53 protein-coding genes, 1 tRNA gene and 1 pseudogene (1 of these 55 only partly in view) are annotated in these 57,036 nt (G+C 56.7%); 19 read left to right on the forward strand and 36 right to left on the reverse strand.

Features of this window, described 5'->3' with window-relative positions:
- The 10 genes and pseudogenes from RCCS2_RS16995 to RCCS2_RS17040 form a co-directional block, all read right to left on the reverse strand.
- On the reverse strand, window positions 1-551 hold a 551-nt coding region (locus RCCS2_RS16995), incomplete at its 3' end, for a glutathione S-transferase family protein (RefSeq protein ID WP_037294502.1).
- Window positions 548-2,457 (reverse strand): annotated as a pseudogene (locus tag RCCS2_RS17000) (acetyl/propionyl/methylcrotonyl-CoA carboxylase subunit alpha). The gene RCCS2_RS16995 and the pseudogene RCCS2_RS17000, both read right to left, overlap by 4 nt.
- Before the next feature lie 5 nt (window positions 2,458-2,462).
- Complete coding sequence (locus RCCS2_RS17005) at window positions 2,463-4,025, reverse strand: carboxyl transferase domain-containing protein (RefSeq protein ID WP_008236578.1); 1,563 nt, start codon at window positions 4,023-4,025, stop codon at window positions 2,463-2,465.
- A 134-nt stretch (window positions 4,026-4,159) separates the two neighbouring features.
- On the reverse strand, window positions 4,160-4,453 hold the full coding sequence (locus tag RCCS2_RS17010; RefSeq protein WP_008236580.1) for a hypothetical protein: 294 nt from the start codon (window positions 4,451-4,453) through the stop codon (window positions 4,160-4,162).
- Window positions 4,450-4,956 (reverse strand): lysozyme inhibitor LprI family protein, encoded by a 507-nt coding sequence (locus RCCS2_RS17015; RefSeq protein ID WP_008236581.1) that lies wholly within the window; start codon window positions 4,954-4,956, stop codon window positions 4,450-4,452. The genes RCCS2_RS17010 and RCCS2_RS17015 overlap by 4 nt, the downstream gene beginning before the upstream one ends.
- Complete coding sequence (locus RCCS2_RS17020) at window positions 4,953-5,507, reverse strand: hypothetical protein (RefSeq protein WP_008236583.1); 555 nt, start codon at window positions 5,505-5,507, stop codon at window positions 4,953-4,955. Before RCCS2_RS17020 ends, RCCS2_RS17015 begins: the two co-directional genes overlap by 4 nt.
- A complete protein-coding gene (locus RCCS2_RS17025; protein ID WP_008236585.1) occupies window positions 5,504-6,667 on the reverse strand; it encodes an isovaleryl-CoA dehydrogenase in 1,164 nt (387 codons plus the stop codon). Before RCCS2_RS17025 ends, RCCS2_RS17020 begins: the two co-directional genes overlap by 4 nt.
- 64 nt (window positions 6,668-6,731) lie before the next feature.
- Window positions 6,732-7,325, reverse strand: a complete 594-nt coding sequence (locus RCCS2_RS17030) for a DUF6434 domain-containing protein (RefSeq protein ID WP_008236595.1) — start codon at window positions 7,323-7,325, stop codon at window positions 6,732-6,734.
- 36 nt (window positions 7,326-7,361) lie between these two features.
- A complete protein-coding gene (locus RCCS2_RS17035) occupies window positions 7,362-8,567 on the reverse strand; it encodes a DegT/DnrJ/EryC1/StrS family aminotransferase (protein WP_008236598.1) in 1,206 nt (401 codons plus the stop codon).
- A gap of 67 nt (window positions 8,568-8,634) precedes the next feature.
- Window positions 8,635-9,303, reverse strand: a complete 669-nt coding sequence (locus RCCS2_RS17040) for an HAD-IA family hydrolase (RefSeq protein WP_008236600.1) — start codon at window positions 9,301-9,303, stop codon at window positions 8,635-8,637.
- Window positions 9,304-9,425: 122 nt separating this feature from the next.
- On the opposite strand from RCCS2_RS17040, the gene glmU reads away from it, so the two are divergent.
- From glmU to RCCS2_RS17055, 3 genes are read left to right on the forward strand one after another with little or no spacing between them, the layout of a single operon-like run.
- Window positions 9,426-10,769, forward strand: coding sequence for a bifunctional UDP-N-acetylglucosamine diphosphorylase/glucosamine-1-phosphate N-acetyltransferase GlmU (gene glmU, locus RCCS2_RS17045; RefSeq protein ID WP_008236602.1), 1,344 nt, complete (start codon window positions 9,426-9,428; stop codon window positions 10,767-10,769).
- Window positions 10,770-10,772: 3 nt separating this feature from the next.
- Window positions 10,773-12,596 carry a glutamine--fructose-6-phosphate transaminase (isomerizing) gene (gene glmS, locus RCCS2_RS17050; protein ID WP_008236603.1) on the forward strand — a complete coding sequence of 608 codons (1,824 nt, stop codon included), beginning with the start codon at window positions 10,773-10,775 and terminating at the stop codon, window positions 12,594-12,596.
- Window positions 12,593-13,276: a DNA alkylation repair protein gene (locus RCCS2_RS17055; protein WP_008236605.1), complete on the forward strand. Its 684-nt coding sequence runs from the start codon at window positions 12,593-12,595 to the stop codon at window positions 13,274-13,276. The genes glmS and RCCS2_RS17055 overlap by 4 nt, the downstream gene beginning before the upstream one ends.
- Here RCCS2_RS17055 and RCCS2_RS17060 read toward each other — a convergent pair.
- Window positions 13,273-13,749 (reverse strand): hypothetical protein, encoded by a 477-nt coding sequence (locus RCCS2_RS17060; protein ID WP_037294484.1) that lies wholly within the window; start codon window positions 13,747-13,749, stop codon window positions 13,273-13,275. The genes RCCS2_RS17055 and RCCS2_RS17060 overlap by 4 nt on opposite strands.
- Window positions 13,750-13,835: 86 nt before the next feature.
- Here RCCS2_RS17060 and moaA point away from each other — a divergent pair, with 86 nt between their 5' ends.
- Window positions 13,836-14,840: a GTP 3',8-cyclase MoaA gene (gene moaA / locus RCCS2_RS17065; RefSeq protein ID WP_037294507.1), complete on the forward strand. Its 1,005-nt coding sequence runs from the start codon at window positions 13,836-13,838 to the stop codon at window positions 14,838-14,840.
- Between the two features lie 38 nt (window positions 14,841-14,878).
- Here moaA and RCCS2_RS17070 read toward each other — a convergent pair whose 3' ends face one another.
- Both RCCS2_RS17070 and argE read right to left on the reverse strand, forming a co-directional pair.
- Window positions 14,879-16,042: a M20 aminoacylase family protein gene (locus tag RCCS2_RS17070; RefSeq protein WP_008236609.1), complete on the reverse strand. Its 1,164-nt coding sequence runs from the start codon at window positions 16,040-16,042 to the stop codon at window positions 14,879-14,881.
- 35 nt (window positions 16,043-16,077) lie between these two features.
- A complete protein-coding gene (argE, locus tag RCCS2_RS17075; RefSeq protein WP_037294485.1) occupies window positions 16,078-17,238 on the reverse strand; it encodes an acetylornithine deacetylase in 1,161 nt (386 codons plus the stop codon).
- 217 nt (window positions 17,239-17,455) lie between these two features.
- On the opposite strand from argE, the gene RCCS2_RS17080 reads away from it, so the two are divergent.
- From RCCS2_RS17080 to RCCS2_RS17105, 6 genes are all read left to right on the forward strand, one after another.
- Window positions 17,456-18,460, forward strand: coding sequence for an ABC transporter ATP-binding protein (locus RCCS2_RS17080; protein ID WP_008236616.1), 1,005 nt, complete (start codon window positions 17,456-17,458; stop codon window positions 18,458-18,460).
- A complete protein-coding gene (locus RCCS2_RS17085) occupies window positions 18,453-19,460 on the forward strand; it encodes an ABC transporter ATP-binding protein (protein ID WP_008236618.1) in 1,008 nt (335 codons plus the stop codon). Before RCCS2_RS17080 ends, RCCS2_RS17085 begins: the two co-directional genes overlap by 8 nt.
- Window positions 19,461-19,521: 61 nt before the next feature.
- Window positions 19,522-21,243: a peptide ABC transporter substrate-binding protein gene (locus RCCS2_RS17090; protein ID WP_008236620.1), complete on the forward strand. Its 1,722-nt coding sequence runs from the start codon at window positions 19,522-19,524 to the stop codon at window positions 21,241-21,243.
- Between the two features lie 102 nt (window positions 21,244-21,345).
- Window positions 21,346-22,353, forward strand: coding sequence for an ABC transporter permease (locus tag RCCS2_RS17095; protein WP_008236622.1), 1,008 nt, complete (start codon window positions 21,346-21,348; stop codon window positions 22,351-22,353).
- Entirely contained in the window at window positions 22,346-23,332 is a 987-nt protein-coding gene (locus RCCS2_RS17100) for an ABC transporter permease (RefSeq protein WP_008236624.1), read from the forward strand. The genes RCCS2_RS17095 and RCCS2_RS17100 overlap by 8 nt, the downstream gene beginning before the upstream one ends.
- An 81-nt stretch (window positions 23,333-23,413) precedes the next feature.
- The gene (locus RCCS2_RS17105; RefSeq protein WP_037294487.1) at window positions 23,414-23,659 is read left to right on the forward strand and encodes a DUF1289 domain-containing protein; all 246 of its coding nucleotides are present in this window, start codon (window positions 23,414-23,416) and stop codon (window positions 23,657-23,659) included.
- Between the two features lie 84 nt (window positions 23,660-23,743).
- Here RCCS2_RS17105 and RCCS2_RS17110 read toward each other — a convergent pair whose 3' ends face one another.
- The 3 genes from RCCS2_RS17110 to RCCS2_RS17120 form a co-directional block, all read right to left on the reverse strand.
- Window positions 23,744-25,261 (reverse strand): NAD(P)(+) transhydrogenase (Re/Si-specific) subunit beta, encoded by a 1,518-nt coding sequence (locus tag RCCS2_RS17110; RefSeq protein WP_008236628.1) that lies wholly within the window; start codon window positions 25,259-25,261, stop codon window positions 23,744-23,746.
- A 12-nt stretch (window positions 25,262-25,273) separates the two neighbouring features.
- Window positions 25,274-26,854 carry a Re/Si-specific NAD(P)(+) transhydrogenase subunit alpha gene (locus RCCS2_RS17115; RefSeq protein WP_008236629.1) on the reverse strand — a complete coding sequence of 527 codons (1,581 nt, stop codon included), beginning with the start codon at window positions 26,852-26,854 and terminating at the stop codon, window positions 25,274-25,276.
- A gap of 104 nt (window positions 26,855-26,958) precedes the next feature.
- Window positions 26,959-27,408 carry a methyltransferase family protein gene (locus RCCS2_RS17120; protein WP_008236631.1) on the reverse strand — a complete coding sequence of 150 codons (450 nt, stop codon included), beginning with the start codon at window positions 27,406-27,408 and terminating at the stop codon, window positions 26,959-26,961.
- Between the two features lie 80 nt (window positions 27,409-27,488).
- Here RCCS2_RS17120 and RCCS2_RS17125 point away from each other — a divergent pair, with 80 nt between their 5' ends.
- Together RCCS2_RS17125 and kynU are read left to right on the forward strand one after the other, a co-directional pair.
- Window positions 27,489-28,247: an SDR family NAD(P)-dependent oxidoreductase gene (locus RCCS2_RS17125; RefSeq protein WP_037294489.1), complete on the forward strand. Its 759-nt coding sequence runs from the start codon at window positions 27,489-27,491 to the stop codon at window positions 28,245-28,247.
- Entirely contained in the window at window positions 28,247-29,440 is a 1,194-nt protein-coding gene (gene kynU, locus RCCS2_RS17130; RefSeq protein WP_008236642.1) for a kynureninase, read from the forward strand. The genes RCCS2_RS17125 and kynU overlap by 1 nt, the downstream gene beginning before the upstream one ends.
- Here the strand turns inward: kynU and RCCS2_RS17135 are convergent.
- Window positions 29,437-30,003, reverse strand: a complete 567-nt coding sequence (locus RCCS2_RS17135; RefSeq protein ID WP_008236644.1) for a YihY/virulence factor BrkB family protein — start codon at window positions 30,001-30,003, stop codon at window positions 29,437-29,439. The genes kynU and RCCS2_RS17135 overlap by 4 nt on opposite strands.
- A 60-nt stretch (window positions 30,004-30,063) precedes the next feature.
- On the reverse strand, window positions 30,064-30,288 hold the full coding sequence (locus RCCS2_RS18740; RefSeq protein ID WP_232204299.1) for a hypothetical protein: 225 nt from the start codon (window positions 30,286-30,288) through the stop codon (window positions 30,064-30,066).
- Between the two features lie 201 nt (window positions 30,289-30,489).
- Between RCCS2_RS18740 and RCCS2_RS17140 the strand changes: the two genes are divergently transcribed.
- Entirely contained in the window at window positions 30,490-31,131 is a 642-nt protein-coding gene (locus RCCS2_RS17140) for a nucleoside/nucleotide kinase family protein (RefSeq protein WP_008236648.1), read from the forward strand.
- Here the strand turns inward: RCCS2_RS17140 and RCCS2_RS17145 are convergent.
- The 4 genes from RCCS2_RS17145 to RCCS2_RS17160 all read right to left on the reverse strand — a co-directional run bounded on the left by RCCS2_RS17145 (window position 31,128) and on the right by RCCS2_RS17160 (window position 34,773).
- Window positions 31,128-32,438: a TRAP transporter large permease gene (locus RCCS2_RS17145; protein WP_008236650.1), complete on the reverse strand. Its 1,311-nt coding sequence runs from the start codon at window positions 32,436-32,438 to the stop codon at window positions 31,128-31,130. The two genes, RCCS2_RS17140 and RCCS2_RS17145, sit on opposite strands and share 4 nt — an antisense overlap.
- Window positions 32,435-32,938, reverse strand: coding sequence for a TRAP transporter small permease (locus RCCS2_RS17150; protein ID WP_232204300.1), 504 nt, complete (start codon window positions 32,936-32,938; stop codon window positions 32,435-32,437). The genes RCCS2_RS17145 and RCCS2_RS17150 overlap by 4 nt, the downstream gene beginning before the upstream one ends.
- Window positions 32,939-32,983: 45 nt before the next feature.
- On the reverse strand, window positions 32,984-34,015 hold the full coding sequence (locus RCCS2_RS17155; protein ID WP_008236653.1) for a TRAP transporter substrate-binding protein: 1,032 nt from the start codon (window positions 34,013-34,015) through the stop codon (window positions 32,984-32,986).
- A gap of 71 nt (window positions 34,016-34,086) precedes the next feature.
- Window positions 34,087-34,773, reverse strand: coding sequence for a fumarylacetoacetate hydrolase family protein (locus tag RCCS2_RS17160; RefSeq protein WP_008236655.1), 687 nt, complete (start codon window positions 34,771-34,773; stop codon window positions 34,087-34,089).
- 123 nt (window positions 34,774-34,896) lie between these two features.
- Here RCCS2_RS17160 and RCCS2_RS17165 point away from each other — a divergent pair, with 123 nt between their 5' ends.
- From RCCS2_RS17165 to RCCS2_RS17180, 4 genes are read left to right on the forward strand one after another with little or no spacing between them, the layout of a single operon-like run.
- The gene (locus RCCS2_RS17165) at window positions 34,897-35,520 is read left to right on the forward strand and encodes a paraquat-inducible protein A (RefSeq protein ID WP_008236657.1); all 624 of its coding nucleotides are present in this window, start codon (window positions 34,897-34,899) and stop codon (window positions 35,518-35,520) included.
- On the forward strand, window positions 35,490-36,122 hold the full coding sequence (locus RCCS2_RS17170; RefSeq protein WP_008236659.1) for a paraquat-inducible protein A: 633 nt from the start codon (window positions 35,490-35,492) through the stop codon (window positions 36,120-36,122). Before RCCS2_RS17165 ends, RCCS2_RS17170 begins: the two co-directional genes overlap by 31 nt.
- Window positions 36,119-38,212, forward strand: coding sequence for a PqiB family protein (locus RCCS2_RS17175; protein WP_008236661.1), 2,094 nt, complete (start codon window positions 36,119-36,121; stop codon window positions 38,210-38,212). The genes RCCS2_RS17170 and RCCS2_RS17175 overlap by 4 nt, the downstream gene beginning before the upstream one ends.
- A gap of 3 nt (window positions 38,213-38,215) precedes the next feature.
- Window positions 38,216-38,773 (forward strand): PqiC family protein, encoded by a 558-nt coding sequence (locus RCCS2_RS17180; protein ID WP_008236663.1) that lies wholly within the window; start codon window positions 38,216-38,218, stop codon window positions 38,771-38,773.
- On the opposite strand, the gene RCCS2_RS17185 is transcribed toward RCCS2_RS17180, so the two are convergent.
- From RCCS2_RS17185 to RCCS2_RS17210, 6 genes are all read right to left on the reverse strand, one after another.
- Window positions 38,770-39,609 carry a metal ABC transporter permease gene (locus RCCS2_RS17185; protein WP_008236665.1) on the reverse strand — a complete coding sequence of 280 codons (840 nt, stop codon included), beginning with the start codon at window positions 39,607-39,609 and terminating at the stop codon, window positions 38,770-38,772. The two genes, RCCS2_RS17180 and RCCS2_RS17185, sit on opposite strands and share 4 nt — an antisense overlap.
- Window positions 39,609-40,463, reverse strand: coding sequence for a metal ABC transporter permease (locus RCCS2_RS17190; RefSeq protein ID WP_008236667.1), 855 nt, complete (start codon window positions 40,461-40,463; stop codon window positions 39,609-39,611). The genes RCCS2_RS17185 and RCCS2_RS17190 overlap by 1 nt, the downstream gene beginning before the upstream one ends.
- A complete protein-coding gene (locus RCCS2_RS17195) occupies window positions 40,463-41,323 on the reverse strand; it encodes a manganese/iron ABC transporter ATP-binding protein (RefSeq protein ID WP_008236669.1) in 861 nt (286 codons plus the stop codon). The genes RCCS2_RS17190 and RCCS2_RS17195 overlap by 1 nt, the downstream gene beginning before the upstream one ends.
- Entirely contained in the window at window positions 41,320-42,210 is an 891-nt protein-coding gene (locus RCCS2_RS17200; RefSeq protein ID WP_008236672.1) for a metal ABC transporter substrate-binding protein, read from the reverse strand. Before RCCS2_RS17200 ends, RCCS2_RS17195 begins: the two co-directional genes overlap by 4 nt.
- 159 nt (window positions 42,211-42,369) lie before the next feature.
- Window positions 42,370-45,534 carry an efflux RND transporter permease subunit gene (locus RCCS2_RS17205; protein WP_008236675.1) on the reverse strand — a complete coding sequence of 1,055 codons (3,165 nt, stop codon included), beginning with the start codon at window positions 45,532-45,534 and terminating at the stop codon, window positions 42,370-42,372.
- Complete coding sequence (locus RCCS2_RS17210) at window positions 45,534-46,634, reverse strand: efflux RND transporter periplasmic adaptor subunit (RefSeq protein WP_008236682.1); 1,101 nt, start codon at window positions 46,632-46,634, stop codon at window positions 45,534-45,536. The genes RCCS2_RS17205 and RCCS2_RS17210 overlap by 1 nt, the downstream gene beginning before the upstream one ends.
- A gap of 204 nt (window positions 46,635-46,838) precedes the next feature.
- Between RCCS2_RS17210 and RCCS2_RS17215 the strand changes: the two genes are divergently transcribed.
- Window positions 46,839-47,126 (forward strand): DUF1330 domain-containing protein, encoded by a 288-nt coding sequence (locus tag RCCS2_RS17215; RefSeq protein ID WP_008236684.1) that lies wholly within the window; start codon window positions 46,839-46,841, stop codon window positions 47,124-47,126.
- Here the strand turns inward: RCCS2_RS17215 and RCCS2_RS17220 are convergent.
- From RCCS2_RS17220 to RCCS2_RS17250, 7 genes are all read right to left on the reverse strand, one after another.
- The gene (locus RCCS2_RS17220; protein ID WP_008236686.1) at window positions 47,123-48,052 is read right to left on the reverse strand and encodes an AEC family transporter; all 930 of its coding nucleotides are present in this window, start codon (window positions 48,050-48,052) and stop codon (window positions 47,123-47,125) included. The genes RCCS2_RS17215 and RCCS2_RS17220 overlap by 4 nt on opposite strands.
- Window positions 48,053-48,064: 12 nt before the next feature.
- Entirely contained in the window at window positions 48,065-48,868 is an 804-nt protein-coding gene (locus RCCS2_RS17225; protein WP_008236687.1) for an MBL fold metallo-hydrolase, read from the reverse strand.
- Window positions 48,865-49,653 carry a TatD family hydrolase gene (locus tag RCCS2_RS17230; protein ID WP_008236689.1) on the reverse strand — a complete coding sequence of 263 codons (789 nt, stop codon included), beginning with the start codon at window positions 49,651-49,653 and terminating at the stop codon, window positions 48,865-48,867. Before RCCS2_RS17230 ends, RCCS2_RS17225 begins: the two co-directional genes overlap by 4 nt.
- A gap of 10 nt (window positions 49,654-49,663) precedes the next feature.
- Window positions 49,664-50,770 (reverse strand): DNA polymerase III subunit delta', encoded by a 1,107-nt coding sequence (locus RCCS2_RS17235; protein WP_008236691.1) that lies wholly within the window; start codon window positions 50,768-50,770, stop codon window positions 49,664-49,666.
- Window positions 50,767-51,375, reverse strand: coding sequence for a dTMP kinase (gene tmk / locus RCCS2_RS17240; RefSeq protein WP_008236698.1), 609 nt, complete (start codon window positions 51,373-51,375; stop codon window positions 50,767-50,769). The genes RCCS2_RS17235 and tmk overlap by 4 nt, the downstream gene beginning before the upstream one ends.
- Window positions 51,372-52,520: a D-alanyl-D-alanine carboxypeptidase family protein gene (locus tag RCCS2_RS17245; RefSeq protein ID WP_008236699.1), complete on the reverse strand. Its 1,149-nt coding sequence runs from the start codon at window positions 52,518-52,520 to the stop codon at window positions 51,372-51,374. Before RCCS2_RS17245 ends, tmk begins: the two co-directional genes overlap by 4 nt.
- A 61-nt stretch (window positions 52,521-52,581) precedes the next feature.
- Window positions 52,582-53,538: an SPOR domain-containing protein gene (locus RCCS2_RS17250; protein ID WP_037294494.1), complete on the reverse strand. Its 957-nt coding sequence runs from the start codon at window positions 53,536-53,538 to the stop codon at window positions 52,582-52,584.
- 246 nt (window positions 53,539-53,784) lie between these two features.
- On the opposite strand from RCCS2_RS17250, the gene RCCS2_RS17255 reads away from it, so the two are divergent.
- Window positions 53,785-53,874: transfer RNA gene (locus RCCS2_RS17255), tRNA-Ser, on the forward strand.
- Window positions 53,875-53,950: 76 nt separating this feature from the next.
- Here the strand turns inward: RCCS2_RS17255 and RCCS2_RS17260 are convergent.
- Window positions 53,951-57,036, reverse strand: the 3' portion of a protein-coding gene (locus RCCS2_RS17260) for an efflux RND transporter permease subunit (protein WP_008236709.1). It continues 172 nt past the right edge of the window; 3,086 of the gene's 3,258 nt are visible here — the last part of the coding sequence; the start codon falls outside the window, past its right edge; the stop codon is at window positions 53,951-53,953.

Here is a 57,036-nt window from a genome sequence, read left to right on the forward strand (position 1 = left end):
AACCACGCAGATACACGGGCGAAAGGATCAAGCGACACAAAGTGCTGCGCCATATAAACCGCTTGCCCAACCCCGATATCCGCAGCAGAGAAAGCAGAAAGCAGGTAATCACCGGCCAAACCCTGCTCAACCGTGGCGAGGGTCTTGGCCAGGCGTTTGGCCTCCAGCTGCATGACGATGGGTGAGCGCATGTTGTCTTCATAAAGCGCCACATGCTGCTGGGTCAGTGCGGCGGTGTGCTGCGAGATCGTCTCGGCGAAATGGACCCAGTTCAGCCACTGCGCGCGCTCTGCGTGACTTGGGTCGCGACCCAAGCCCTTTTCAAGGAAACGCTCGCATAGATACTCTGCAATCGCCCCGCTTTCTGTCAGCACCACATCATCAATCTCAAGCGTTGGTACGCGCCCTGTCGGGTTCAGCTTGCGATAGGGCTCTTCCCGCAGCGTCTTGTCAAAAGGGTATTCCACTACGTCAAAATCGACACCCAGTTCATGCAACAGCCACAAACTGCGCATCGATCGGGTTTGCGGACAGTGGTGCAGACGGATCATGTATCGGCCTCTAAACTGACCATCAATGCACCCGCTGTGACCTGATCACCGGTTGCAACCATCACGCTATCGACCGTTCCATCACGCGGGGCGCGCAAGACATGTTCCATCTTCATCGCTTCCAACACGACCATGCGGTCGCCCTCTTGCACGGTTTGGCCTGCGGTGACGGCCACATCGCGCACCAACCCCGGCATCGGCGCCAAGACAGTATCCCCGCCCATCGCAGTGTCGGCGCGGGCCACTGGATCAATAATATCAAAAGTCAGCTTGCCGCGCCAAACACGGTGACTCGTGATCCATGCACAACCGCGGCACCACCCCAATCCCCGCCCCGGCGGGTAAGTGGAATGACGTCATCTTCAATCTGCACGTCGCAAGTGGCCGCATCCTGCACGATGATCGTTGCCACTGTCACCTGATCCCCATGTTGCAGGACAATCTGCCGTCGCAACGGCGCCCACAATGAAAACCCTGTCAGCGCGTCGTCAGACAGATCAGCCGCCATCACAGCGGCCAATGCGAAATCGCGCGCAGATGGGACCGCCCGCGCACAAAGCGCGTCACTGCAACGCGCAATCAAACCGGTATCCACATCGCCGGACACGAAATCCGGCACGCGTGACAAATTCCGCAGAAAATCAAGATTGGTCACAGTGCCCGCAACCTGCGTTGCATCCAGCGCCGCCGATAACGCCTGCAAGGCCCGCGCCCTGCCCGGCCCATGCACGGTGATCTTGGCGATCATCGGATCGTACCAAGGTGATATTTCGTCCCCCGCTGTCACGCCGCTATCAATGCGGGCCGCGTCAGGGAACACCAGATGATCAATTACGCCGGTTGCAGGCAGGAAACCTGCAGGCACATCCTCTGCATACAACCGCGCTTCGAACGCGTGGCCTGTGATGGACAAATCCTGTTGTCGCGCTGGCAGGGCTTCACCGGCCGCGACACGCAATTGCCATTCCACCAGATCAACGCCAGTAATCGCCTCTGTCACCGGATGTTCGACCTGTAACCGCGTGTTCATTTCCATGAACCAGAACCCATCGGTACGCAGCCCATCGATGCCATCAACGATAAACTCAATCGTGCCGGCACCGGCATAGCCAATGGCTTTGGCGGCCTTCACCGCCGCATCACCCATTGCCTTGCGTACGTCATCTGTCATTCCCGGCGCCGGCGCTTCCTCGATCACTTTTTGATGGCGGCGTTGCAGGGAACAGTCACGTTCGAACAGATGCACCGCGTCGGTTCCATCGCCGAACACCTGCACTTCGATATGGCGCGGTGCCGTAATGTATTTCTCGATCAACACATCCGCGTTGCCAAAGGCGGTCTGTGCTTCGGCCTGCGCTGATGCCAGATTTTCCAGAAAATCCGATGCCGCCTCGACCAAGCGCATGCCTTTGCCCCCGCCCCCGGCGACGGCCTTGATCAAAACGGGATACCCAATCTCTGATGCCCTTTCGGCAAGGAAACCCGGGTCCTGATTATCACCGTGATACCCCGGCACCACCGGAACACCTGCCTTAACCATCAGCGCCTTTGCAGCATCTTTCAGCCCCATGGCACGGATCGCATCCGCAGACGGGCCAATGAAGATCAAACCTGCCGCAACAACATCATCCACAAAACCTGGATTTTCTGACAGAAAACCATAGCCGGGATGGATCGCCTCTGCCCCGGTGTCCAAAGCCGCCTGAATGATCAGATCACCGCGTAGATAGCTGTCGGCCACGGGCGCGGGTCCAAGGCGCACGGCCTCGTCCGCCTGTGCCACATGCATGGCTTGCGCGTCAGCATCGGAATAGACCGCGACAGTGCGCACACCCATAGACCGGGCGGTCTGTATGACGCGGCAGGCAATTTCGCCGCGGTTGGCGATCAGGATCTTCGTAAACATTCCCATCACATCCGGAACACGCCAAAGCGTGTTTCCTCAATCGGCGCATTCATGGATGCGGCGAGTGACAGCGCCAATACCTCGCGGCTTTTGCGTGGGTCGATGATGCCATCGTCCCAAAGCCGCGCACTGGCATAAAGCGGGTGCGACTGTTCGGTGAACATATCAATGGTGGGCTGTTTGAACGCCGCCTCGTCCTCGGCTGACCAACTGTCGCCGCTGCGTTCAATCGCGTCCCTTTTGACTGTGGCCAAAACGCCCGCGGCCTGTTCGCCGCCCATCACCGAGATGCGCGAAGTGGGCCATGACCACATAAAGTTTGGGCTATAAGCCCTTCCTGACATGCCATAATTTCCGGCTCCGAACGACCCACCGACCACCATAGTGATCTTTGGCACTTTCGTTGTCGCCACTGCCGTCACCATCTTGGCCCCGTGCCGTGCGATCCCTTCGTTTTCGTATTTTTGGCCAACCATAAAGCCTGTGATGTTTTGCAGGAACACCAGCGGGATCTTGCGCTGGCTGCACAGTTCCACAAAATGGGCACCCTTCTGCGCGCTTTCCGAAAACAACACCCCATTGTTGGCGATGATGCCGCAAGGCCAGCCGTCAATATGCGCAAAGCCGCAGACCAGCGTTTCGCCAAACCGCGCTTTGAATTCATCAAAGCGGGACCCATCGACGATGCGGGTGATCACCTCGCGAATGTCATATGGCGTGCGCAGGTCAGCGGGGACCACATCGAGAAGTGTATCGGGATCAAGTGCAGGAGGTTCAGGTGGCAACCGATTGCCCTGCAATGATTTATCCAGATTGCAAGACGCCACAGCCTGCCGCGCCAGGGCCAAAGCATGCGCATCATCTTCGGCCAGATAATCTGCCACACCAGACAGACGTGTATGTACATCACCGCCGCCAAGGTCCTCGGACGACACCACCTCACCGGTGGCTGCTTTCACCAAGGGCGGCCCGGCCAGAAAGATCGTCCCTTGCTCTTTGACGATGATCGACACATCGGCCATGGCAGGCACATAGGCCCCGCCTGCAGTGCATGACCCCATGACAACCGCGATCTGTGGAATGCCCTTGGCCGACATCTGCGCCTGATTATAAAAAATCCGGCCAAAGTGGTCCCGGTCGGGAAAGACTTCATCCTGATTGGGCAGGTTCGCGCCGCCACTATCGACCAGATAGACGCATGGTAAATGACACGCCTCTGCGATCTCTTGCGCGCGGAGGTGTTTTTTCACGGTCATCGGATAGTAAGTGCCGCCTTTGACGGTGGCGTCATTACAGACGACCATGACATCATGGCCATTCACACGACCCACGCCAGCAATAACGCCAGCACAAGGGGCTGCCCCATCGTAAAGACCATGTGCGGCGGTTGCCCCCACCTCCAGAAATGGGCTGCCGGGATCAAGCAGACCTGCCACGCGATCACGCGGCAGCATCTTGCCGCGCGCCAGATGGCGCGCGCGGGACTTTTCGCCGCCGCCAAGAGATGCGGCCTCAGCAGCAAGGCGGACATCTTCAAGAGCGTCGAGGTGGGCATCGCGATCCGTCATCTAATATTCTGCTCCAACACAAAAACCTGTTCTATTGCTCATCGGGGTCAACGGCCTCTTGCAGGCAGGCCTCAGTATGGATGTTTGAGAAAATGCGCAGGCCAGTGCTGTCGTCAAAGATACCAAAAACCGTCTCATGCCTCTGGTCCTGCTGGTGCGGGCAACGCCTCGCCGCGTGGTCCGACAAAATAGGTTGTCGTTAACCCAAAGGGATGCCCGCAATTGATCACCATACGCACATCAGGATCAGGATGTGGGCTTGCCGCGCAATCGGTGGGGCTGGCCCCGCTTGGCGCTGTTTCCATGTAAGCGGCGGCATAGCGATTGATGATATCCGTTTCGCTGGGCACCTGCCCCCATTGCAAGCCAAGATAACCTGCAAAGGCCACAAGGGCTGCGAGGGGAAGGAAGAGGTAGGCGCGTTTCATTGCTTCGCCCCGCGATATCGTGCCAATTCAAAAACACGTTCAGCAGTCATACGCATCTGACAAGCCGCACCAGAAACTTGTCGCAGCGTTCCTGCCCCGTGACGGCCATAGGCCATTGTGCAATTGGCATCCCGGAATGCGATCCATGCGCGCTGCGCCTGCAAAACCTGATTGTCACGTACAGCAAATTGGGGCGAAGTCGAAAGATCGCTCTCATCCCATCTTTGTGCAAATGCGCGTGACTGCGCATATTCTTCGTTCAGCAAATCATCCCAAACACCTGCTTCATCGGAAAGACAGAACATCATCCCAGTCGTGGTATGACCATCTGCTTCGGTTTCCATACAAATGTTTGCAGCGTCGCCCAAACAGTCTGTGGCACCGTCTGTGCGGATCGTGCTGTCGTAGCAGTCATGAACAACAGCTGCATAAGGCCAGTCATCCTGCGCTGACACCGGGGCCGCTGCCGCCATCATCATTACGAGGCAAAGCGCACGGATCATTCGGGAACCGTCCTGCAAAAGGCCGCAAAACCACCGTCCGCGGCACTGTCACAGGCCTGCCGCACGGTGAATTCCAATTCCAACGCGATCAATGCCGTTTCACGCATTTCGCATGCGGCGATATCCTGATCTGCGGTGTCGCTGGGCGCGTTCTGCCCAATGCGCAACGTGCATTCCAGCGTCACGTTCGCGGTCGCCGCCGCAGGGTTTTCAACCGACGCCTGCAGATCACCGTTTTCCGCCGCTGGCCGATCTGCGACCCACGCTTGCAGCCCCATGTAGTTTTGCGCAATGCGCCAGTCCCAATAGGACTGTTCAAGCTGGAGGCAAGCGGTTGGGGCGCCCTCGCACAAACGCGCTGAGCGTCCGATGCAACTGCGCGCAGCGCGAGTGACAAGCCCGCCCGGCCCTTTGGTCGCTTGATCGTTGACGCAGGTATGCGTTTCCATTGCCTGCAATGATGTGCCCTCAACCTCGGTCACTGGCGGCGCGCCGAAGGATTGCGCCAGCGCGGCACCCGGCAGCATCAGGCAGATCGCAATTGCCTTCACACCATCGCCCCCATCAATTCCCGACCCACCAACATACGCCGGATTTCTGATGTGCCTGCGCCAATTTCCATCAGCTTGGCATCGCGGAAGATGCGTGCGACGGGTGCGTCGTTCAGGAACCCTGCCCCACCCATGGCTTGCACCGCTTGGTGCGCCTGTTTCATCGCTTCTTCGGATGCGTAAAGGCAGCAGGCCGCGGCGTCTTGGCGCGTGACTGTCCCCCGGTCACAGGCCTTGGCAACCTCATAGACATAAGCCCTTGCTGAATTCATCGCTGTATACATATCAGCAATCTTGCCTTGCATCAGTTGGAAATTACCAATGGGCTCACCAAATTGTTTGCGGGTGCTGATGTAGGGCATGACCTCGTCCAAACAGGCCGCCATGATGCCAAGGCCGATACCCGCCAGCACAACCCGTTCGTAATCAAGGCCCGACATAAGAACCCGCACGCCTTTGCCTTCTTCGCCCAGCACGTTGTCGAACGGGACCTGCACATCGTCAAAGACCAGCTCGGCCGTGTTTGAGCCCCGCATTCCCAGCTTGTCGAAATGCGGCGATGTGCTGAACCCGGTCATTTCCTTTTCAATCAGGAAGGCCGTGATCCCCTTGGACCCTGCATCGGGATCGGTCTTGGCATAGACCACCAGCGTATCGGCGTCCGGCCCGTTCGTGATCCAGTATTTGTTACCGTTCAGGCGGTAGTGATCGTTGCGCTTTTCTGCGCGCAGCGACATAGAAACAACATCAGATCCGGCGCCCGCTTCGGACATCGCAAGCGCGCCGACGTGTTCGCCCGAAATCAGACGCGGCAGATATTTGGCCTTCTGTTCATCGTTTCCGTTCAACTTGATCTGGTTCACGCAAAGGTTGGAATGCGCGCCATAGGACAGGCTGACCGACGCGCTGGCGCGTGCGATTTCTTCAATGGCAACAGTATGCGCAAGATAAGACATGCCCGCCCCGCCATGGTCCTCATCCACTGTGACACCCAGCAGACCCAATTCGCCCATCTCAGTCCACAAAGCGGGGGGAAAAGCGTTGGATTGATCAATATCAGCCGCCATCGGTTTGACACGGGTTTGCGCCCAGTCATGCACCATGTCGCGCAGGGCATTCACGTCTTCACCCAAATCGAAGGTCATTGAGGCATGAAACATCTGTTGGCTCCAGATTAATTGAACGCTTGTTCATTAATAAAACGCGAAGGCCCGCCCTGTCGAGTCATTTCTCTTTCAGCAGGTCCAGATCCTTGGGCGCAAATACGTAAGGCCCCGGTTGCTGGCGGCGCAACGCCCAGAGCCTTCGTAACTCTTTCTGCGTACCATCCGGCACATGGGCGAAATAAGCGCGGGTATAGGCGTTGTATTGGTTGTGTGGTTGGTTCGGTTGCTTCTTGCCCGCCTTTTTATCGGCCTCAATCTGTTTGGCGGCATCCACCGCATTGGCAAGGGTCAGCCCTGCGTTGTCCTTCATCCAATCCATGAACGGGATCGAGAATTTGAACCCCGGAATGGCCGCCTGCATGAAACGCCGCATGTTCTGGGTGTTTTTGTAACTGTCCGTGATCACCGTATTGGGGGTAAGCACTTCGGAATGCCAATCAAATTTCGATGTCACCCGATTGGCCTGCTTCACCTCCAACGGTGCTTTGCCGTGGTCAAGAAAGTAGGCGATGCGGTCTGCAATCTCGAACTTGCCACCGGTGGTCTTGATCCCCTTGCTGCGCGCATAGGTCACAAGCTCTTGCTTCAGATAATACCATTGCCGAAAACTGGCGGCGTCTTGGCATTGCGCGATATCGGGGCGGTTTGTCATGGTGGTCAAGCTAGTGGTGAGCGCCTGACAGGCAAGTCATTCAGCCGCGACATTGCCTTGATAAACGGCTGAAACTTCGGCCCGGATGATGCGGGCAAGCATCGCACAGTCATCAAGGCTGAAGGTTAGCGGCAGGCGCATGTCGATCACCCCGGCTAACACACGGTCTGATGCAGGCATCGGTTCGGACGGCGCATAGCGCCAACTGTCGTAGCGCGAGGTAAAGCCTTTGGGCTCAGATCCACCAAACCATTTCAACTCGACCCCGCGTGCCGCACAGCGTGCCAGAACGGTGTGCACAGCATCAGGCGACCAATCCAGAAGCAGGAATTGAAAGGACGAAGCCACGAATTGCTCTTTCTCCGGGCGCGGGATCAGGCGCAAGCCCGGCGTTTCAGCTAACCCCGCCTCCAGCACGCGGTAGCGCGCGTTCCAGCGCGCGGCCTGTGTGGCCAGATCGCGCAACTGCGGGCGCAGGATGGCCGCGCGCAGGTTATCCATCCGACCAGAGATATTCGGCGTTTCATATTTGATCTTGGCAAAGGTTTCGACCGGGGGTGCCGCGCGGTGTTTTTCAAACAGCATATAGCTGCCGGACAGCATGATCGCGCGCGCCATGTCTTCGGCACCATCGCAGATCAGGAAACCACCCTCGCCTGAATTGATGTGCTTGTACGTCTGCGTTGAATAACACCCAAACCGCCCCCAGCGCCCACTGGGCATGCCGTTCCATACGGCCCCCATCGTATGTGCGCAATCCTCAATCACCGCGACACCAGCCGCGTCACACAGCGCCATGAGGCGGTCCATATCGCAGATATGGCCGCGCATGTGGCTGAGTAGCAGAACCTTGGCCTGATCCAGTTTTGCAGCCAGATCATCAAGGTCGATTACAAGGTCTTCGGTCACCCCCACAAAAACCGGAACGCCGCCAACGGCAGCAATCGCACCGGGGACCGGGGCCAAAGTGAAAGCGTTGGTCAGCACCTTGTCACCATGCTGCACACCCGATGCGCGCAAGGCCGTCGTCATCGCATACCCGCCAGAGGCCACAGCGAGGCAGTATTTTGACCCCACCGTTGCGGCGAATTCTTCTTCCAGCAATGCCGCCTCGGCGATTTCATGGCCGCTGGTGTTGTAGCGGTGCAAGCGCCCGGACTGCATCACCGCATTGGCTGCCGCGATCCCTTCGTCGGGGATTGGTTCTTGCTGGGTAAAGCTGCCGGTGAATATCTCTGTCATGAGGCTATTCTCTAGCCGCTTTCGCCGCACGTCAAATGACCACTTTGGCGCAGACGTTAAGGCCAATTCAGCCGATCAGCCGGGTGACCACTGCATCCAACTGATCATAGCTGTCGATTGTGGCCTCTGGATCAAGCGCCAGCACATCATCCCGACCGGGCCCAAAGGTCACCAGAACTGAGGGCACACCGGCGTTGCGTGATGTATCGCGGTCTGTCGCCGTATCCCCGACAAGCAAGGACCGCGCCGCATCACCACCGGCGCGCCGCACAGCCTCAAAATGATGCTCTGGGTCGGGTTTGCGCACCGGCAGCGTATCGGCCCCGATAAGTGACGCGAAGGCATCACGCACACCAAGGCTGGCCATCAGGGTTTCGGCCAGACCTTCGGGTTTGTTGGTCGCGATACCAACGGCGTAGTTGGCAGAAAGCAGGCGTTCAACGGCGTCCATCGCCCCGGGATACATCACGGTATGGGTGTCGATATCCGCGGCGTAGGCGTCCAGCAGCACAGGATATTGCGCGTCAACTTCAGCTTCGCCAAACCCTTCGACCCGCGAAAAACCCAATGTCAGCATGGCTCGCCCACCGCGCAGCGCTGTGGCCGCATCTTTCGCGGGGTCCAGCAGGTCACCCAATCCAAGCCCGCGAAAACAGGTATTGGCCGCGGCAATCAAATCACCACTTGTATCGGCCAAAGTACCATCAAGATCGAATATCACTGTGCGTTTGGTCATGGGTCTGCCTTTTGTTTGCCTGTCACTCTGTAACGCCCTGTAAACTGATGTGAACCCCCATCCCCTTGTGATAATCAAAAAGGGCAGTAGAAGTCGCACCAACAACAAGGTTTGAGGCAGCAATGGCAACCGCACTGATTATCCTAGGCGCAGGCATGGGCACGCGCATGAATTCCGACATGCCCAAAGTGCTGCATGAAATTGCAGGCGCGCCAATGCTGGTGCATGCGATGAAATCGGGCGCAGCACTTGATCCCGCACGGACGGTCATTGTTGCGGGGCATGGGGCCGCGTTGGTTGAGAAAGCGGCGAAGGCCTATGAACCGGATGTTGCCGTTGCAATTCAAACGGAACAGTTGGGAACGGCCCATGCCGTGGATCAGGCACGCGATGCGCTGAAAGGATTTTCGGGCGATGCTTTGGTGCTTTATGGCGATACACCGTTCATCCGCCCCGAAACACTGGCTGCGATGACTGCCGCGCGCCTGACCCATGATATTGTGGTTTTAGGGTTCGAAGCGCTTGATGCGGGACGTTATGGCCGCTTGATCATGAAAGATGATCAGTTGGACCGGATTGTCGAATTCAAGGACGCGACAGATGACGAACGCGCCGTAACACTTTGCAATAGCGGTGTTATTGCGGCGGATAACGCCACGCTGTTTGATCTGATCTCGGCTGTTGGCAATGATAATGCCTCGGGCGAGTATTACCTGACGGACATTATCGCAATTGCGCGGGCGCGCGGCATGTCAGCCACCGTTGTGCGCTGCGATGAGAGCGAAACACTTGGCATCAACTCGCGCGCAGAACTCAGCAAAGCTGAGGCGCTTTTTCAGATGCAGGCGCGCACAGCTGCGCAGGCTGACGGTGTCACACTTACCGCGCCCGAGACGGTTTTTTTTGCCCACGACACGGTTGTCGGCCGCGATACCGTTGTCGAACCCAATGTGGTCTTCGGCCCCGGTGTAACGGTCGAGTCCGGCGCCACCATCCGCGCGTTCAGCCATTTGGAGGGGTGTCATGTGTCACGTGGCGCGGTGGTTGGCCCCTATGCCCGCCTGCGGCCCGGTGCCGAACTGGCCGAAAACGTGAAGGTCGGCAACTTTGTTGAGATCAAGAATGCGCAAATCGCGGACGGTGCAAAGGTCAATCACCTGTCCTACATCGGTGACGCGACAATCGGTGCGCGCAGCAATATCGGTGCAGGCACAATCACCTGTAACTACGATGGTGTGTTCAAACACAAAACGACTATCGGTGAGGATACGTTTATCGGATCCAACACCATGCTGGTCGCCCCGGTAACCGTGGGCGATGCGGCCATGACAGGCAGCGGATCAGTTGTAACAAAGGATGTGCCGCCGGGTGATTTAGCGGTGGCGCGTGCCAAACAGGAAAACAAGGCGGGCTTTGCCGTCCGCCTGTTTGAAAAACTCAAAGCCAGAAAAGCAAAAGGGTCTTAAACCATGTGTGGCATTGTAGGCGTATTGGGCGATCACGAGGCCGCCCCATTGTTGGTCGAAGCACTTAAGCGGCTGGAGTATCGGGGATACGACAGCGCGGGGATTGCCACGATCAATGACCAAAGGCTGGACCGGCGGCGGGCCGTTGGTAAGCTGGTCAACCTCTCTGACGTTTTGGTGCATGATCCCCTGCCCGGCAAAGCTGGCATTGGCCACACGCGTTGGGCGACGCATGGCGCACCCAACGCGGGCAACGCACACCCGCACCGCGCCGGCGGCGTGGCTGTGGTGCATAACGGCATTATCGAAAACTTCCGCGAATTGCGCGCCTTTCTGGCGGATCAGGGTGTCGGGTTTGAAACGGATACGGATACGGAAACCGTGGCATTGTTGGCCAATTACTATCGCGATCAGGGCCTCAGCCCCCGTGATGCAGCCAAGCAGACGATTGCGCGTCTTGAAGGGGCCTATGCCCTTTGTTTCTTGTTCGACGGCGAAGATGATCTGCTGATTGCGGCCCGCAAGGGCTCACCCCTGGCGATTGGCTATGGCGAAGGCGAGATGTTCGTAGGCTCTGACGCCATTGCGTTGGCCCCGATGACCGACCGGATCAGCTATCTTGAAGAGGGCGACTGGGCCGTCATCACCCGCAATAGCGTTGAAATCCGCGATGCGAATGGCGCCATTGCCAATCGCGCGATCAAGACAATCCAGATTGACACCGCCCGCGTTGACAAGGCCGGTTTCAAGCACTTCATGGCCAAGGAAATCGCCGAACAGCCTGTCGTGCTGCAAGGCGCACTGTCGCATTACATCAGCGCTGATGGCACGACCGTTACGATGCCAGAGCCTGAGATTGATTTTACGAAAGTCGAGCGTATGACAATGGTCGCCTGCGGCACCGCGTTCTATGCCTGTCTGGTTGCGAAATACTGGTTTGAACAAATCGCTGGCATCCCCGTTGAAGTCGACGTCGCGTCCGAATTCCGCTATCGCGAGCCGCCGGTCACATCAGGTACTGTCGCGCTTTTTGTCAGCCAGTCGGGTGAGACCGCAGATACGCTGGCCGCCCTGCGCTACATGGAAGGCAAGGCTGACAAGATCATGTCGGTCGTCAACGTGCCCGAAAGTTCGATCGCGCGCGAAAGCGATGTACCGTTGCCTATTCTGGCTGGAACCGAAATTGGCGTGGCCTCGACCAAGGCCTTTACCTGTCAGTTGACGACCCTTGCGATCCTCGCGCTGCGCGCGGCACAGATGCGAGGCAAGCTGGACGAAACCACATTGGCTGAGAAACTTGTCAGTTTGCGCGCCCTACCGGGGCTGCTGAACCACGCGCTGGGGATTGAGGAGAAATCCAAGGATATCTCGCGCAAGCTGGCAGAGGCGCGCGACATCTTGTTTCTTGGGCGCGGAGCGATGTACCCTCTTGCCCTTGAGGGTGCTCTTAAATTGAAAGAAATCAGCTATATACACGCCGAAGCTTATGCATCTGGTGAGCTGAAGCATGGGCCTATCGCATTGGTCGATAAACACGTCCCTGTTATCGTGATGGCCCCACGCGACAGCCTGTTTGATAAAACAGTGTCGAACATGCAAGAGGTCATGGCGCGCGGCGGCAAGGTGCTTTTGATCACCGACCAGAAAGGCGCTGATGAGGCCGCCGAGGGCGTTTGGGATACAATCATCATGCCTGAGATTGACCCGTTCCTGGCCCCCATCCTGTACGCGATCCCCGCCCAATTGCTGGCCTATCATACCGCCGTTGCCAAAGGCACCGATGTAGACCAGCCCCGCAATCTAGCCAAGTCTGTGACAGTCGAATGACCCCGAAAACCGCGATTGCGGAACTGCGCGCTTTGGGTGATCCGTTCAAAGCGGCTGAAATGCATAAATATCACAAGGTGGACCGCCCCTATCTAGGCGTCGCAAACCCGGTGATTGATGAACATGTGAAAGCATGGCGGGCACAGGTTGATCTCGACACCCGGCTGGCGCTGGCGAAAGGCCTTTGGAAAGGCAACACCCATGAAGGGCGCATTGCCGCCGCCAAACTGTTGACGCAAGCACGGATCAGGCCCGATGATACCGACGCTTGGGCGCTGATTGTATTGTGGGTGCCTGAATTTGATGCGTGGGCGGTGGCCGATCATGCCAGCATTGCGGGGCAAAAGCGCCTTGTAGCGGACCCGGCCCGTTTGGACGAGGTCGAGGCGTGGACAACATGCGACCATATGTGGACCCGACGGGCGGCGCTTGTGATGACCCTGCCCTGGACCAAGCAAAACCACCCCAAGCCTGCTGATTTAGCAATCCGAGATCGGGTTTTGGGTTGGGCTGCTTCTTACGTTACAGACCACGACTGGTTCATACAAAAGGCCATCGCATGGTGGCTGCGCGAGTTGTCAAAGCACGACCCCGACCGCACGCGCGCGTTTCTGGGCAGGCATGCGGCTGACATGAAACCCTTTGCCGTGAAAGAAGCCGGACGTAAGTTGCCCGGCTAGGGTGCAGCAAACACCGTCAATTCAGGTAATGACGTCAGCGGCGCTTCGATCAGGCGCATGGCCGCAAGGCTGATTTGGCTGCCGGATCCAGCGGCGCCGCCTGAGGGGCGCAGTTCAATATTGATCGTTTTGCCCTGATAGGACACGCGCCCAAGGGTCAATTCGGTCACGAGCGGCGTTTTTAACCATATCCCCGGCTCTGCCGGTGGCCCAAGAGCGGCGATCGTTGTGCCAAGCGGCGCTGCTGCGCTGGGTTGCTCTGATACGACAGCGGCGGCCCGTTCTTCTGCGCTGGTGGTGTCAAATTGGTCGACGGTCACAGCATTCGCTGGTGGCGGCGGTGGAGGTGTGGGGTTCAGCGTTGGTACCGGTGCCGCCATAGGGGGCTGCGGGGACGTGCCAAAAATGCTTTGGAAAGATGGCGTTGAACAACCCGCGAGGGCCACGATGGGCAATATTAAAATCAGTCTCATATCCCGAACCTATGCTGCACAATGCCGCCATGCAACGGCCAGCTTCGTGCTTGCGCAGGGGCCTGCCCATGCATAGGCTGATCGCCATGACACAGCCATTGATTGACCCCTTTGCCCGCACCATCGATTACCTTCGGGTATCGGTCACAGATCGCTGCGATTTCCGTTGCGTTTATTGCATGTCCGAAAACATGACCTTCCTGCCCAAAAAAGAACTGCTGACGCTGGAAGAACTGGACCGCATGTGTTCGGCCTTTGTGCGCCTTGGTGTACGCAAGCTGCGGATCACAGGTGGGGAGCCTTTGGTGCGCCGGGATATCATGACCTTTTTTCGCAGCATGTCCCGCCATCTCGACAGTGGCGCGCTGCACGAACTGACGCTGACCACCAATGGCAGCCAGCTTGAAAAATATGCCGATGATTTGTTTGCTGCAGGTGTCCGCCGGGTGAACGTATCGCTGGATACGCTGGATGAGGCAAAGTTTGCCGACATCACCCGCTGGGGCCGCCTGCCCCAAGTGATGCGCGGGATTGACGCGGCACAAAAAGCGGGGCTGCGGGTCAAGATCAACAGCGTGGCGCTGAAAGGCTTTAACGAGGATGAGTTGGAGCAACTGACCGACTGGTGCGCGTCCCGCGACATGGATCTGACCTTTATTGAGGTCATGCCAATGGGTGATCTGGGCAATGAAGATCGGTTTGGCCAGTATTGGTCGCTGAAGGACCTGCGCGCGCGGCTGGCAGAACGATCAGCGCTTACGGATTTGCCTGAAAAAACAGGGGGGCCTGCGCGTTATGTGCGGGTGGAACGGACCGGTCAGAAGATCGGGTTTATCACCCCTCTCAGCCATAATTTTTGCGAAAGCTGCAATCGTGTGCGGATCACTTGCACGGGTGAAATCTACACGTGTCTGGGTCAGGAAGGTCATTCTGACCTGCGTGCGCCTTTGCGCGCATCAGAGGCAGATGTTGACCTGGAAAATGCGATCCGGGCCGCAATTGCGTTGAAACCCAAGGGGCATGATTTTGATTACTCACGCCAGCAGGTCGATGGGCAGGTCAGCCGACATATGTCGCACACGGGTGGATAGTGTAAGGTGGATCACGATCCACCTTACGTGAACCATACTTAGGCGGCTGGCATCCGCTGTTCCACAATTTCGGCCCACCACGAACAGCCCGCCGGGATCGCATCATCGTCGAAATTATAGGCCGGGTGATGCACAGATGCCGTATCCCCGTTACCGACCAGAATATAGGCACCCGGGCGTTCTTCGAGCATGAATGCAAAATCCTCGCCGCCCATCACAAGGGGGGCCTCTTCGCAATCACCTGATACCGATTTGGCGACCTCGGCCGCAAAGGCGGTCTGACGCTCGCTGTTGACCATAACCGGATAGCCGCGGGTATAGTTGACCTCTGCCGTCGCGCCAAAGGTGGTGGCTGTTCCTTGCACGATGTCCGCCAACCGTTTCTCGGCAAGGTCACGTGTTGCGGCTGACAATGTGCGCACCGTGCCGCGCAAATGCACGGTTTGCGGTATCACGTTATGTGCTTTCGATGATGTCTCAAAGCTTGTGACCGAAACAACCGCCTGTTCCACAGGGTCCACATTGCGCGACGCGATTGTCTGCAATGCGATCACGATATGACTTGCGACCACGGTGGTATCAATTGTCTCTTGCGGCTTGGCGGCATGGCCGCCTTTGCCTTCGATGGTGATCTCAAACTGGTCGGCTGCGGCAAAAAATGCGCCGGACCGAATAGCAAAACTGCCCACTGGTTTGCCGGGCCAGTTGTGCATGCCGTACACCTCTTGAATGCCCCAGCGGTCCATCATGCCGTCATCGCACATTTCCTTGCCACCGCCGCCACCTTCTTCGGCAGGCTGGAAGATGACCACGACAGTACCGTCAAAATTGCGCGTCTCGGACAGGTATTTCGCCGCCCCCAACAGCATCGCAGTGTGCCCATCATGCCCGCAGGCATGCATCGCACCATCAACCTTCGATTTATAGGGCACATCTGTCTGTTCGTGGATCGGCAGTGCATCCATATCGGCACGCAGTCCGATCACCTTGCCAGACGTGTCCGACTTGCCTTTGATAACACCCACAACGCCAGTGCGCCCGATGCCTGTAACAATCTCATCGCAGCCAAATTCCTTTAGCTTATCTGCGACCATAGCCGAGGTCCGATGCGTTTCGAACAGGATCTCGGGGTTCTCGTGCAAGTCTTGGCGCCACGCAGTAATTTCGGGCAGCAGTTCAGCAAAACGGTTTTTAACTGGCATTTGTGGTCTCCAATGAATGGTACGTTTAATGTGGTCTATTTTGCGAGCATGTCCACCAGTCGGCCGATAAATGCTTCGCCCTGTTTGAACTGATCGACAGTAATAAATTCGTTGGGTTGGTGTGCTTGGGCAATGTCACCGGGGCCGCAGATCACGGCAGAGTAGCCGCGTTCCCGAAATTGCCCCGCCTCCGTTCCATAGCTGACTACGTTGCTTGCGTTTTCGCCGGTCAGTTGGCGCACCATGGCCTCGGCCTTGCCATCTTGTTCCGGCACAAGACCCGGCACGTGGAAATATTGTTCCGCACTGATGCCTGCCTCGGGGCGCACCGCTTTCATCTCTGATTCCAATTCGGCCACCTTGGCCAGAAAACGGGCCTGCCAGGCACAGATATCATCACCAGGTACGATACGGAAATCGAACCCAAAGTGGCAGTCTTTGGCGGTAATGTTATGTGCAGTACCTCCGCTGATCGTACCAACGTGCAAGGTTGTGTAAGGTGGAAAGAAATCCGCCGCCAATGCGCTGGGGTCTTTTGCGGCATTTTCGGCATTCACCTCATTGGCCCAATTGATCAGCTTCGCGGCCATCATAATGGCGCTTACACCCGTTGGGGCAAGTGAGGAATGCACTTCAAACCCTTTAAAATGCATCTTGTAACCGATACCGCCCTTATGGCCGGTCACCACCTTCATCATCGAAGGTTCACCGACCAGAACCGTATCTGCCCGAGGCATACCCATGCTGACCATATGGTCGATCATTGGCGGCGCGCCCGTGCAGCCGACCTCTTCATCGTAGCTGAGTGCGATTTGCAGCGGGCGTTTGATACCTTGTTCCAGCGCAAGCGGCACGGCAGACAGCGCCAGCGCGTCAAACCCTTTCATATCGCAGGTCCCGCGGCCATAAAGCTTGCCCTGACGCTCGGTCACAGTGAAAGGATCGGTGTCCCAGGCCTGTCCATCAACAGGCACAACATCCGTGTGTCCTGACAAAACCACGCCGCCATCAACCTGCGGCCCTACATGCGCATAAAGCGCTGCCTTGGTGCCATCCTCATTTGGAACACGCGTCGATTTTACGCCAAAGCCGTCCAGATATTCCTCAACAAAATCAATCAATTCCAGATTGCTGTCGCGACTAACCGTGGGAAACCCCACAAGGCGGTCCATCAGTTCGCGGGCGGTGAGTGTCATATCTGTCCTTTCAAGATCAGCCGTTTTTGACAGATGTCGAAACGTTTTCTGCGCAAAACGAGGGCAAGTCCATTGTGGCCCGTCTAATGCCGGGCCGCAAACAGGTTTCGACTTGCGGGATCGAAATTTGATGATACCGTCAGCGCAGATGGCGATCGGCAAACATAATGCCGACGCATAAAAAGATAAGAATTCTGAACCACTTGGGAGGTTCAATATGCCCGATGGGGCGCTGCCTGTTCTGGATGTCCGGGACCTCAAAACTGTATTTCAAACGCGCGGTGGTGAAGTCCACGCCGTCAATGACGTGAGTTTTTCACTGAAGCCAGGCGAATTGCTGGGCGTGGTCGGTGAAAGCGGATCAGGTAAATCGGTGACGATGATGTCATTGCTGGGGTTGTTGCCGTCGCCACCTGCGGACATACGCAGTGGGACAGTGCAATTTGATGGCAAGGACCTGCTGAACGTCACACCCGAACAGTTGCGTTCGGTGCGCGGTGGCAAGATCGGCTTTGTGTTTCAGGACCCGATGACATCGCTCAACCCGGTCTATCAGGTGGGTTTCCAGATCATGGAACCGCTGCGCAAACATATGGGCATGAACAAGCGCCAAGCGGCCGCCCGTGCGCAAGAATTGCTGGAGCTGGTTGGTATTCCTGACGCCAAACAGCGGTTGGATGATTATCCGCACCAGTTTTCTGGCGGGATGCGTCAGCGCGTGATGATCGCGATTGCTTTGGCTTGCGACCCGCAGGTGTTAATCGCGGATGAACCGACAACGGCGCTTGATGTGACCATTCAGGCGCAAATCCTTGAGCTGATGAAAGACCTGCGTGATAAACTGGGGATGGCGGTGATCTGGATCACCCATGATCTTGGTGTGATCGCAGGTATCGCTGACCGGGTTATGGTCATGTATGGCGGACAAGTTGTTGAACATGCGCCGGTGCAAGCGTTGTTTGGCGATCCCCAACACCCCTACACCCGCGCCCTTCTTAAGACGATACCGTCCATCCAGGGAGAGCGCGCAGCGCGGCTGACGATTATCGAAGGGCAACCGCCGATTATGGCGGGCGCACCCACGTCGTGCCCGTTTCGGGACCGCTGCGATGTGGCGTTTGATCGCTGTGCGGTCGAAAACCCACCGCGCTATGATCTGGGCGATGGCCATGACGCGGCCTGCTTCTATAACGCCCGTACCGGGGGGCCGCGTGATGCTTGATAGCGGTAAGAAACCCCTTGTTTCGGTCAAAGACTTGAAAATGCACTTCCCGATCCACGCAGGTCTTTTGCGTCGCCGTGTGGGTGAAGTGAAGGCCGTTGATGGCGTCAGTTTTGATGTGTTCGATGGCGAAACACTGGGTCTGGTGGGCGAAAGCGGCTGTGGCAAGTCGACCTGCGGGCGTGCTGTTTTGCGCCTTTACGACATCACCTCTGGTTCAATCGAGATCGACAACCGTGAAATCGGAACCACACCGCAAACTGACCTGCGTGAAATGCGCCCCACCATGCAGATGGTGTTTCAGGACCCGCAAGCGTCATTGAACCCGCGCATGACCGTTGAGGATATCATCAAAGAACCGCTGGACGAGCATACGACAGGCACAGACGCCGAAAAACGCGAAAAAGTCGGCGAGTTGATGGATGCGGTTGGGTTGAACCGCAAATTTGCCAAACGCTATCCGCATGCGTTCTCTGGCGGTCAACGCCAGCGCATCGGGATTGCGCGCGCTTTGGCGCTGAACCCCAAATTTATCGTCTGTGACGAACCGATTGCAGCCTTGGACGTGTCTATTCAGGCGCAGGTCGTGAATCTGCTGGAAGACCTGCAAGAACAGTTCGGCCTGACGTATCTGTTTATCAGCCATGACCTGTCCATGGTGCGCCATATCGCAACGCGTGTGGCGGTGATGTATCTGGGCAAGATCGTAGAGCTGGCGCCGCGCGAGGGCCTTTATGCCGCACCGCTGCACCCCTACACCAAAGCGTTGCTTTCCGCGGTGCCAGAGCCGGACCCAAGTCTTGCGCGCACGACCGAACGGATCATCCTGAAAGGCGACGTGCCTTCCCCCTCAAACCCGCCTGAGGGCTGTAATTTCTGCACGCGCTGCCCGGCTGTGATGGACATCTGCAAGCGCGTGGAACCCGAATATCGTGAAGTACAACCGGGCCGGTTTACTGCCTGCCATCTGTACAACGGTACAAACGACACTGCCGGCTAAACGGCAGGTCCAGAGGCCCAAGAGCACACAACATGAAAAAGACCAACAAGGAGACAACAACATGAAACTCAAAACAGCCCTGATGGGCGCTGTTGCAACCGCGGCAATGGGCCAAATGGCCTATGCTGACGCCCACGAAGGCGAACGCGGCCGCGATGGTGAATTGCGCATCATCTATTGGCAAGCGCCATCTATCATGAACCCCTATCTGTCCGGTGGCACAAAGGAACTTGAGGCCGCGAGCCTGGTGATCGAACCACTTGCCCGCTACGACACCGAAGGCAATCTTGTCGCGTGGTTGGCCGAAGAAGTGCCGACTGTCGCAAACGGCGGCGTATCTGAAGACTTGAAATCCATTACCTGGGTTTTGAAGGAAGGCTTGTTGTGGTCGGATGGTACACCGGTCACATCCGAAGATGTCAAATTCTCTTGGGAATATTGTACTGCTGAAGGCGGCGGTTGTGCGCAAAGTGAAAAATACCTTGACGTCGAAAGTGTTGACACACCTGATGACCGCACTGTTGTTGTAAACTTTGGTGTTGAAAAGCCCTTCCCTTACGGCCCGTTTGTTGGTGCACAGGCGCCGATCATTCAGGCGGCACAGTTTGCAGATTGCCTTGGCCCGCGCGCGCCAGAGTGCACAGAGCAAAACTTTAACCCCATCGGCACTGGCCCGTTTGTCGTGACGGAATTCCGCACGAATGACGTGATCACGCTTGCGGCCAACGAAAACTATCGTGAAGAAGGCAAGCCAGCCTTTGCAACAGTCACATTCAAAGGTGGTGGCGATGCCGCAGCCGCTGGCCGTGCGGTGCACGAAACCGGTGAATATGACTATGCTTGGAACCTGCAATTGGCACCTGACGTCCTCAGCGGCATGGCCGAGGCCGGCCTTGGCGAAAATGTGGTGTCCTTTGGTACGTCTGTTGAACGTATTTTGATGAACATGACAGATGTTGACCCGGCGTTGGGCGACCAGCGCGGCGTGATCGGCAACCCACACCCGTTTCTGACAGACAAATCCGTGCGTCAGGCCATGTCTATGGCCATTGACCGCGCCCTACTGACAGAGATTGGCTATGGTGATTTTGGCCGCCTGACCTGCAACGTGCTTCCGGCACCTGAAATCTATAACTCAGACGCGAATGATGCCTGCCTAACGCAGGATATTGAAGGTGCCAATGCCGCGCTTGATGCGGCTGGCTGGGCAATGGGTGGTGACGGTGTGCGCGAAAAAGACGGCGTGCGTCTTTCCGTGCTGTTCCAAACCTCGACCAATGCTGTGCGTCAGGACTATCAGGCGCTGATCAAAGAGTGGTGGGAAGAAATCGGGATTGAGACCGAGTTGCGCAACATTGATGCGTCGGTCTTCTTTGGTTCTGATCCGGGATCACCGGATACATTCCAAAAGTTCTTTGCCGATGTCGAAATGTTCACCAACAACTTCGATGGCACAGACCCCGAAGCCTATATGGCAGGCTGGACCTGTGATCAGGCACCCCAACCTGAGAACCAGTGGCAAGGCAATAACATGCCGCGTTTTTGTTCCGAGGAATACGATGCGCTGCGTGCTGAAATGGCCGGAACAGGCGATATCAACGAACGGGCCCGTCTTGCGAAGGCGATGAACGATATTCTGATGCAAGAATATATCATCCTGCCGCTGACACACCGTGGCCGGAACTCTGCCCATGCCAAAACACTGGGCGGCGTTGAAATGAACGTTTGGGACAGTGAGCTGTGGAATGCGGCTGACTGGTACCGGATTGGCGACAACCGCTAAAGGTGAGTGTCGGGGGGAAACCCCGACCTGCAAAATCTGTAAGGCGGGGATTTCCCCGCCTTACCACACTTCTCGCAAAACCATAAACTAAGGCGCCCCCTCATGCTCAACTACACGATCCGTAGATTGGTCCTGTCGATCCCGACGCTTTTGTTTATTGCTTTTGTTATATTCATGTTGTTGGAACTCGCCCCCGGCGATCCAATGGCCAGCATGCCGCTGACAATTCCGCCCGAAGTGCGCGAGCAAATGCGCGAGGCGCTGGGCTTGGGTGAACCTTGGTGGGTGCGTTTCCCGCTTTGGCTGAAACAATTCTTCATTGTCGAACCACAGTATTGGATCGACGGGGCCTTTGGCACCAACTTTGCCGATGGCGCGCAGCGCATCATCAGCTTTCAATCCCGCAGCCCGGTGTTTGACACCATCGCAGAGCGGATGCCACAGACCCTTTGGGTGGTTGGTATGTCCTATGTCGTGGGCGTTGCCATTGCCCTGCCCATCGGGATTATCAGTGCGTACAAGCAGTATTCCGTCTTTGATCAGGCAGGTACGTTCATCAGCATGATCGGCTTTTCCGTCCCGCCTTTCTTTTCAGGCGTGCTGGTTATCGTGATATTCTCGGTGCAACTGGGTTGGTTGCCGTCGATCTATGATACCACCCACGAAGTTGTTGATTGGCAAACATTCAAGTTCCAACTGCAGCAGATGATCATGCCGGTCATGGTGCTGGCCCTGCAAACGACGGCACAGGTTAGCCGCTATATGCGTGCCTCGATGCTCGACAACCTTGGACAAGACTATGTCCGCACAGCGCGGGCCAAAGGCATGTCGGAAAGTGTCGTGGTCATGCGCCACGTGCTGCGCAACTCCATGATCCCCGTTGTGACTGTGATCGCGCTTGGTATTCCGTCGATCTTTGGCGGTGCGATCATCACCGAGCAGGTGTTCAAGGTGAACGGCCTTGGCCAGTTGCTGATTATCGCGCTGCAAGGCTCTGACATTCCGATGGTCATGACGATCACCTTCCTGTTGGCTGTCCTGATCGTGATGATGAACCTGATCGCCGATATCCTTTACGGCGTCCTTGATCCGAGGATCCGCTATGACTGATATCTCAGCCCAGGTGCAGCCTGTCGATCAGATCGACCCCAACGCGCCGTTCGAACCCGAAGAAAAAGCCCGCAACCAATGGTGGGACGTCTGGGATCAGTTTCGGTCGCATAAAGGTGCGATGGCCGGGCTGATTTTTCTGATCTTTATTACCGTATTCTGCGCTTTTGGGCCGCTTGTCTGGGATGTGGACCCCGGCAAGCTGGATATCCGCAACAAGGACGTCCGCCCGATCTATGTGGCCATATGGGATGGGGACGCCAAGACAAGCTGGGCGCGCCCGATGGGCACAGACCATCTGGGCCGCGATATCATGGCCAATATCATGCAAGGCGGGCGGATATCGTTGGCCGTGGGCTGGACCGCGATGATCCTGGCCATTTTGATTGGTACGTTTGTGGGTGTCCTTTCGGGCTACTTTAAGCGGTTGGACTGGGGGTTGATGCGCTTTACCGATCTGGTGCTTTCGCTGCCGATCCTACCGCTGTTGCTGGTCATGATGCTGCTGTTTCGCGATCCGCTGCGCGCCGCCTTCGGACCCGAGACGGGCATATTCATCCTGATTGTTACGGGCATTGGGATCACATCCTGGATGCAAACGGCGCGTATTGTGCGTGGCGATGTCATGGCGTTGAAAGAGCGTGAATTCGTGCTTGCCGCCCGGTCCATCGGCACCCCACCGCGCCGGATGATCACACGGCATATTCTGCCGAATGTGCTGTCACCCATCATGGTGTCAGCCACCTTGGGTCTGGCCACGGCGATTATCACCGAAAGCGCGCTGTCGTTCCTTGGCCTTGGTTTCCCGTCTGACTTTCCCACATGGGGCAAGATCCTGTTTGACAGCGTGGACCGGATGACAGCATTCCCCGAACGTGTGCTGTGGCCCGGTCTGGCAATTTCGCTGACTGTATTGGCAGTGAACTACATCGGTGACGGTCTGCGCGATGCGCTTGATCCGCGGATCAGAGGGCTTTAGCGGACCTGCGGCAACTTAGCTCTTGTTTATTCCGAGTAAAATTATCAGATAAGGTGCGATCTATCCTAAGCGAGTGCCCTGATGAGCAAGACACCATCGCCCTGCATTGACGTTTGTAAGTACAAACGCGAAGGCCACTGTATCGGCTGCGCGATGACCAAGGCGCAGAAGTCGCTTTATAAATCGCTGAAGAAGCCCGCGCATAAGGCTGCTTTCGTGAATATGCTGATGGCCCAGCAGGCCCAGCTTGGGAAGTACAAGCATTGGCGCAAAGCCTATGCAAAGAAATGCGCCAAGAAGGGCGCCGACCTTCCGGTCGGTTTTTAAAGAACAAACAAAAAGGGCGACCCTTTCTAGGATCGTCCGTCTTGGTCTGATGTAAGGTGGATCATGATCCACCTTACCTGATCATCAGTCGATCTTTGGCAGCAGCGCATCCAGTGATGCTTTCGCATCGCCATAGAACATCCGTGTGTTGTCCTTAAAGAACAGCGGGTTCTCGATACCGGAGTACCCGGTCCCCTGCCCGCGCTTGGACACGAACACCTGTTTGGCTTTCCAGCATTCCAGCACAGGCATCCCGGCAATCGGGCTGTTCGGATCATCCTGTGCGGCCGGGTTCACGATGTCATTGGACCCGATGACGATAGCGACATCCGTATCCGGGAAATCCTCGTTGATCTCGTCCATCTCCATCACGATGTCATAGGGCACCTTCGCTTCGGCCAAGAGCACGTTCATATGCCCTGGCAGACGCCCCGCAACAGGGTGGATCGCAAAGCGCACGTTCTTGCCTTTGGCCCGCAGTTTCTTGACCAACTCACTCACCGCGTTCTGCGCCTGCGCCACAGCCATACCGTAACCCGGAATAATGATGACGCTATCAGCCTCATTCAACGCCGTGGCCACGCCATCGGCATCAATTGCGACCTGCTCACCTTCCACGGCCATCTGCTCACCCGCTGGGCCGCCGAAACCGCCCAAGATCACAGACACAAAGGACCGGTTCATCGCCTTGCACATGATGTAGGACAGGATCGCACCGGACGAGCCAACAAGCGCACCTACAACGATCAACAAATCATTGCCAAGGCTGAAACCAATCGCCGCCGCCGCCCAGCCGGAATAGCTGTTCAGCATGGACACAACGACAGGCATATCCGCGCCACCGATGCCCATGATCAGGTGATAGCCAATGAAGAGACCAGCCAGAGTCAGCAGAACCAGTGCCCAAGACCCGCTGCCGCCCATATACATGATCAGCAAGATAACCGAGAGCGCCGCAGCACCCGCGTTCAAGAAGTGACCACCCGGCAGTTTGTTGGCGCCAGTATCAACCTTGAATGGCAGCTTGGACGAATTACCCGCCAGCTTGGCATAGGCGATGACAGACCCGGTAAAGGTGACCGCACCAATCCAGATACCCAGCACCAATTCGACGCGCAAAATGCTGATCTCAACACTGGATTTCTTGGCGATCAACTGACCAAAGGCGCTAAGGCCGTCGTAAGCCTCTTTCGGCAAGCCGATGGCTGTAATGCCATCGGACCCGACAGTACCCAGCACTTGGCCGTTGGCCTCATAAAGTGCCGCCATGTTGTTGATCATAATATCGGCGTTAAAACCCACGAACACCGCAGCCAGACCCACCATGGAGTGCATAATCGCCACAAGCTCTGGCATCTGTGTCATCTCAACCTTGGTGGCCAGTTGGTAACCAACCACACCGCCCAGACCGATCAGGATCACGGAAAGCAGTCCCAAACCGGCCCCCGGCCCCACAAGCGTTGCAAAGACGGCCAAGGCCATACCTGCGATGCCGTACCAGACGGCACGCTTTGCGCTTTCTTGGCCTGACAAGCCGCCCAGCGACAAGATGAAAAGTACACCTGCGACCACATAGGCCGCGATTGTAAATGCGTTATCCATTGCCCTGCCCCTTTAAGACTTTTGGAACATGGCGAGCATGCGCCGTGTCACGAGGAAGCCACCGAAAATATTTACGGCCGCCATAAAGATACCCAATGCCGCCAAAATCGTGATCAACACGCTGGTTGATCCGATCTGTATAAGCGCACCCAGAATGATGATCGACGAAATCGCGTTGGTCACAGCCATCAACGGTGTGTGCAGCGAATGTGCCACGTTCCAGATCACTTGGAAGCCGATAAAGACTGATAGCACAAACACGATAAAGTGCTGCATAAAGCTGGCAGGCATGCCTGGGATCAAACCGACCCCAAGGATCAGGGCCGCACCAATGGCCAGAAGACCCACTTGCGTCTTGGTTTCCTTCTGGAACGCGGCCACTTCCTGCGCGCGTTTTTCTTCTGCGGTCAGTTCCTTTGGCTTGTCTTTCTTGGGTGCCGCCGCAATCGCGGCCACTTTGGGGGGTGGCGGCGGGAATGTAATCTCGCCCTCATGCGTCGCGGTCGCGCCACGGATGACGTCGTCTTCCATGTTGTGGTGTGGCGTGCCGTCTTTTTCAGGGGTCAGATCCGTCATCATGTGACGGATGTTTGTGGCATAAAGCGTCGAAGACTGCGCAGCCATCCGGCTTGGGAAATCGGTGTAGCCGACGATGGTCACGCCGTTATCGGTGACGATCTTTTCGTCCATCACGGTCAGTTTGCAGTTGCCGCCGCGTTCCGCTGCGAGGTCGATGATGACCGAACCAGGCTTCATGCTTTCAACCATGTCTTTGGTCCAAAGCTCTGGCGCGTCACGGCCCGGGATCAAGGCTGTCGTAATGACAATGTCGATGTCAGGGGCAATTTCGCGGAATTTGGCCAATTGTGCAGCGGCAAACTCGGGCGAAGACACAGCGGCGTAGCCACCTGTCGCTGATCCGTCCTGCTGTTCTTCTTCGAAATCAAGGAAGACAAACTCGGCACCCATCGATTCAACCTGTTCGGCCACTTCGGGGCGCACGTCAAAGGCGTATGTAATCGCACCGAGCGACATCGCCGTGCCAATCGCGGCCAAACCGGCCACACCAGCACCGACAACAAGGACTTTGGCAGGGGGCACTTTACCGGCGGCTGTGACCTGACCGGTAAAGAAGCGGCCAAAGTTATTACCCGCCTCGATCACAGCGCGGTAGCCTGCGATATTCGCCATGGAAGATAGCGCATCCATCTTTTGCGCACGTGAAATCCGCGGCACCATATCCATGGCGATGACGGTCGCACCTTTGCCGTTGGCGGCTTCCATCAATTCTTTGTTCTGTGCAGGATAGAAGAAAGAGATCAGGGTTTGCCCTTCGCGCAGACGCTTGATTTCGGCATCTGATGGGGGCCGTACTTTGGCGACGATATCAGCCGCTTTGTAAAGGGCGGCCGCCGTCTTGACGACCTCGACACCGGCATCCTTGTACGATTTATCAGAAAACCCAGCACCATCACCGGCGCCTGTTTCAATCACGCAATCATAGCCAAGCTTTTGCAAATCCTTGGCAGAGGCGGGCGTCATCGCGACCCGGTCTTCGCCTTCAAATATCTCTTTTGGTGTACCGATTTTCACGGACCATCCCCCATATCTGTTGTCGCAGTCAGTTTGGACTATAGCGCGAAAGAATATTTCGCAAGGGATTGGCGGCTATGACATTTCATATCATGCGCTAACAGTCACAGCCAACGGCGCGTCTTTTGGCAATAGCGGGCGAAATCGGCGCGAAACTTGACCCGTAGCCGGTTTTCTTCGGGGATGATAAAGCGCTGGGTGATGGTGAACATGAAAAGCGGGACCAGCAGCAATGCAATTGGGGCTTCCCAGCGTAGTGCGAGCCCCGCAAGGATCAGTGCATCGCCCAGATAGATCGGGTTGCGACTGCGTTTGAATATGCCAGAGGATACCAACCGATCCGCTTCCATATGCGGTATGATCGTGGTGCGCTGTTTGCGCATCTCTGCCGCGGCCAGCAAGATTAGAACGATCCCACCGCCCACCAAAAGCCCGCCCAGCAGTTCCGTGATTGGTCCGCCGATGGCCCATGCCATGGGCTGTAGTTCCGCAATCCCCCATGTCAGCACAAGGGCCAGCAGCAGCCAAACGGGCGGTATGTCTATCCATTTCATGGCGCATCTTGTGCCGGAGCGCTTTGCCCTTGTCCATGCCCAGCGACCCGTTAGGGTTTGTCCTAACGAAAGGACATATCATGGAACACACAGGCAAACACGCATTGGTCACAGGCGGCGGCACGGGCATCGGTGCGGGGATTGCGGTGGCATTGGCAAAGGCCGGGGCGGAGGTGACGATCACCGGTCGCCGTGCGGATAAGCTTGAGGAGGTCGCGGCATCCTCTGACCGTTTGCATGCGCTGGTGATGGATGTGGATGATGAGGGGTCGGTGCGTGACGGGGTCGCCGCCGCGGCCAAGGCGCGCGGGCCGATCCAGATTTGCATCGCCAACGCAGGGATCGCCGAAGGTGGCCCGTTTGAGAAAACAACGCTGGCGCAATGGCGCAAGACGATGGTGACAAACCTTGATGGTGTGTTCCTGACATTTCAGGCGGCCATGGCCACGCTAGAGGACGCGACCCCGGCCCGCATGATTGTCGTCAGTTCCATTGCCGGGGTGCGCGGGCTGAAAAATGCCATCCCCTATACGGTCACCAAACATGGCGTCATCGGCCTGATCCGCGGCCTGTCCGAGGAATACATGCGCCGCCCCATCACCTTTAACGCGCTTTGTCCCGGCTATGTGGATACGGATATCGTGCGTAACCAAATCCCCGGTCTGATGAAACGCTTTGACGTGGACGAACAGGGCGCGATTGATGCGATTGCCAAAGGCAACCGGCATCGCAAACTGTTGGAGGTGGACGAGACGACTGCGGCGGCGATGTGGCTTTGTTCGGAAGGGGCGCGCAGTGTGAATGGGCAGACAATCCAGATTTCCGGGGGCCAAGTCTGATGACAAACTTTGCGGCCACCAAGGACCTGTTTCATCTGCCTGAAGGCATGATCTATCTTGATGGTAATTCTTTGGGTCCTTTGCCCAAAGCGACCGAAGCGCGCGTCGCCCGCACGATCACCGCTGAATGGGGTGAAAAAGTGATTACGGGCTGGAACCGTGCAGGCTGGATGGCGCAACCGACCGCACTGGGTGACCGCATCGGGCGGCTGATTAGGGCTGAACCGGGCCATGTTGTGTTGGGCGATACACTGTCCATCAAGGTCTATCAGGCGCTGGCGGCGGCCATTGATCTGGTGCCGGATCGTAAGGTGATCCTGACCGATAGCGGCAATTTCCCGTCGGATATTTATATGGCCGAAGGGTTGATCAAATCGCTGGGGCGCGGGCATGAATTGCGCGTGGTCGCCCCCGAGGATGTAGAAAACCATATCAACGATGATCTGGCGGTCCTGATGCTGACACAGGTAGATTATCGCACCGGGCGTTTGCACGACATGAAGGCGCTGACGGCGCAGGCGCAGGCGGTTGGCGCGGTCACCTGTTGGGATCTGGCGCATACTGCCGGGGCAATGGCGGTTGATCTGCAAGGCTGCAACGCAGATTTCGCGGTGGGCTGTACGTATAAATACCTTAACGCGGGGCCCGGTGCGCCAGCGTTCATCTATGTTTCACCGCGCCATATCGACAACTGCCAACCTGCCTTGTCAGGATGGCTGGGACATGCAGCGCCTTTCGCATTCGACCTTGACTATCGGCCCGGGACGGGGATTGAGCGGATGCGCGTTGGCACGCCGTCAGTTTTGCAAATGGCGGCACTCGATGCGTCGCTTGATATCTGGGACACCGTCGATATGGACACATTGCGCGCTGCTTCTATCGCGTTGACCGAACAGTTTATCGCTGGCATCGAAGCCGCTTGCCCGCACCTGACCCTCGCAAGCCCACGCAATCCACAGCAACGCGGCAGTCAGGTGTCTTTTGCGTTTGCGGATGGCTATGCCGCAATGCAGGCTTGTATCGCGCGCAATGTGGTTGGCGATTTCCGTGCGCCCAATATCATGCGCTTTGGGTTTTGTCCCCTGTTCATTGATGCAGGCGACGTGGATGTCGCCATTGATGTGATTGCCGATGTGATGGGTCAAAGGCTGTGGGATGATCCCACTTACAAACAGGTCGCGCGGGTAACTTAGATGAATGTCGTGTCTTCGGCTTCGGGTGGGGTTTCATAGCCATGCACCTCAACGTTCAGCGCGGCCCCCAGCAATATCAGATACGCGCTGACATAAAGCCACAGCAGCAAACCGATGACCGCACCAATAGACCCGTAAACCTCGTTATAGCTGGCGAAATTCGTCAGGTAATATGATAAGCCAGCCGAGGCCGCGACCCATAGCACCACGACAGCAAAGGCCCCTACGGTGATCCACCGCCCCCTGCTGCCGATGCGTGCAGGACCAAAGCGATACAGCAGGCTAAGGCCGGTCATCAGGACACCCAAGGCAACCAGCCAACGGATGCCTTCCAACAACCAAGCAGTTGAATTGGCAACCGGAATGAAAGCCAAACCAATCGGCACGATCACAACAACGGTCAACGCGACAATCGCCAGACTGACCAAAGCCACCGTCAGCATCAACGCCACGGCCATCTGCCAGATCCCGTTACGCATCCGCTGCCCGGCAATTGCATTTAGCCCACCGATAAGGGCCCCAACCCCGGCCCGACAAGACCACAGCGCCAGCGCGATTGACACACCCGTCGCCCACCCAGCGCATCAGCCGGTGCCGCGACAAGCGAAAGACTTGGCTCGCGATCAGATTGTAGGCATCGGGGGGATATATCTTCCATCAAGGCACTGCTCGGCGATAACAACGGGATCAGCGATCAACCCAAAGATCGCAATAACCGCCGCAATGCCCGGAAAAATCCCGAACATGCCAAAGAACGCGACACCAGCCGCGATCAGGCCAAGGTGCTTTTCCCCCGCAGTTGTCCATACCGCGACCAAGACACGCCAAACCTTTAGAATTGTCGCCACGCTTTTGACCGCCCACCATTTTTCCGCTTTCTGCGGTTTAACCTAGGGCAAAGAACCCGCAATCGCCACTTTTCTTGGCAAGGCACTGTTGCAACCTTCGGCATTTGACCGCTTCGGTTGCAGAAATGTGTCGCGTCGGGGGCTTACACGCGCTAGGATTTCATAAAACAGGGGCAAACCCTGAAACCAGAGGCAGATGCAGTGAACACCCTGACCGCACATACCAACACGCTGGCAGAGCGTGTCTTGGCCAAAGAGAGCGACCGCATGTTGGTGGCGATAACCGGCGCGCCAGGCTGTGGAAAATCCACCCTGGCCAGCGAACTGGCCCGCCGTTTGAATGCCCAAGGACGCAAGGCGATTGTGGTCCCGATGGACGGGTTTCACCTTGATAACATGATCTTGGAAGCGCGCGGTTTGCGCCCCCGTAAAGGCGCGCCTGAAACCTTTGATGCACCCGGCTTTCTGCGTTTGATCCATGCGTTGAAAACAGGGGAAGAGGTGTTTGCCCCCTCTTTTGACCGGACCCGTGATCTGGCGATTGCGGGGTCGGTTGCGGTGCCTGCGGCGACCAAAGTGGTGATTGTCGAAGGCAATTACCTGATGTTTGATGAACCCCCTTGGTCCGCACTTGCCGGCCTTTGGGACCTGTCTGTGCGTGTGAATGTCCCGATGCCGGAACTGCGCGCCCGGTTAATCCACCGCTGGCTAAGCCTGAATTATTCCTCTGCTGTTGCGACCCGCCGTGCCGAAGGCAACGATATCCCCAATGCGCAACGGGTCATCGACCGCGCCTTGCCCTGCGACGTTGATCTGAATGGCGAACCGGCCCGAAGCAGCTAGACGAAGACCAGCGTGATTGCCGGGAACATCAGCAAGATGAAAACGCGCACAACGTCTGAGCCCACAAAAAACAGTACTGATTTATAGGTCGCTGTCATCGGCGTTTCTTTGTCCATGCTGTTGATGATGAACAGGTTCATGCCCACCGGCGGCGTGATCAAGCCCACCTCAACCACGATCAGCACCATGATCCCGAACCAGATCGCCAGTTCTTCCGTGGTCATTCCAAAATCAAGGCCGGATATCACCGGCCAGAAGATCGGCACAGTCAGCAGGATCATCGACAAGCTGTCCATCAGGCAGCCAAGGATCAGGTAAAACACAAGGATCAGCACCATGACCATCCATGGGCTGAACCCTTGCATGGTCACCCACGCGGAGAGTTCTTGTGGCACTTGCGTCAGCGCAAGGAACCCGTTGTAAAACCCTGCCCCCAACACGATGAAAAAGATCATGCCAGTGCCTGTCGCGGTCTCAGTTATGCTTTGACGAAAGACTTGCCAATTGAGTGACCCAGAGAAAAGCGCGATCAGGCCAGTGCCCATCGCACCGACAGCGGCCCCTTCGGTTGGTGTGAACCAACCGTTGTAAATGCCGCCCACAACCAGCCCGAAGACGATCAGCACGGGCCAGACGGCACCCAGCGCCTTGATGCGTTCAGCATGGGGCATGCGCGCTCGCGTGCCTGCTTGGTCTGGGTAAAGGCGCACGTAGATGGCGATTGTTAGCATGTAACCAAGGGCGGCAAGGATACCGGGGATGAACGCAGCAGCAAAGAGTTTCGCGATATTTTGTTCGGTCAGGATGGCGTAGATCACCAAGATTACCGAAGGCGGGATCAGGATGCCCAATGTGCCCCCCGCTGCAAGCGTCGCCGTCGAGAACCCGCCGGAATAGCCGTATCTGCGCAGTTCCGGCAGGGCAACCTTGCTCATGGTGGCCGCAGTTGCCAGCGACGACCCGCAGATGGCCCCGAACCCCGCGCACGCACCCACGGATGCCATCGCCATGCCACCTTTGCGGTGGCCCAGCCATGCCTCTGCCGCTTTGAACAGGGACCGCGACATGCCGGAATAGGTCGCAAATTGTCCCATGAGCAAGAACATCGGAATGATGGATAGATTATAGCTTGAGAAGGTTGAAAACACCTCGGACTTTAGCCGCGCCATAAAGACGGTTGTGCCGTCCGTTGCCAGCCATAGCCCGCCAATCCCGCAAAGCAGCATGGCAAGCCCGATAGGTGCGCGCAGGAAGATCAGCAGCAAAAGGACGGGAAACGACAGATAGCCCAGCGCAAGATCAGTCATAGGATACGCTGACCTGTCAGGCGCATGGCAGCACAATAGATGCTGACGATGCTGGCTGTGATCGCCGCGATCAGGCTGGCGGCATAAGCCCACCAGATCGGAAATTGGATCAGATAGGTTGTCTCGCCATAGCGCATTTTATCCTGCATGCCGACAAACAGCCGCCATGTGATCAGCACGATGATCGCGGCCATCACCACACTCCAAAATTTACCCAAGGCGCGGTCTGCCTTGTTACCCATGCCTTTGGAAAAGACGTCAACCTTGGCATGCGCACCGCTGAGTTGCGTCAGTGGCAGGAACGCGAAAATGGCAAAGGCAACCCCCGCTTCAACCAGTTCAAAATCACCCAGGATAGGACCGACACCAAGGTCGATCAGCCAATCCCCAAGGCTGCGTAGCGCACCGGAATAAGCAAGATCGCTCAGTTCACGCCCACTGACACTTACACAAACCATAAGCACCAAAAGACAAAGCACGCCCCCCCCGAGCAATGCCATGACGTGCGCAAGTTTCTGGATCGCGGTGTGCAGCACGTCCTTGCCCTAGTTGCCTGTGTTGTTCGCGGCGATCAAGGCCACGGCATCATCGTAAATGCCCTGCCCGTCCAGGCCCGCCGCCGTCGCTTCGGCAATCCAATTGTCGATTGTCGGCTGGCCTGCCGTGCGCCACGCAGCAACTTTGGTCTTATCAAGCGTAATAATGTTGTTGCCCGCCTCGTCGGCCAAGGCCCGGCCCGGCGCATCGTATTCCTGCATCGTACGTCCTGCAAAAGCCGAGAATTCGAGGCCGGAATTCGCGTCGATCACAGCCTGCAAATCAGCCGGCAACGCATCATAGGCGTCGTGATTCATCGCCATGATGAAGGCAAGCGTGTAAAGTGCATCACCGGGAAATTCAGTGTGATGGCTGACCAACTCCTGCACTTTGAGCGCTGGAACGACCTCCCAAGGGATCACCGCGCCATCAATGACCCCGCGTGACAAAGATTCAGGCACGGCTGGGACTGGCATGCCAACCGCCGTCGCGCCCAATTGTGTAAAAAGCGTCGTCGTTGTCCGTGTTGGCGCACGTAGTTTCAACCCGCGCAGATCTGCGATATCTATGATCGGTCTGTTGGCATGGATCACGCCGGGGCCATGCACCCAAAGGCCCAGCGGTTTGAAATCAGCAAAATCCGTGTCAAACATGCGCGCTTCGGCCAATTCCCAGAACGCACGCGAGGTCGCTTCGGCATCGGGTGAAATGAACGGCAACTCAAACACTTCCAACTGCGGGAAACGGCCCGGTGTATACCCAGCGACGGTCCAGACGATATCGGCCACACCGTCGATTGCCTGATCAATCAGTTGCGGCGGCGTGCCGCCCAGCTGCATGGAAGGGAACCGGTCGATCTTGATCCGGCCATTGCTGTCCGCCTCTACGTTGTTGGCCCAGACATCAAGGATATGTGCTGGCACATTGGCTTGCGCCGGCAGGAACTGATGCAGGCGCAAGGTCACCTCTTGGGCCAGTGCAGCCGTCGAAAAGCTGACAGCGACAACGGCGCCCAGCAAGACGCGGCGGGTGAGTGTCATGATCTTTCTCCATAAGGCAAAAATTCAACAGCATCTTCGGCGGAAACCCCGCCGCTACAAGGCGTATTCAATCAGATGATCGTCGTCTCAACTGCGGCGAAATCGCCAATTGTGCCGCGTAATACGTCACCTTTTGCCACAGCGCCAACGCCTGCGGGCGTGCCTGTCATGATCAGATCACCGGGATGCAGGGTGTAAAGCGTTGAAAGGTCGGTAATAACCTCTGGGATCGACCAGACCATATCGGACAGTTTGGCCTGTTGGCGGGTTTCGCCGTTTACGTCCAGTTTGATCGCCAGATGTCCGATATCTGCGGTATCCGCCTTTGGCGTCAGCGGTGCGATAATCGCGGCGTTGTCAAAGTCCTTGCCGGTATCCCAAGGACGACGCTTTTCTTTGGCCGCCGCCTGAAGATCGCGGCGCGTCATATCCAAACCGCAGCCATAGCCAAAGACCACATTCATGGCGTCCGCCTTGGCGATGTTTTTTGCTGTTTCGCTGATAGCAACAACCAACTCCATCTCGTGATGCAGGTCTTGCGTCCGGGGCGGGTATGGCATGTTTTGGCCTGAAAGCAGCACCGCATGCGCGGATTTGGTAAAATAGAACGGCGCTTCACGGTCAACCTCGTGGCCCATTTCAGCCGCGTGATCGGCATAGTTGCGGCCTACGCAAAAGATACGTCCAACGGGAAAACTGCCGCCCCCTTGCACAGGAATGACGGGTGTTGGACGTGGTGGGAAAATCGTGTCTGTCATGGTTCTCTCTACGCGTTGCGTTGAAGTGGGCGTGGCCATAGCATATCTGATACCAACGCGATAACCTCGCGATATCTGTGGGGCAAGTCCCATTGATGGCTAGGAGCCTGAACCCGCGTGACAATGCACACAACGCCACTTGACGATCTGATCGCCTGCCCGCAGTGCGACACGCTGCATGTGGCAAGCGCGTTGCCGGACAATGTGCGCGCGCATTGCCAGCAATGCGGGATCGTTTTGGTAACGTCACAACCGGCGGCAATGGCCCGTATCCTTAGCCTTGCCCTGACCGCCTTTATCATGATGATCGCTGCTGTCAGTTTCCCGTTTTTGACGCTGGATGCAGGTGGGTTGCGCAACGCAACCTCGGTGATTGATGCGGTATTGGCGTTCAACGATGGCTATGCCTTTCCGCTGGCCGTTGCGGTTGCCTTCTTTATCGTGGTCATCCCGCTCATGCGACTTAGCGCGCTGATCTATGCCCTTGGTCCGCTGGTGCGCGAGCAAAAACCGCGACGGGGCGCGCGCAAGGCCTTTGCCTTGGCCGAACGCTTACGACCCTGGAGCATGGCAGAAATTTTTGTCGTAGGCGTGACCGTCGCCTTGATTAAGGTGGCAGGTCTTGCCGCCGTCACAATTGGCCCTGCATTCTGGGCCTTCGCAGGGGTGGTTGTGATTACCGTCCTCAAAGATCAACTTATTTGCAGGTATTCAATTTGGGAAGCGCTGGACAAAGCCACAAACTGATCACAGCGCGCGACGCCGGACTGGTGGCCTGTCAGCAATGCGGACAGGTGCATGCCATGGGTGCACAGGTCTGCAAACGGTGTGAAGGGCGGCTGCAAAGCCGTGATACTGAAAGCCTGCAAAAGGTTTGGGCATGGCTGATTGCGGGGATAATCGCCTATATTCCAGCCAATATCTATCCGATGCTGCTAACCTCAACCTTGGTGGAACGGTCGGAAAGCACGATCATCGGCGGCGTGGTCGAGTTGTTCGAACACGGCTCTTGGGGGATTGCGACCATCGTTTTTGCGGCCTCGGTGATGATCCCGGTGGGGAAGTTCGTGGCCATCATCTATCTGGCGATCAGTGTGCAACGGCGATCCAATGCAAACCAACACGAGCGGCACAAGGCCTATGAGGTCGTTGAATTCATTGGACGCTGGTCCATGATCGACGTCTTTGTCGTTGCAATCCTGTCGGCACTGGTGCAACTCGATACTATTGCAACAGTGAACCCCGGCATTGCGGCTGTCAGCTTTGCTTTGTCGGTAATTTTTACCATGCTATCGGCGCAAGCCTTTGACTCCCGTTTGATTTGGGATGCAGCCAGGACCCAAGAATGAGCGATACAAATGACACTGGCCCCGCGCCCTTCGATGTAAGGCCCGTCAAGAAACGGATCTGGCAACGCCTGTCGCTTGTCTGGCTGGTGCCGTTGGTGGCACTCGGTATCTCGCTTTGGGCTGCGTGGCAAAGCTATGCAGATCGTGGCGCGCTGATCACCATCAGTTTTGAAAACGCCGCAGGCATCAGCGCTGGCGAGACGACGATCAAATATCGCGATGTAACGATCGGTGAAGTTGAAGACGTGGAATTTTCTGAAGGGCTGACAGATGTCTTGGTCCATGCGCGTGTGAACAAGACGGTGGCGCCCTTTCTGGACGATGATGCACAGTTCTGGGTCGTGCGCCCGGATGTGTCGGTGCGTGGCATCACAGGGTTGGAAACGGTTTTATCCGGTGTCTTTATCGAGGGCAACTGGGACACGGATGCAGATGTGGCCCAAACCCAATTCATCGGTCTGGAACAACCGATCCTGACCCGCGCCGGCCAACGTGGCACGCGTGTTGTTTTGCGCGCTGACGATGGCGGCAGCATCGCCGCTGGCGCACCCATCCTGCACAAGGGCATTCAGGTTGGGTATCTGGAAGAACCGGAACTGTCCTTTAACGGCCGTCAGGTTGTCGTAAATGCCTTTGTCGAAAGCCCTTACGACAGGCGCATCACCAGCAGCACCCGGTTTTGGGACACCTCTGGTTTTAGTTTGTCATTTGGTGCCGGTGGCGTGTCATTAGACGTCAGTTCACTGGCCTCAGTGATCGAAGGCGGCATCGCTTTTGATACGGTTGTTTCTGGTGGCAACCCGATCAACGACGGGCACCGCTTTGATATTTTCCCAAGCGAGGAAACGGCGCGCGACAGCCTCTTTACCGATCCCAACGCCGAAGTGCTGGAAGTCGCCGTGTTGTTCGAACAATCTGTCAGCGGTTTGGCCGAAGGCTCTGAAGTGCGTTTTCAGGGCATTCGTATCGGCGAGGTCAGCAATCTGAATGCGATTGTTGTGGGGGAAGGTGATAACGCACAGGTGCGCTTGCAAGCCGTGCTTGCTGTGGAACCGTCCCGATTAGGCATGGGTCCTGACGCGACGACAGATGATGCATTGGCGCTGCTGTCTGATTTTGTCACACGCGGTCTGCGGGCACGTATGGTGACTGGCAATATTCTGGCCGGAACACTGTTTGTAGAGCTGGTCGAGGTCGAAGATGCCCTGCCTGCGATCATGAACCTTACATCCGGTGATTTCCCGGTTATTCCGACAACGGATTCAGACATATCAGATGTGGCCGCCACTGCAGAAGGTCTGCTGGCCCGTATCAACGCGCTTCCCGTAGAAGAGTTGATGGACGGTGCGATTGACATGATGGATAGTTTTGAACGGCTAGCAAACGATGAATATACGCGGGCCACACCAGCGGCCTTGGTGGCGTTATTGGACGAATCGCGTGAATTGATCAATTCCGAAGATATGCGGGCGATCCCCAGGGATTTCCGGAATGTCATCGGCGATTTGGACAGCCTGATCGCCGAAGCAGACGAAGCCGGCCTTGTCGCAGATCTTGATGCAGCCGTCGCATCAGCCGCGCAGGTTGCTACCAATATTGAGGCTGCGACCCAAAACCTGCCGCAGATCACCGCAAATATCGAAACCTTCACCGCACGCGCGAATGCACTGGAACTCGAAGCGTTGGTGACATCCGCCACTGCATCGCTTGACGCGATTGACGCCTTTCTTGGTACAGAAGATGCGGCGGCCTTCCCCGCCGAAGCAAATGCGGCGTTGTCCACCATGCGCGCTTTGCTTGATGAAGTGCGCGAAGGCGGTGCCGTCGCAAACGTCAACGCGGCCCTTGCATCGGCCAATGAGGCCGCCCGCGCGGTCGAAGAGGCCGTCAGCACCCTACCCGCTTTGGCCGCACGCGCCAACGAACTGGTCGCACAGACCGAAACAGTTGTGAACAGCTATGGCGAACGGTCGCGCTTCAGCGCCGAAACACTGGCCACTTTGCGCGATATTCAGGAAGCATCCGATGCGATTTCGTCACTGGCGCGCGCAATTGAACGTAACCCCAATTCCTTGTTGATCGGACGGTAAATCATGTTTTCACGTCTTCTGGTTCTTGCAGTCACCGCATTTGCCGCCTGTGCGCCACTTGCAGATCGGGTTGCACTGACCCCGGTGTCATCGTCGCTTGAGTTACGCCCCTTAGTGGGCAGTGCAATGGTGCGCACTGTATCATTGCCCACCTATGCCGCGGTTGAAGAAATCGCCTTTGAAACGACGCAAGGCCGCATCATGATTCGCGAAGATGTGCTGTGGGCGGATGAGCCTGAGCGCGCGGTGACCTTGATCCTGACACGCACGCTCAGCGATATTTTGAATACCGACGTGGGCCCCGATCCGTGGCCTTTTGTGGGCTTGCCGGACGTGTCTGTCGATATCCGGGTGTCGCGCATGTTAGGCGGGACCGATGGCACGTTTGAGCTGAACGGTCAGTTCTTTGTCGCCAGCGAAGCGATCACGTTCCGCGACAGCAGCCATATTTTTGAGATATCAGAGCCGATGGCCGACGCATCAGTTGACAGTATATCAGCCGCGCAATCAGCGGCATTGCTGAAACTGGCCGAACAGATCGCAGCGACACTCGGGCGTTAGGTCTTGGCAGTTATGTTTGTCGCCCGCCGCGTCATGATGTTGGCGCGAATGAAGGCCGCAATGAAGATCGCGGTAAGCACCAGAATAATCGTTGGCGCTGGGGCGCTATCGATAAAAAAGCTCAGGTAGACACCGGAAAAGCCGGATACCATCGTCACACCCACCGCAATAGGCAGCATCAGTGCAAAGCGCTTGGTCAGCAGAAATGCAATCGCACCCGGTGCGATCAACAAGCCGATGGCCAGGATAATCCCGACGGCAGCCAAGGTTGCCACAATCGTCAGCGAAATCAGCGCCAGCAAGCCGTAGTGCAGCCAACCCACACGCAACCCAACAGCTTGCGCCTGTACAGGGTCAAACGCGTGCAGCATGAAATCACGCTGTTTGGCCAGCACGACAAGCGCCACCAACGCCGCAATCACACCTGCTGTCAGCAAATCTTGGGAATTGACACCCAGCATATTCCCAAACAAAATATGGTCGAGATGCACATCTGTGGTGATCTTGGTGTAAAGTACCAGCCCAAATCCAAACATCCCTGAAAACACAATCCCCATGATCGTGTCCTGTTTCACCCGACTATTGGCGGCCAGAAATCCGGTACTCAGCGCGCAGAACATGCCCGCCACGAAAGCCCCGATGATCAATGGGATGTTCAGCAGGAATGCAATCACGATCCCGGGCAGCACCGCGTGGCTGATCGCATCGCCCATCAGCGACCAACCCTTGAGGACCAGATAGCAGGACAGCAGGCTGGTTGGCACGGCAATGATCGCCATGATCAGGAAAGCATTGTTCATAAAAGCGAACTGGAAGGGGAACAAAAGCGTTTCCATCAGTTCGCCTCTAACACCGCAGCCGCCCGGCGGCGCGCGGCCAGATAGCCGTGTTTAGGTGCGAAGAAAAACGCGGTCAGAAAGATCAACGTTTGCAGTGAGACGATGATACCGCCGGTCGCGCCATCGGCGAAGTAGCTAAGGTAGGCGCCCACAAAACTGGTCCCTGCCCCGATAGTGACACTTAGCACCAATAACTTGGGAAAACGGTCGGTCAGCAAATAGGCCGTCGCACCCGGTGTGACGACCATGGCAATGACAAGGAAGGCCCCGACGGTTTGCAAAGCCGCAACGCAGGACGCTGACAGCAAGGTAAAGAAGACGATCCGCAAGATGTCAGGACGCAGCCCAATCGACCGCGCGTGGTTTTCATCAAAGAAAGTGACCATCAGATCCTTCCATTTGGCCAGCAGCACCGCCAGCGTAACGAACCCGATAATCGCCAGTTGCAGCGTATCGGATGGTGTGATCGCAAGGATGTTGCCCAAGGTGATGGTCTGCACACTGACAGACGTCGGTGACAGGGACACCATGAACAGGCCCAAGCCGAAGAACGATGTGAAGATCAGACCAATGATCGTGTCCTCTTTCAGCCCCGACCGTTGATTAAGGAACAGCATCGCCCCTGCCGCCAATCCGCCAGCCGCAAAAGCGCCCAGTGCGAAAGGCAAGCCGAGCATGTAAGCGCCTGCAACGCCCGGCACGATAGAGTGGCTGAGCGCGTCACCAATCAGCGACCATCCTTTCAGCATCAGATACGCCGACAGGAATGCACACACACCACCCACCAAGGCGCTGACCCACATGGCGTTGAACATGTAGGCATAGCTGAAAGGTTCCAGCAGCCAATCCATTAAAGCGGCTCTTTTTCTTTGTCTTTGGTGTCGTTGCCATAGACGACAAAAGGTCGCTCATCATCGGTAATCACGCGGATCTGGCGGCTGTCATCGTCATCATGCAAATCGGACCCACCCAGCACGAAATGGCGCAGGACACCGCCAAAGGCGAGTTCAAGGTTTTCGCGGGTGAACGTCTCTTCTGTCAGACCGTAGGCCAGCACCGTTTCTTTGACGAGGACGGTCCGGTCGCAAAATTCAGGCACAGATCCCAGGTTATGTGTCGAGACCAAGATCACCCGTCCTTCATCGCGCAAGTCGCGCAGCAACGCGACAATGGCATCTTCGGTTTGCACATCGACGCCAGTAAAGGGTTCATCCAGCAAGATCACCTGACCCTCTTGTGCTAAGGCGCGCGCCAGAAAAACGCGCTTGCGCTGACCGCCCGAAAGCTCGCCAATCTGGCGGTCCCGAAATTCAGTCATGTTGACGCGGTCCAACGCATCGGTCACTGCCGCGTGATCGGCCTGTTTGGGGCGGCGGAAGAACCCCATGTGCCCGTAACGGCCCATCATCACCAGGTCTTCAACCAGCACCGGGAAGGTCCAATCGACCTCTTCGGACTGCGGGACGTAGGCGACAATGTTTTGGCGCAAAGCCTCGCTTACCGGCATGCCCAGCACCGAAATCTCGCCTTTGGCGGCGGGCACAAAACCCATAATCGCCTTAAACAGCGTGGATTTCCCGGCACCATTCACACCGACAAGGGCCGTGATGGTCCCTGTTGGTATTTCAAAGCTAGCGCCACGCAATGCCGTGTGACCATTGCGATACGTCACGGTCACATCGTGCGAGATGATGCCGGGGGTTTCGCTCATTCCGTCAGACCTGCTGCAATGGTTTCCGTGGTGACGCGCAACAGATCAAGGTAGGTCGGCACAGGGCCATCCGCCGCGGTCAGGCTGTCAACATAAAGAACGCCTGCATATTCGGCATCTGTTTCACGAGCGACCTGTTCAGCCGGTGCTTGGCTGACTGTACTTTCACAGAACACCGCAGGGATGTCATTGTCGCGCACCGTATCAATCACGCGGCGCACCTGTTGCGGGGTGCCTTGGCTGTCAGCGTTGATTGGCCAAAGATACAGTTCCTGCATTTCAAAATCACGGGCCAGATAGCTGAACGCCCCTTCGCAGCTGACCAGCCAGCGCTGGTCGGCAGGCACGGCAAGGATTTGTTCACGCAAAGGCGCAAGAGTCGCCGTAATCTCGGCCTTATAGGCCGCGGCATTCGCTTCATAGATTGCGGCGTTATTGGGGTCGTGTTCGACAAAAGCGTCGCGGATATTGTCGACATAGATCAGCGCGCTCTCAAGGCTCATCCACGCGTGCGGGTTGGGTTTTCCATCGTATTCACCTGATGAGATGCTCATCGGGGCGATGCCTTCAGACAGGGTCGCACTGGGTACATCGGATAGATTGCCAAAGAACTGTTCAAACCACAATTCCAGGTTCAGCCCATTCCACAAGATCAGGTCTGCATCTTGCGCGCGGATAATATCGCGCGGGGTTGGCTGATAGCCGTGTATCTCGGCCCCGGCTTTCGTGATGCTTTCAACAATAGCCGCATCACCAGCCACGTTTTGGGCCATATCGGCGATCACGGTAAAGGTGGTAACGGCTTTGAATTTGTCGTCATCCGCCACCGCGGCAGTGGACAAAAGGGTCGCAAAAGCTGCGGTAGAGAGGCATTTCATCATCTTCATTCAAGTGTCCTTTCGAAAGAAGGGTGTCAATCAAAAAGCTGCTTATGCGACTTATTCGCAATTGTAAATCTAAATGAGAATTATTCTCAAAGTCTCACAGGATGTTGAATTTGATCAAAAAATGCGGTCCGGCAAATCCCTTGACCGAACCGCAAGTGTTCATTCAGCAGGTGCCACCGCGCCAAGCGTCTCTTCCTTCGGCTCTGGCTTGCGCAATACAAGGCGCAACAAAGGCGGCACGGTCAAAAGCGTCAGAAACGCAGACATCGACAGCCCGCCAACAACCACAGCACCCAACCCCCGATACAGCTCTGATCCTTCGCCGGGGAAGACGACCAAGGGCAGCATGCCGCACACACTGGTCAGTGTGGACATGAAAATCGGCCTGATCCGGTTGCGCGTCGCCTCTTCGATCGCATCGACCGGGTCCATCCCTTCGTCGCGCAGGTGAAACAGCGTTTGGTGCACGATCAGGATTGCATTGTTCACCACAATCCCCACCAAGATAACGAACCCAAGCAGGGTGAGCATATCCATGGGTTGCGTCTGATATAGGTTCAGCACCGCCAGCCCCCCGACCCCACCAGCGGCGGCAACGGGAACCGCGATCATAATCACCAGTGGCAGCACAAAGCTTTCAAACAAGATCGCCATCACAAGAAATACGATGATCAGCGCCACGACCAGATTAATCTGAATGGCGGACCATGTCTGACTAAGCTGATCGGCGGTGCCCGATACGCTAAGCCGGATATCATTGGGGATACCTTGTTCTTCAAGGACGGCGACGACCTGTGTCTCCAACAATTCAACCGCTTGTTCCAGCGGCAAGTTATCCGCAGGCCGCACCTCAAGCGTGACGGTGCGCAGCCGTTCGCGGTGCCTGATTTCAGTCGGACCCGCGGTGAGCATGACATCCGCCAACGCCGACACCGGCACAATTTGGCCATTGGGTGTCACGACCGGATAATTGCCCACATCTTGCGTGCGCGCGGCCTCATTGATGGATGGATCGCCTTTCAGCACCAGATCAACCCGTTCAGCGCCCACCGTGATTTCGGCCACACGCAGCCCGTCGTTGAACGCGTCCACCGTGGCGGCAAGCGCGGAACTGTCCAGCCCTGCATCAGCAAGGCGCAACCGGTCCGGGATCAAACGGACCTCTGGCGCACCCAGTTCAAGCCCCGGAATAGGGCGGAACTGGTGTCCTTCGGACCGGGGCAAGAGGCCTGAGACAATGCCAGCGGCACGGCCCGCAACGCCTAGAATGTCCTCAAGCTCTTGTCCCGATACGTTCAATTCAATCGTGCGGCCCCCGCCGACACCGCGCCCAAACAGCGATGGCTGGGTCATAAACCCGAAGGTGCCGGGTTCGGCAAAGATTGGCTGGCTTAGAACCGGGATCAATTCACCCGCCCGCTGGCTGTCCACCGCCCCTGCCCCGACAAACGAATTGCCGGGCGTGGCCACAAAGAAAAAGCTATCAATCGTTGGAATACCATCCGCAGTTTCGGTTTCAGGTGCAGCGTCCCACAACGGGGCGGCCACATTTTCGATCCGCTGGGCAATCGTTTCCGTGGTATCAAGGTTATAACCCGGAGGCGGAATAATCAGGCCGAAGACAAGGTTCCGGTTCCCCTCTGGCAGGTATTCAAGGCGCGGCAGGAACGTCCAACTGGCGACAGCCGCCCCGCCTGCGATAACAGCGACCATCAAGATGCCAATCGTTCGAAAGCGCACTGTCATACGCACATAGGCCATCACCAATTCGCGAAAGCCCCGCGCAAGGTGGTCAATACCCCAAATGCCAATCGCCTTTTGATCGTCGCGCCGCAACAGGCGGCTGGCAAGAGCCGGGATCACCGTGACAGCGACCACCAGCGACAACAGGACCGAAACTGAAATCGCCACGGCGATATCGCGGAACAACTGGCCCGCCTCAAGCTGCATGATCAGGATGGGCACAAAGACCAGAACGGTTGTCAGCGCTGACACCAGGATCGCACCCCAAACCTGCTTGGCCCCCAGATACGCCGCCTCGCGCCGGGAATATCCCTTTTCGCGTAATCGGTAGATATTTTCGAGCACAACAATCGCCGCATCGACAATCATGCCGACCGCAAAAGCGATACCCGCCAATGAGATCACATTAAGCGTGCGTCCTGTCGCGGCCATTACAACAAAAGTCGCCACAATAGAAACAGGAATGGAAAGCGAGATGATCACAACCGCGCGTGGTGATCGCAGAAACAGCATCAGGATTAGGGCCGCCAACGCACCGCCGATGTAGATATTCTGTGTGACAAGGTCGATGGCGCCTTCGATATAGATCGTTTCATCATACACCTGATCCATGATCAGGCCCTGATCGGCCACCGGCCCTGCTTGCAGGTCGGCCAGCATAGCACGGAATTCTTCCATCACGGTGATCACATTCGCACCGGATTCGCGCACCACATTAAAGGCCAACCCCGGCTCGCCTTTGAACCGCAACCGCGCGGTTGCTTCTTTATATTCAAACGCCACATCAGCCACATCGCTGACCCGCACCCGCCCTGTTCCGCCATTCGTGGCGTCAGAGCGCAGCACGACATTGCGGATCGCTTCTTCGGTGTTCAGGTTACTTTCGGTTCGCACCACGTAGCGACGTTTGCCTTCGTCCACGTCGCCTGCGGAAATAGAAATATTTTCGGCGCGCAAACGTTGCACCACTTCTGGCACTGTCAGACCAAATCGCGACAGGCGTTGCGGATCAACCACAACCTGCAATTCGCGTGTCACCCCGCCAAAGACATTGACTGCGGCCACGCCGGGAATGCGTTCAACCCGGTCTTTGACGATATCCTCTAGAAAATCCCCGTAGGATGGGATCGATCGCGTGTTTCCTTCGGCTGCGGTGATCAGCACCCACGCAATAGGGCTGTCATCCGCGCCAGAGGTATTCAGCGTTGGTTCATTCGCCTCTGCCGGATAGCCGCCAACACGGTCCAAACGGTTGGATACCAGCAAAAGCGATTGGCTCATATCGGTGCCGATTGCGAATTCCAGCGTGACCTCGGCCTCGCCTGTGCGCGACCGCGATGTCATGATTTCCAGACCATCAAGGCCGCGCAGGGTTTCTTCTTGCGGGTTCACGATCTCTCGCTCAATTTCCGATGGGGCCGCGCCCGGCCAACTGGTTGAGATCACGACGATGGGTTTGCGCACGTCCGGGGCCAGTTGGATTGGAATTTGTGTCAGAGCCAGCGCACCAAACAGCACCGCCATCAAAACGGCCGCGATGACGGCGACGGGGCGCTCGATGGAATACCGGATGAAATCCATCAGTTTGTCTCCAACAGATTGGCTGTGATTGCCTGACCGGGGCGCAACCGTTCATTGCCCCGCACAACAACAAGATCACCCGGCGCAAGCCCACTTACCACCTCATAGCGGTCGCCTAATGGAACGCCCAATGTCACCGGACGCGGCTGTGCCTGATCGTCGGCGGCAACAAAGACGGTCCAGCCGCCACGCCCTTGCACCAGCGCGTCCTTGGGGACCGACAATACCTCGCGGGCCTCGCCCACCGGGATTTCCACGGTCAAAGATTGGCCAACGGCTGCTGTGCTAAGATCAGACAATGCGGGCGCCGAAAACAGGACGGCCCGCGTGCGCGTGGACGGGTTTTCAATGGGCAGTACGGCGCGCAACTGCAACGTCAACTCTGTGCCAAATTCAGTGCTTGCTGTCACCATCTGGCCCGGTGAAAGAAACGAGGTATAGCGTGACGGGACGTTGGCCTGCACCTCAAATGCGTCGGTATCCAGCAGACGCACAACTGGGGTGCCTGCCTGAATGAATGCACCGGGGATGGTGTTCACTTCCAAAACGACGCCGGAAAATGGCGCGCGGATCTTGCTGCGCTCAAGCTGGTATCGCGTTTCAGCCAGCCGCGATTGCGCGCTTTTCTCGCGTGCTTGTGCTTCGACGAACTGCGCTTCGGCCTCCAGAAAATCTGCTTGTGCGTCGTCGAACCGGCCTTGGCTGAAGGATGACCCGCCGCGCAGCGCTTCAATCCGGTCCAGACCGATGCGCGCCCGATCTACGCGGGCGCGTGCCGTTTCAATACCAGCCGCTGCTTCGGCCAATTGCGCCTCTGACTGCGCCACCTGGATCGTGAGCAAATCATCGTTCAGCTCAACCAGCAGATCACCTTCGGCAACCCGCGATCCGGCAAGAACAATCACTCTTTCCACGTTGCCCGCAACGCGGCCTGCCACATTGCCGTCACGTGCGGTTGTCACCTCGGCAAAAACCGGCACCGTTTCGGCCAATGCGCGCATCTCTACCTCTTGCACGCCCACGCCCGCAGCACGGCCTTGTGCCATGGAAATGGTGGCAAAGAAGGTTAACAAAACCGCAAAAAGACCAAGAAAGCGCATCGCTCTACTCCGTTATAGGCTGACGCTAAGGTAGCTTGGTGGGCGCAAAGTCAACGAAACCAATGACAATGGGGCGGCCTTCATCACAAGATCACGGCGATTGCCTAAGCTTTGGGCAATCGTTTGGTTGCGCGCCAGCTCTTGCCTTTCACACACCGTCACGCAAGCTTGGCTGATGAAACGCGCATCTGAAGGACTGAACCAATGCCCAAGGGTTATATCATCGGCCATATCACCGTGAACAAAGCGGAGGCGTATCAAGAGTATATCGTACGCGACACCCCAATCATCGAAAGCTATGGCGGGCGACCATTGGTGCGCGGCGGCGTATCGGAAGAACCCGAGGGGCCGCAATTTGCCCGCCACGTCATCTTTGAATTCGATGATTTCGCGCAGGCCAAGGCGCTGTACAACGATCCTGAATATCAAAAGGCCGCCCAAATTCGCCGCGATAACGCATCAAGCATGATTGTTTTGGTTGAGGGCGTTTAGGGCAGCACAGCCAGCCACAACCACACCGTCAAGATTGACAGCCCCGTCGCCACCAACACCGACGATGCCGCAACCCTGCGCGCTTTGCCGTACATATTTGCAAAAACGTAGGCGTTGATCCCCGGTGCCATCGCTGAGGTCAGGATCGCAGACCGCAACGCGCCATCTGACAGATCGTTCGCCTGAGCCAGCCACCACACCAGCGCTGGCTGCAGAACCAGTGAAACCGCAACCACAAATAGGATTGTGCGCATATCGCCCTCTGGTCGATACCGGTAAAGCACGCCACCCAGCCCAAAAAGCGCGGCAGGTAGTGCCGCCCGCACCATCAGGTCAACCGCATCGGTGAATACAACAGGCAATGGAATGCCACCAAGGTTCACCACAAATCCAAGGCTGATCCCGACAATCAGGGCATTATGGAACATCGCGTTCAGCACTTTGCCCGGCAGGGCCGCGATACCGCCACTGTGATTGCGCACGATCTCCATCGCGGTGATGCCGACCAAATAGCAAAACGGCGAATGGATCGCGATAATGGCATAGTTGGCTTCAAGCGCGCTGACGCCATAGGCGCGTTCCGTGATCGGTAGCCCCAAAAGCAGTGAGTTGGCGAAAAGGCAGCAAAACCCGATGGCGACGCTATCTTCCCAATCGCGGTTGAACAGATACCGCCCGCCCAGCAAGCCAACGACAAAACAGGCAAATGCAGCAGTATAATAACTGCCCAGCAGTGCCACATCAAAGTTCTGTTCCAGATCAAGGGTCGAAATCGCCCGGAACAGCAGGCAAGGAATGGCAAACCCTTGGGTGAACTTCATCAACCCATCAACACCTGCATCGCTGAAGTACCCTTTCCAGACAGCGATATAGCCGAAACCGATGACCAGAAAGACCGGCAAAATGACATCGATGAGCGCGGCCATTGCGGCTCCTTCTTAGGGTGCAGGCACCGAGATGGTCATTCCATCAAAGGCAGGCGCGATATGATCGGGCGTTTCTGCGGCGACGGTCGCATAGTCCAAATCATTGTGCATGTTGGTCAGGATCGCGCGCTTCGGCGCGACCTTGGCAATCCAGTCCAGTGTTTTGGCCAAATGCGCATGGGTCGGGTGCGGATCACGGCGCAGCGCATCGACGATCCAGATATCGAGGTTTTCGAGGGTCGGCCAAACATCGTCCGGTATGTCCGAGACATCCGGCAGATACGCGACGTCACCTATCCTGAACCCCAGCGCCTCGATGCTGCCGTGATCGACTTCAAAAGGACGCAGAACAATATCGCCACCGGCCCCGCCGATCGTGATATCGCCCTTGATCGCGTTCAGCTCGCAGATTGGCGGATAGGACGATCCTTTGGGCTGCACAAAGGCATAACCAAACCGCCCTAAAAGGTCGTTGCTGGTATCCCCATCAGCCCAGACCTGTAGGCGCGCACGCATGTTGAAAACGATCATGCGCAGGTCATCAAGACCATGCACATGGTCTGCATGGCTGTGCGTATAGACGACGGCATCCAGCGTACCGATTTCTGCCTCCAAAAGCTGGGCGCGCATATCGGGTGATGTATCAATCAGGACCCGTGTCACCTGATCGCCGCGGGTGCGTGTGACCAGCAGCGAACACCGTGTGCGTCGGTTTTTGGGATTGGTGGGATCGCACGCGCCCCAAAGCCCCCCCAGACGCGGCACACCACCCGATGACCCGCATCCGAGAATCCGAAAATGAAGCTCATCACTCATGCGGCCGCTTTCCAGAACAGGCGGTCAAAGTTGGCTGTCGTTTGCTTGGCGAAGTCTTCATAAGACAGGCCAAAGACCTCTGCCCCTACCTTCGCGGTATGGGCGGTGTATGCGGGTTCATTGCGCTTGCCCCGGAAAGGCGGCGGCGCAAGATAGGGGCTGTCGGTTTCAACAAGCACCCGGTCAACCGGTGCCGTCGCGAAGATGTCGCGCAATTCCTGGCTTTTGGGGAATGCGGCAATGCCGGACATGGACAGATAAAAATCCATTTCCAACGCTGCTTTCGCCAAGGCGGTACTGCTTGAAAAACAGTGCATCACACAAGTGTAGGCGCCCTTGTCGTATTCTTCGCGCAAAATACGCGCCATGTCATCGTCCGCGGCACGCGCGTGAATGATCAACGGCAGCTTCGTCTCGCGTGCTGCGGCGATATGGACGCGCAAGGATTGTTGTTGGATATCAGCGCTTTCGGCGGTGTAGTGATAGTCAAGACCAGTTTCACCAATGCCCACAAACTTGGGATGCTCTGCCAAGGCGATGAGTTCATCAAGGGTGGCCAGCGGTTCGTCCGCTGCACTCATCGGATGCGTACCCGCAGCGTAGAAAACCGGATCATAGGTTTCGGCAATCGCCCGTACCTGCGGTTCCAACCGCAGCTTGGTGCAGATCGTCACCATCCGCGTCACGCCTGCATCAATCGCGCGCGCAATCAGGGCGTCCCGCTCACCATCGAAGTCAGGGAAATCAAGGTGGCAGTGGCTGTCAACGATACTTGCTTGGGTCATGTCACGGCTTTCAGGCGACGGCGGTCCCTTGTGCCGTCTCTTCAATCTTGAAAATCATATCAAGGATCAATGCGGCAGGGTCAAGGTTCACTGCGCGACCATGCCGTGATCGGTCTGTCAAATCCTGCTGCAACTGCGCCCAGTTGCGGGCTGCACGATCATCTGGCGAAATGCGTGTCAGCAACCGTGCCTCGCCCGGCGCACCTTGGGCAGAGGGTTCACCCAAAAGCCCTGCACGGGCCGCACGCGACAAGAAAAGATCAATCAAATCAAGGGTCATACCAAAGCGCACTTCGTTTGCCTTACCCACGCATCCGTCCGCAAGGCGCAATGCTGACGGCCGATCAAGGCGCGGTATCTTATCGAAGATTTTAATCAGCTCAGCATAAAGCGCCAAACCATCGTGGTTCAAAAGCCGGATTGCATCACCGGCAGAGCCACCGGCCAATGCGGCAAGGCTATCTGACTGTTCCGACGGGTGCCCGGCCTGCGTCAACGCACGTTGCAAATCATCTGCGTTCAAACGCGCGCATCGCAATTCGCGACAGCGCGAACGAATTGTGGGCAGCAAGCGCGACGGCTGATGTGCAATCAGCAAAATTGTGCAATTTGCCGGCGGCTCTTCAAGCTCTTTCAGGATTGCATTTGCCGCATTGCGGTTCAACTCGTCCGCGGCATCAACGATCACGACGCGCCGCCCACCATCTGCCGCTGACATCTGGAAAAAGCTTTTTAGACTGCGGACCGCATCAACTGTAATTTCAGATTTTAGCTTTTTGGTTTTCTCATCCCAGGGGCGGCGGATCAATGACAGCCGGGGATGCGCGCCCGACTGGATCAGTCGCGCGTCTGGATGTTCGGGATCAACGTCCAGTGAAGGGTCACCAAACAATCCAGCCTCTGGGTTTGACAAAAGAAATGTGGCGATTTTCCACGCCAGCGTCGCCTTGCCTACCCCGCGTGGCCCGGTGATCAGCCAGCCTGAATGGAGCCGCCCTGCCCCGAACGCATCAAGGAAATCCGCTTGCGCCTTATCTTGCCCAAATAGCTGTCTGGTCTCGCGTGGGTGCGGTGCACCTGCGATCTGATCTGGCTGTGGGATATCGTCGTCGCTCATGCGTAAGCTGCGATTTCGCTGGCGATCTGATCTGGCGTGCGGTTGCCATCAATCAGGACACATCGCTTGGGATGATCATGGGCCAACGCCAGAAAGCCGTGGCGCAGCGTTTCCTGAAAACCAAGGCCAAAGTCCTCGAACCGGTCTTCGCCTGATTTGCGTGCCAATCCGCGTTCCAGCGCGGTGGCCGGATCCATATCAATGATAAATGTCAGATCCGGCTCACGTGCGATCATCAGACGATGCAGACTGTCCACCATGGCGCGCAGATCGCCACGGGTCGCACCCTGATAAACGCGTGTGCTGTCAGCAAAACGATCCGAGATCACGGTTTTCCCAGCCGTTAAGGCCGGTTCAATCGTCTTTTCCAGATGGTCACGGCGGGATGCGGTGAACAGCAAAATCTCTGTCTCGGGGGACCAACGATCAGGATCGCCAGTCAAAACCAGCTGGCGAATTTCCTCAGCACCTGGGCTGCCACCCGGTTCACGGGTCAGAACGACATCGCCGCCTTGCGCGCGCAGATGGTCGGCAAAGCGGCGGGATTGCGTCGATTTACCGGACCCGTCGATGCCCTCGAACGTAATAAAGCGGGGCTTGTTCATGCCTCTTCCGGCACCTCATCCCCGCTGCCGGGACCGAATTTTTGCCACAAGACCAAGGCCGCCGTGCGCATCCGCGTGGCAAAACCACCGCGTGCGACATCCGCTTCGGCGACCAATGGAATACGTTTTTCAGGCAACTCATCAAGGCTGATCACCAACTCACCCAACTGCTGACCGGCTGTAATTGGCGCTTCGATTGGCCCGTCATAGACAACCTCTGCTTCAATATCGCCTTGGTTCAAGACAGGAACAAGAAGCGAAAAATCATCCGCCACCGTCAACCCAATGGTTGGCAATTCACCCATCCAAACATCTGCCGACGCGATGCGTGTTCCGGCTTCGGCCACTTCTTTCTGGGCAAATTGACGAAAAGCCCAGTTAATGATCTTTGCGGATTCTTCAGAGCGTTCCTGACGGCTGTCCAATCCGGTGATCACAAAAATGATGCGCCTGTCGTCCTGTTTTGCAGACCCGACAAGCCCAAAACCTGCTTCTTCAGTGTGACCCGTCTTAAGCCCATCCGCCCCGATGCCCATTGACAAAACCGGATTGCGGTTGCGCGAATTTGACGGAACGCGGCCATCAAAGGGAAACTCTGTCTCGGCAAAAAGCGGATAGAATGTTGGGAAATCAGTGATCAGGCGATTGGCAAGAATGCCAAGATCTTCCATCGACATGCGATGCCCGGCGGCAGGCCAACCGCTTGAATTGACGAAGGTCGAATTCATCATACCCATCTGACGCGCACGATCTGTCATCATCCGGGCAAAGCCGGACTCAGTGCCATCAGGCGACAGCGCTTCGGCCAAAACGACGCTGGCGTCATTGCCAGACACCACGATCACGCCACGCAACAAATCCTCGACCGAAACCCGGTCGGTTGTGTCCAGAAACATCGAAGAGCCGCCAAAGCTGGCAGCGTGGCTGGAAACGGCAAGCTCTTCGTTGATATCAAGCCGCCCGTCGGCTACGGCCTCGAACGCCATGTAGATTGTCATCAGCTTGGACATAGAGGCAGGCGGCAAAGGCGTATCAGCGTTTTTCGACAACAGCACCGTGCCAGTAGTCTGATCATAGATGTAGGCGGCGGTGGCGTTGGTTTCAAACGCCGCAGCCCAGCCCGGGGCGAAAGCCAAAGAGGCCATCACTGCCAAACGGCCCAGTCGTCTCAATCGCAACATCATGGCTGTCCTTTCCGCCTTTAGGCTACTGTGCATCTTCCAAGACGAAAGCATCGACAAAGCCCAAACCCTTGAGGCGCGCAATATCACCAGTATCGGTCAATGGGCCTGCGGTCACACGCCAAACGGTACGGCCACCCAATTCTTGCGGGGTGACAACGGCATCAATACCAGCGTCCGTAATCGTGCTTGCGGCCTGATTTGCGTTGGCTTCAACGCTGTAGATACCGATCTGCGCGTTGCTGCCATCGGGCAGCGGCGACGTGGCAGCCAGCACAGCAGAGACATCAATTGCATCTGCGGTTTCAGTCGCGACCTCTGCTGCGGCAGTGGCAGTTGCTTCGACAGCTGTCGTTGCGGCCTCAACCGCGGCGGGCAGCACCACAGCGGCGGCCACAGCGCCATTGGCTGTGTCATCTTCACCCGCGGCCTGATCTGCTGGTTCCAAAGGTGCTTCTGCGACGGCAACCGGATTTTCAAGACTGGCCACAACCGGGTTCTCTGGCTCTTCCACCTCAACCTCTTCGCGGCGAAGCACAACAACCTCAAGCCGGGTTGGTGCGCCGGGCAAAAGCCCCAGCGCTTCGGCGGCATCCGACGACACCTGCAACAGCGGGCCCGGATTTTCACGTTCGCGGCGGAACAATGCGCCGATTATCTCTTCCCCGCTGTCAGTGTTGCGGATCACGACCCGTTCGGGGTCGGTCACTTCGGGGTGCGCCACCCAAACGCCACCAAGCGACGGGCGCCCGTCCCAAAGGCCCGTGTCCGTGATGGCAAAAATATCGGGACGTTCAACATCAATATCGCGTTGCGGGCGTTGATTAAGCGCGTTGGCGGGCAAGGGCGCCTGCGCTGTGGCGTCTTGTGCGCCGGGGAATGCAAATTCACCGTTTTCATCGCAAGCGGCCAATCCCATCGCACCCACCACTGCCAACGAGAGTGGCCACCTCTTGGCATTCAAAATTCTTAAGCCCGTCATATTTTGCCCCTCTTTTGCCCGCAACCTTGTGCGCGCCTTTGCTGTTATTCAGCCCTGTTTGTTGCCGCTCTACACCCGTTTCTCGGGCCTTGCCGCGCGGCCAAGAATATGTCCGATGCGACGGTTTGCGAAACGATAGCGTTTGATCGCACAATTTGAAAGAGTCTGAAGAAATTTGTCGGCGGATTTCCCCAAACTGTGAACGTGCTTTTCGAATCAGAAACGAACAGCTAACAGAGCCGTGTCGGAGGAGTGGCAGAGTGGTCGAATGCACCGGTCTTGAAAACCGACGTAGGTGAAAGTCTACCGTGGGTTCGAATCCCACCTCCTCCGCCACTGTAACTTCCCTTAAAATTTAATGGGATTGGTGGTTTTTGACCCGGCTTATTGACGGCACCCCAAGGCACCATCGCTATTCTGCAGCCTTTAATGATGCGTCCACCGGTTCTGCATCGTCGATCGCGTCGCGGCGTTGAGGTTGGTCTGGCTTAGGCTTGGTTTTGTCTGCTGTCGCCGTGAAACCAGAGGCCAGTTTTGCCACGAAAGATGACACTTGATGCACCAGTATGAACACGGCAGGGATCGCGAATATGATGACAAATGTACCGATCAATACGCCGTAACCGATAGAAACCGCGAGCGGGATCAAGAATTGCGCCTGCAATGACGTCTCCATGATCAACGGATAGACACCTAAAAACGTTGTGACAGATGTCAGAAAGATCGGACGAAAACGGTCCTTTGTGCCCTCAACAACAGCGTCTTTCACGCTATAGCCGTTTGAGAGGTATTCGTTATAAAGATCAATCATCACAAGCGAGTTGTTAATCACAACACCCGCCAAACCAATGATGCCAAAGAAGCTGAGCAAGCCCAGAGGAATACCCAATATCAGGTGCCCTGTCACCGCGCCAATCAGACCAAGCGGAATGGCCAGCATAACGACAATTGGCTGCACAAAGCTTCGAAAAACAAGTGCAAGCAGCGCAAAGATCACGAACATCGCAATACCCAACGCCTGACTAAGTGCGGCCTGCGCATCGTTCTGGGTTTCCTGTTCGCCACCAAAACTCGCGTTCAATCCGGGATGTTCTGCAAGCAGAGGGGGGAGCAGATCTTCGCGGATGATACGGTTTGCTTCACTATTGGTAATAATGCTTTCGTCTACATCCGCTGTAATTGTTGTCACCCGCCGCCCGTTTTGGCGCAGTATTTCGGACGGTGACAAACCTTCGACCAGCGTCGCAACGGTAGACAAGGGTATCAAATCGCCGCTTGCCGTGGCGATGCGGGTATCCAACAGGTCGGCAAGGCTATCGCGGTCTTGTGATGGGAAACGGACCATGACGGATACATTGTCTTGCCCGCGCTGCACGCTTGTTGCCTCGATCCCGAAAAACCCATTGCGCGTCTGGACGGCAAGGTCTTGCAAGGTCAGCCCGTAAAGCCGCGCCTCGGGTTTGAGTTCCAGCTTATATTCCAGCTTGCCCGATGAATTGTCGTCAAGGATCTGAAATACCCCCGGGATCGCGCCGAGGCTATCGCGCAAATCCTGAACGATGGGGCTAATGTCGGCATCTCCGGGAAGGGATAGCTCAACCGCGATTGCATCGCCCGCTTCGACCAAAGACGATGAGATGGTCAGTGTATTGATGCCCGCGATCTGGCCAACCTCTTCGCGCCAAAGCCGTTCAAAGGCGGCAGATTCCCAATCACGCGCAGTCGCTTTTGTGATTTCAACGACAACCTGCGCCACAGTTGGCGAAATCGGTGTTGCTTCTCCGGTTGGGCCACCGCCGCCTGCGCCAATGCCAACAACAAGATATTGTCCAATCACGACAGGCGGCGCCCCATCGGGAAGCGTGTCTTGCAGGCGGTCCCCGGCGCGGATGGCCGCAACGCGCAAATCTTCGGCCACTGCCTCGGTACGATCAAATGTCGTGCCGTCTGTCATCTCCACAGCGGCGGTCACAAATTCCCCCTGAATTTCCGGGAAAAAACTGAATCGGACGTAGCCATAACTGATCAACGCGATCGTCAGCATCATCATGGCGATTACGCATGCAATCGGTATGAATATCCGATTTACGCAAAACCGCAGCATCGCATCCAATGGATTGCGGATAAACCATTTCAAACCGCGATCAATGAAACCGCGGATAGAGCCGATAAAACGGAACACCAGATTAGGCCGGTAATCCTGGCCCATGTCCAGATTGGTCAGGTTTCGCGGCAGGATCAAAAGTGCCTGCAACATCGACAAAGACAGAACGATCATCACAACGGTCGGGATATCGCCCAAGAAAGACCCCAAAGGCGCGGGCATTTGCAGCAACGGCCAGAATGCGACCAGCGTGGTCAATGTGGAAAAGATAACAGGCACCGCAATACGCTGCGTTCCTTTGACGGCCGCCTGCACAGGCGGCACCCCATCTTCACCGTTCTTGTAGATATTTTCCGACACGACGATCGCGTTGTCGACCACAATACCAATCGCCAAAATAAACCCGAACAAGGATATCATATTGATCGACATGCCAAGCGCGCCCATCACGATGAATGTCGCCGCAAAGCTGACGCCGATCCCTACCGCGGACCAAAACGCAAGCCGGATATCCAGAAACAACGCAAGGCACAGGATCACCAGCGCTAGACCGATCACCGCGTTTTTGGTGAGCAGGTCAATCCGCGATTGCAGTTGCGTGGCTTCGTTTTGCCAAATCGTCGCTTCAATCCCCTGTTCAAGCGACGGACGGAACTGCGTGCGCAGATGATCCTCGGCCAGATCGACGATCCGCAGGATTTGTTCGTCACCGACGCGGAACACATTGACCGATACAGAAGATGCGCCATTAAAACTTGACGACAGGTCACTGTCTTCAAAGCCATCATTCACCGTCGCAATATCACGCAAGAAGACTTGCGCGCCGGTGTCGCTGCTGCGGATGACGATATTTTCAAAATCGGTGCGTGTGTAATTGCGCCCCAAAGTGCGGATTGGAATGGAAACGCTATCGGTCTCAATTGATCCACCCGGAAGCTCAAGCGAGTTCAAGCCAACCACTTGCGCCACTTCACCCAATGTCAGGCCATAGGCACGCAACGTATCGCGGTCAATTTCGATGCTGATTTCGTAGTCACGGACATTGGCGACTTCGACAAAAGAAATACCGTCAATTGCCGTCAGCTCATTTTTAAGGCGACGCGCCTCTTCCTTCAGAACCTGTTCGCTTGCGGCTCCGTGCAGTGCAATCTCCAACACACGGGTTGAATTGTCTGCACGCACAACGACGGGGTCTTCTGCGTCTTCGGGGAATACATCAATCGCATCTATTTCGGTTTTCACCTCGTCCAGCTTTGCGTCGATATCCTCACCATCAAGAAACGTGACGGTCACACCACCCCGTCCTTCAGAGATATTTGCAGTGATGTCATCAATACCGTCGACGCCACCTAACTCATCCTCGATCGGGCGGACGATACTGTCTTGTATTTCGG

Source organism: Roseobacter sp. CCS2 (genome assembly GCF_000169435.1).
In the GTDB taxonomy this organism is placed as follows: domain Bacteria; phylum Pseudomonadota; class Alphaproteobacteria; order Rhodobacterales; family Rhodobacteraceae; genus Yoonia.

Excerpts from the sequence above, each read along its gene's own strand:
- RCCS2_RS17005 (WP_008236578.1), bottom strand. The coding sequence starts at position 4,025 with ATGACGGATCGCGATGCCCACCTCGACGCTCTTGAAGATGTCCGCCTT.
- RCCS2_RS17010 (WP_008236580.1), bottom strand. The coding sequence starts at position 4,453 with ATGAAACGCGCCTACCTCTTCCTTCCCCTCGCAGCCCTTGTGGCCTTT.
- RCCS2_RS17015 (WP_008236581.1), bottom strand. The coding sequence starts at position 4,956 with ATGATCCGTGCGCTTTGCCTCGTAATGATGATGGCGGCAGCGGCCCCG.
- RCCS2_RS17025 (WP_008236585.1), bottom strand. The coding sequence starts at position 6,667 with ATGTTTCATGCCTCAATGACCTTCGATTTGGGTGAAGACGTGAATGCC.
- RCCS2_RS17030 (WP_008236595.1), bottom strand. The coding sequence starts at position 7,325 with ATGACAAACCGCCCCGATATCGCGCAATGCCAAGACGCCGCCAGTTTT.
- RCCS2_RS17035 (WP_008236598.1), bottom strand. The coding sequence starts at position 8,567 with ATGACAGAGATATTCACCGGCAGCTTTACCCAGCAAGAACCAATCCCC.
- RCCS2_RS17040 (WP_008236600.1), bottom strand. The coding sequence starts at position 9,303 with ATGACCAAACGCACAGTGATATTCGATCTTGATGGTACTTTGGCCGAT.
- glmU (WP_008236602.1), top strand. The coding sequence starts at position 9,426 with ATGGCAACCGCACTGATTATCCTAGGCGCAGGCATGGGCACGCGCATG.
- glmS (WP_008236603.1), top strand. The coding sequence starts at position 10,773 with ATGTGTGGCATTGTAGGCGTATTGGGCGATCACGAGGCCGCCCCATTG.
- RCCS2_RS17055 (WP_008236605.1), top strand. The coding sequence starts at position 12,593 with ATGACCCCGAAAACCGCGATTGCGGAACTGCGCGCTTTGGGTGATCCG.
- RCCS2_RS17060 (WP_037294484.1), bottom strand. The coding sequence starts at position 13,749 with ATGAGACTGATTTTAATATTGCCCATCGTGGCCCTCGCGGGTTGTTCA.
- moaA (WP_037294507.1), top strand. The coding sequence starts at position 13,836 with ATGACACAGCCATTGATTGACCCCTTTGCCCGCACCATCGATTACCTT.
- RCCS2_RS17070 (WP_008236609.1), bottom strand. The coding sequence starts at position 16,042 with ATGCCAGTTAAAAACCGTTTTGCTGAACTGCTGCCCGAAATTACTGCG.
- argE (WP_037294485.1), bottom strand. The coding sequence starts at position 17,238 with ATGACACTCACCGCCCGCGAACTGATGGACCGCCTTGTGGGGTTTCCC.
- RCCS2_RS17080 (WP_008236616.1), top strand. The coding sequence starts at position 17,456 with ATGCCCGATGGGGCGCTGCCTGTTCTGGATGTCCGGGACCTCAAAACT.
- RCCS2_RS17085 (WP_008236618.1), top strand. The coding sequence starts at position 18,453 with ATGCTTGATAGCGGTAAGAAACCCCTTGTTTCGGTCAAAGACTTGAAA.
- RCCS2_RS17090 (WP_008236620.1), top strand. The coding sequence starts at position 19,522 with ATGAAACTCAAAACAGCCCTGATGGGCGCTGTTGCAACCGCGGCAATG.
- RCCS2_RS17095 (WP_008236622.1), top strand. The coding sequence starts at position 21,346 with ATGCTCAACTACACGATCCGTAGATTGGTCCTGTCGATCCCGACGCTT.
- RCCS2_RS17100 (WP_008236624.1), top strand. The coding sequence starts at position 22,346 with ATGACTGATATCTCAGCCCAGGTGCAGCCTGTCGATCAGATCGACCCC.
- RCCS2_RS17105 (WP_037294487.1), top strand. The coding sequence starts at position 23,414 with ATGAGCAAGACACCATCGCCCTGCATTGACGTTTGTAAGTACAAACGC.
- RCCS2_RS17110 (WP_008236628.1), bottom strand. The coding sequence starts at position 25,261 with ATGGATAACGCATTTACAATCGCGGCCTATGTGGTCGCAGGTGTACTT.
- RCCS2_RS17120 (WP_008236631.1), bottom strand. The coding sequence starts at position 27,408 with ATGAAATGGATAGACATACCGCCCGTTTGGCTGCTGCTGGCCCTTGTG.
- RCCS2_RS17125 (WP_037294489.1), top strand. The coding sequence starts at position 27,489 with ATGGAACACACAGGCAAACACGCATTGGTCACAGGCGGCGGCACGGGC.
- kynU (WP_008236642.1), top strand. The coding sequence starts at position 28,247 with ATGACAAACTTTGCGGCCACCAAGGACCTGTTTCATCTGCCTGAAGGC.
- RCCS2_RS17145 (WP_008236650.1), bottom strand. The coding sequence starts at position 32,438 with ATGACTGATCTTGCGCTGGGCTATCTGTCGTTTCCCGTCCTTTTGCTG.
- RCCS2_RS17150 (WP_232204300.1), bottom strand. The coding sequence starts at position 32,938 with ATGGCATTGCTCGGGGGGGGCGTGCTTTGTCTTTTGGTGCTTATGGTT.
- RCCS2_RS17155 (WP_008236653.1), bottom strand. The coding sequence starts at position 34,015 with ATGACACTCACCCGCCGCGTCTTGCTGGGCGCCGTTGTCGCTGTCAGC.
- RCCS2_RS17160 (WP_008236655.1), bottom strand. The coding sequence starts at position 34,773 with ATGACAGACACGATTTTCCCACCACGTCCAACACCCGTCATTCCTGTG.
- RCCS2_RS17165 (WP_008236657.1), top strand. The coding sequence starts at position 34,897 with ATGCACACAACGCCACTTGACGATCTGATCGCCTGCCCGCAGTGCGAC.
- RCCS2_RS17175 (WP_008236661.1), top strand. The coding sequence starts at position 36,119 with ATGAGCGATACAAATGACACTGGCCCCGCGCCCTTCGATGTAAGGCCC.
- RCCS2_RS17180 (WP_008236663.1), top strand. The coding sequence starts at position 38,216 with ATGTTTTCACGTCTTCTGGTTCTTGCAGTCACCGCATTTGCCGCCTGT.
- RCCS2_RS17185 (WP_008236665.1), bottom strand. The coding sequence starts at position 39,609 with ATGGAAACGCTTTTGTTCCCCTTCCAGTTCGCTTTTATGAACAATGCT.
- RCCS2_RS17190 (WP_008236667.1), bottom strand. The coding sequence starts at position 40,463 with ATGGATTGGCTGCTGGAACCTTTCAGCTATGCCTACATGTTCAACGCC.
- RCCS2_RS17195 (WP_008236669.1), bottom strand. The coding sequence starts at position 41,323 with ATGAGCGAAACCCCCGGCATCATCTCGCACGATGTGACCGTGACGTAT.
- RCCS2_RS17200 (WP_008236672.1), bottom strand. The coding sequence starts at position 42,210 with ATGAAGATGATGAAATGCCTCTCTACCGCAGCTTTTGCGACCCTTTTG.
- RCCS2_RS17205 (WP_008236675.1), bottom strand. The coding sequence starts at position 45,534 with ATGGATTTCATCCGGTATTCCATCGAGCGCCCCGTCGCCGTCATCGCG.
- RCCS2_RS17210 (WP_008236682.1), bottom strand. The coding sequence starts at position 46,634 with ATGCGCTTTCTTGGTCTTTTTGCGGTTTTGTTAACCTTCTTTGCCACC.
- RCCS2_RS17215 (WP_008236684.1), top strand. The coding sequence starts at position 46,839 with ATGCCCAAGGGTTATATCATCGGCCATATCACCGTGAACAAAGCGGAG.
- RCCS2_RS17220 (WP_008236686.1), bottom strand. The coding sequence starts at position 48,052 with ATGGCCGCGCTCATCGATGTCATTTTGCCGGTCTTTCTGGTCATCGGT.
- RCCS2_RS17225 (WP_008236687.1), bottom strand. The coding sequence starts at position 48,868 with ATGAGTGATGAGCTTCATTTTCGGATTCTCGGATGCGGGTCATCGGGT.
- RCCS2_RS17230 (WP_008236689.1), bottom strand. The coding sequence starts at position 49,653 with ATGACCCAAGCAAGTATCGTTGACAGCCACTGCCACCTTGATTTCCCT.
- RCCS2_RS17235 (WP_008236691.1), bottom strand. The coding sequence starts at position 50,770 with ATGAGCGACGACGATATCCCACAGCCAGATCAGATCGCAGGTGCACCG.
- tmk (WP_008236698.1), bottom strand. The coding sequence starts at position 51,375 with ATGAACAAGCCCCGCTTTATTACGTTCGAGGGCATCGACGGGTCCGGT.
- RCCS2_RS17245 (WP_008236699.1), bottom strand. The coding sequence starts at position 52,520 with ATGGCCTCTTTGGCTTTCGCCCCGGGCTGGGCTGCGGCGTTTGAAACC.
- RCCS2_RS17250 (WP_037294494.1), bottom strand. The coding sequence starts at position 53,538 with ATGACGGGCTTAAGAATTTTGAATGCCAAGAGGTGGCCACTCTCGTTG.